The sequence below is a fragment of the Paenibacillus sp. NFR01 genome, assembly GCF_900111565.1.
Classification (GTDB): domain Bacteria; phylum Bacillota; class Bacilli; order Paenibacillales; family Paenibacillaceae; genus Paenibacillus_AQ.
Genome location: NZ_FOIK01000002.1, coordinates 574,232 through 631,902, shown reverse-complemented (window position 1 = coordinate 631,902; position 57,671 = coordinate 574,232). Strand labels below are relative to the sequence as shown.

At 56.7% G+C, this 57,671-nt stretch carries 48 protein-coding genes (2 of these 48 running past the window's edge); 40 read left to right on the top strand and 8 right to left on the bottom strand.

Annotated elements, in window-relative coordinates:
* From BMW84_RS14070 to BMW84_RS13980, 19 genes are all read left to right on the top strand, one after another.
* On the top strand, positions 1 to 499 hold the 3' portion of the coding sequence (locus tag BMW84_RS14070; RefSeq protein ID WP_091069467.1) for a sugar transferase. It extends 197 nt beyond the left edge of the window; 499 of the gene's 696 nt are visible here — the last part of the coding sequence; its start codon lies off the left edge, out of view; the stop codon is at positions 497 to 499.
* Between the two features lie 28 nt (positions 500 to 527).
* Positions 528 to 1,466: a GDP-L-fucose synthase family protein gene (locus tag BMW84_RS14065; protein ID WP_091069465.1), complete on the top strand. Its 939-nt coding sequence runs from the start codon at positions 528 to 530 to the stop codon at positions 1,464 to 1,466.
* 20 nt (positions 1,467 to 1,486) lie between these two features.
* A complete protein-coding gene (gene gmd, locus BMW84_RS14060) occupies positions 1,487 to 2,482 on the top strand; it encodes a GDP-mannose 4,6-dehydratase (protein WP_091069464.1) in 996 nt (331 codons plus the stop codon).
* Positions 2,483 to 2,582: 100 nt separating this feature from the next.
* The gene (locus tag BMW84_RS14055; RefSeq protein ID WP_091069462.1) at positions 2,583 to 3,932 is read left to right on the top strand and encodes a lipopolysaccharide biosynthesis protein; all 1,350 of its coding nucleotides are present in this window, start codon (positions 2,583 to 2,585) and stop codon (positions 3,930 to 3,932) included.
* A complete protein-coding gene (locus BMW84_RS14050; RefSeq protein WP_091069461.1) occupies positions 3,904 to 5,082 on the top strand; it encodes a glycosyltransferase family 4 protein in 1,179 nt (392 codons plus the stop codon). The genes BMW84_RS14055 and BMW84_RS14050 overlap by 29 nt, the downstream gene beginning before the upstream one ends.
* Before the next feature lie 12 nt (positions 5,083 to 5,094).
* Positions 5,095 to 6,303, top strand: a complete 1,209-nt coding sequence (locus BMW84_RS14045) for a hypothetical protein (RefSeq protein ID WP_091069459.1) — start codon at positions 5,095 to 5,097, stop codon at positions 6,301 to 6,303.
* A gap of 16 nt (positions 6,304 to 6,319) precedes the next feature.
* Positions 6,320 to 7,468 carry a glycosyltransferase gene (locus BMW84_RS14040; RefSeq protein WP_091069457.1) on the top strand — a complete coding sequence of 383 codons (1,149 nt, stop codon included), beginning with the start codon at positions 6,320 to 6,322 and terminating at the stop codon, positions 7,466 to 7,468.
* A 3-nt stretch (positions 7,469 to 7,471) separates the two neighbouring features.
* Positions 7,472 to 8,722: a glycosyltransferase family 4 protein gene (locus tag BMW84_RS14035; RefSeq protein ID WP_091069456.1), complete on the top strand. Its 1,251-nt coding sequence runs from the start codon at positions 7,472 to 7,474 to the stop codon at positions 8,720 to 8,722.
* A 16-nt stretch (positions 8,723 to 8,738) separates the two neighbouring features.
* Positions 8,739 to 10,112, top strand: a complete 1,374-nt coding sequence (locus BMW84_RS14030; protein ID WP_091069454.1) for a sugar phosphate nucleotidyltransferase — start codon at positions 8,739 to 8,741, stop codon at positions 10,110 to 10,112.
* Between the two features lie 43 nt (positions 10,113 to 10,155).
* On the top strand, positions 10,156 to 11,883 hold the full coding sequence (locus tag BMW84_RS14025; protein WP_091069452.1) for a phosphohexomutase domain-containing protein: 1,728 nt from the start codon (positions 10,156 to 10,158) through the stop codon (positions 11,881 to 11,883).
* A gap of 152 nt (positions 11,884 to 12,035) precedes the next feature.
* Positions 12,036 to 12,785: a YveK family protein gene (locus tag BMW84_RS14020; RefSeq protein ID WP_175498815.1), complete on the top strand. Its 750-nt coding sequence runs from the start codon at positions 12,036 to 12,038 to the stop codon at positions 12,783 to 12,785.
* Positions 12,766 to 13,434 (top strand): CpsD/CapB family tyrosine-protein kinase, encoded by a 669-nt coding sequence (locus BMW84_RS14015; RefSeq protein ID WP_175498814.1) that lies wholly within the window; start codon positions 12,766 to 12,768, stop codon positions 13,432 to 13,434. The genes BMW84_RS14020 and BMW84_RS14015 overlap by 20 nt, the downstream gene beginning before the upstream one ends.
* A gap of 22 nt (positions 13,435 to 13,456) precedes the next feature.
* On the top strand, positions 13,457 to 14,893 hold the full coding sequence (locus BMW84_RS14010; protein WP_175498813.1) for an O-antigen ligase family protein: 1,437 nt from the start codon (positions 13,457 to 13,459) through the stop codon (positions 14,891 to 14,893).
* Positions 14,775 to 15,839, top strand: coding sequence for a glycosyltransferase family 4 protein (locus tag BMW84_RS14005; RefSeq protein ID WP_091069445.1), 1,065 nt, complete (start codon positions 14,775 to 14,777; stop codon positions 15,837 to 15,839). The genes BMW84_RS14010 and BMW84_RS14005 overlap by 119 nt, the downstream gene beginning before the upstream one ends.
* A 3-nt stretch (positions 15,840 to 15,842) precedes the next feature.
* Positions 15,843 to 16,445 (top strand): WcaF family extracellular polysaccharide biosynthesis acetyltransferase, encoded by a 603-nt coding sequence (locus BMW84_RS14000; protein WP_091069444.1) that lies wholly within the window; start codon positions 15,843 to 15,845, stop codon positions 16,443 to 16,445.
* Positions 16,436 to 17,761 carry a lipopolysaccharide biosynthesis protein gene (locus BMW84_RS13995; RefSeq protein WP_091069442.1) on the top strand — a complete coding sequence of 442 codons (1,326 nt, stop codon included), beginning with the start codon at positions 16,436 to 16,438 and terminating at the stop codon, positions 17,759 to 17,761. The genes BMW84_RS14000 and BMW84_RS13995 overlap by 10 nt, the downstream gene beginning before the upstream one ends.
* 46 nt (positions 17,762 to 17,807) lie before the next feature.
* Positions 17,808 to 19,136 carry a UDP-glucose dehydrogenase family protein gene (locus BMW84_RS13990; protein ID WP_091069441.1) on the top strand — a complete coding sequence of 443 codons (1,329 nt, stop codon included), beginning with the start codon at positions 17,808 to 17,810 and terminating at the stop codon, positions 19,134 to 19,136.
* Between the two features lie 237 nt (positions 19,137 to 19,373).
* Entirely contained in the window at positions 19,374 to 20,852 is a 1,479-nt protein-coding gene (locus BMW84_RS13985) for a potassium/proton antiporter (RefSeq protein WP_254772985.1), read from the top strand.
* A gap of 231 nt (positions 20,853 to 21,083) precedes the next feature.
* Complete coding sequence (locus BMW84_RS13980) at positions 21,084 to 21,539, top strand: Dps family protein (protein ID WP_091069437.1); 456 nt, start codon at positions 21,084 to 21,086, stop codon at positions 21,537 to 21,539.
* A 100-nt stretch (positions 21,540 to 21,639) separates the two neighbouring features.
* Here the strand turns inward: BMW84_RS13980 and BMW84_RS13975 are convergent, their stop codons facing one another.
* Together BMW84_RS13975 and BMW84_RS13970 are read right to left on the bottom strand one after the other, a co-directional pair.
* Entirely contained in the window at positions 21,640 to 22,344 is a 705-nt protein-coding gene (locus BMW84_RS13975; protein WP_091069434.1) for an AIM24 family protein, read from the bottom strand.
* A 15-nt stretch (positions 22,345 to 22,359) separates the two neighbouring features.
* The gene (locus BMW84_RS13970) at positions 22,360 to 22,857 is read right to left on the bottom strand and encodes a coiled-coil domain-containing protein (protein WP_091069432.1); all 498 of its coding nucleotides are present in this window, start codon (positions 22,855 to 22,857) and stop codon (positions 22,360 to 22,362) included.
* Positions 22,858 to 23,199: 342 nt separating this feature from the next.
* Here BMW84_RS13970 and BMW84_RS13965 point away from each other — a divergent pair, with 342 nt between their 5' ends.
* The 9 genes from BMW84_RS13965 to modB all read left to right on the top strand — a co-directional run bounded on the left by BMW84_RS13965 (position 23,200) and on the right by modB (position 32,799).
* Positions 23,200 to 23,889, top strand: coding sequence for a hypothetical protein (locus BMW84_RS13965; RefSeq protein ID WP_091069430.1), 690 nt, complete (start codon positions 23,200 to 23,202; stop codon positions 23,887 to 23,889).
* 215 nt (positions 23,890 to 24,104) lie between these two features.
* Positions 24,105 to 25,070 (top strand): helix-turn-helix transcriptional regulator, encoded by a 966-nt coding sequence (locus BMW84_RS13960; protein ID WP_091069427.1) that lies wholly within the window; start codon positions 24,105 to 24,107, stop codon positions 25,068 to 25,070.
* Between the two features lie 313 nt (positions 25,071 to 25,383).
* On the top strand, positions 25,384 to 26,373 hold the full coding sequence (locus BMW84_RS13955) for an ABC transporter ATP-binding protein (RefSeq protein ID WP_091069425.1): 990 nt from the start codon (positions 25,384 to 25,386) through the stop codon (positions 26,371 to 26,373).
* The gene (locus BMW84_RS13950) at positions 26,370 to 27,362 is read left to right on the top strand and encodes an ABC transporter ATP-binding protein (protein WP_091069423.1); all 993 of its coding nucleotides are present in this window, start codon (positions 26,370 to 26,372) and stop codon (positions 27,360 to 27,362) included. The genes BMW84_RS13955 and BMW84_RS13950 overlap by 4 nt, the downstream gene beginning before the upstream one ends.
* A gap of 82 nt (positions 27,363 to 27,444) precedes the next feature.
* Entirely contained in the window at positions 27,445 to 29,112 is a 1,668-nt protein-coding gene (locus tag BMW84_RS13945) for an ABC transporter substrate-binding protein (RefSeq protein WP_175498812.1), read from the top strand.
* 80 nt (positions 29,113 to 29,192) lie between these two features.
* Positions 29,193 to 30,197, top strand: a complete 1,005-nt coding sequence (locus BMW84_RS13940; RefSeq protein ID WP_091069418.1) for an ABC transporter permease — start codon at positions 29,193 to 29,195, stop codon at positions 30,195 to 30,197.
* A gap of 11 nt (positions 30,198 to 30,208) precedes the next feature.
* Entirely contained in the window at positions 30,209 to 31,102 is an 894-nt protein-coding gene (gene nikC / locus BMW84_RS13935) for a nickel transporter permease (protein WP_091069415.1), read from the top strand.
* A gap of 211 nt (positions 31,103 to 31,313) precedes the next feature.
* Entirely contained in the window at positions 31,314 to 32,096 is a 783-nt protein-coding gene (gene modA, locus BMW84_RS13930) for a molybdate ABC transporter substrate-binding protein (protein WP_091069413.1), read from the top strand.
* A 40-nt stretch (positions 32,097 to 32,136) separates the two neighbouring features.
* Positions 32,137 to 32,799 carry a molybdate ABC transporter permease subunit gene (modB, locus tag BMW84_RS13925; protein WP_091069411.1) on the top strand — a complete coding sequence of 221 codons (663 nt, stop codon included), beginning with the start codon at positions 32,137 to 32,139 and terminating at the stop codon, positions 32,797 to 32,799.
* 82 nt (positions 32,800 to 32,881) lie between these two features.
* On the opposite strand, the gene BMW84_RS13920 is transcribed toward modB, so the two are convergent.
* Entirely contained in the window at positions 32,882 to 33,895 is a 1,014-nt protein-coding gene (locus BMW84_RS13920) for a substrate-binding domain-containing protein (RefSeq protein ID WP_091069408.1), read from the bottom strand.
* Between the two features lie 65 nt (positions 33,896 to 33,960).
* Positions 33,961 to 34,728 carry a polysaccharide deacetylase family protein gene (locus BMW84_RS13915; protein WP_091069407.1) on the bottom strand — a complete coding sequence of 256 codons (768 nt, stop codon included), beginning with the start codon at positions 34,726 to 34,728 and terminating at the stop codon, positions 33,961 to 33,963.
* Positions 34,729 to 34,879: 151 nt separating this feature from the next.
* Between BMW84_RS13915 and dgt the strand changes: the two genes are divergently transcribed.
* On the top strand, positions 34,880 to 36,289 hold the full coding sequence (gene dgt, locus BMW84_RS13910) for a deoxyguanosinetriphosphate triphosphohydrolase family protein (RefSeq protein WP_091069404.1): 1,410 nt from the start codon (positions 34,880 to 34,882) through the stop codon (positions 36,287 to 36,289).
* Between the two features lie 170 nt (positions 36,290 to 36,459).
* On the opposite strand, the gene BMW84_RS13905 is transcribed toward dgt, so the two are convergent.
* Entirely contained in the window at positions 36,460 to 37,416 is a 957-nt protein-coding gene (locus BMW84_RS13905; RefSeq protein ID WP_091069402.1) for a D-2-hydroxyacid dehydrogenase, read from the bottom strand.
* A 92-nt stretch (positions 37,417 to 37,508) separates the two neighbouring features.
* Here BMW84_RS13905 and thpR point away from each other — a divergent pair, with 92 nt between their 5' ends.
* The 3 genes from thpR to BMW84_RS13890 all read left to right on the top strand — a co-directional run bounded on the left by thpR (position 37,509) and on the right by BMW84_RS13890 (position 39,880).
* Positions 37,509 to 38,105, top strand: coding sequence for an RNA 2',3'-cyclic phosphodiesterase (gene thpR, locus BMW84_RS13900; protein ID WP_091069399.1), 597 nt, complete (start codon positions 37,509 to 37,511; stop codon positions 38,103 to 38,105).
* A gap of 133 nt (positions 38,106 to 38,238) precedes the next feature.
* Positions 38,239 to 39,105 (top strand): cell wall hydrolase, encoded by an 867-nt coding sequence (locus BMW84_RS13895; RefSeq protein WP_091069397.1) that lies wholly within the window; start codon positions 38,239 to 38,241, stop codon positions 39,103 to 39,105.
* 91 nt (positions 39,106 to 39,196) lie between these two features.
* Entirely contained in the window at positions 39,197 to 39,880 is a 684-nt protein-coding gene (locus tag BMW84_RS13890; RefSeq protein ID WP_091069395.1) for a metal-dependent hydrolase, read from the top strand.
* Positions 39,881 to 39,983: 103 nt separating this feature from the next.
* Here BMW84_RS13890 and BMW84_RS13885 read toward each other — a convergent pair whose 3' ends face one another.
* On the bottom strand, positions 39,984 to 41,177 hold the full coding sequence (locus BMW84_RS13885; protein WP_091069393.1) for an MGDG synthase family glycosyltransferase: 1,194 nt from the start codon (positions 41,175 to 41,177) through the stop codon (positions 39,984 to 39,986).
* Between the two features lie 304 nt (positions 41,178 to 41,481).
* Between BMW84_RS13885 and BMW84_RS13880 the strand changes: the two genes are divergently transcribed.
* The 8 genes from BMW84_RS13880 (at position 41,482) to BMW84_RS13845 (ending at position 56,440) form a co-directional block, all read left to right on the top strand.
* Positions 41,482 to 42,057 carry a TetR/AcrR family transcriptional regulator gene (locus tag BMW84_RS13880; RefSeq protein WP_091069390.1) on the top strand — a complete coding sequence of 192 codons (576 nt, stop codon included), beginning with the start codon at positions 41,482 to 41,484 and terminating at the stop codon, positions 42,055 to 42,057.
* A gap of 86 nt (positions 42,058 to 42,143) precedes the next feature.
* Positions 42,144 to 44,498, top strand: a complete 2,355-nt coding sequence (locus BMW84_RS13875; RefSeq protein WP_091069386.1) for a YhgE/Pip domain-containing protein — start codon at positions 42,144 to 42,146, stop codon at positions 44,496 to 44,498.
* Positions 44,499 to 45,079: 581 nt separating this feature from the next.
* The gene (locus tag BMW84_RS13870; RefSeq protein ID WP_254772984.1) at positions 45,080 to 45,817 is read left to right on the top strand and encodes an ABC transporter ATP-binding protein; all 738 of its coding nucleotides are present in this window, start codon (positions 45,080 to 45,082) and stop codon (positions 45,815 to 45,817) included.
* A gap of 3 nt (positions 45,818 to 45,820) precedes the next feature.
* Positions 45,821 to 48,268: a COG1361 S-layer family protein gene (locus BMW84_RS13865; RefSeq protein WP_091069380.1), complete on the top strand. Its 2,448-nt coding sequence runs from the start codon at positions 45,821 to 45,823 to the stop codon at positions 48,266 to 48,268.
* Positions 48,255 to 49,631, top strand: coding sequence for an ABC transporter permease (locus BMW84_RS13860; RefSeq protein WP_091069379.1), 1,377 nt, complete (start codon positions 48,255 to 48,257; stop codon positions 49,629 to 49,631). The genes BMW84_RS13865 and BMW84_RS13860 overlap by 14 nt, the downstream gene beginning before the upstream one ends.
* Positions 49,632 to 49,996: 365 nt before the next feature.
* Positions 49,997 to 54,592, top strand: a complete 4,596-nt coding sequence (gene gltB / locus BMW84_RS13855; protein WP_091069377.1) for a glutamate synthase large subunit — start codon at positions 49,997 to 49,999, stop codon at positions 54,590 to 54,592.
* A 140-nt stretch (positions 54,593 to 54,732) separates the two neighbouring features.
* A complete protein-coding gene (locus BMW84_RS13850) occupies positions 54,733 to 55,659 on the top strand; it encodes an ABC transporter ATP-binding protein (RefSeq protein WP_254772983.1) in 927 nt (308 codons plus the stop codon).
* Positions 55,652 to 56,440, top strand: coding sequence for an ABC transporter permease (locus BMW84_RS13845; protein ID WP_091069372.1), 789 nt, complete (start codon positions 55,652 to 55,654; stop codon positions 56,438 to 56,440). Before BMW84_RS13850 ends, BMW84_RS13845 begins: the two co-directional genes overlap by 8 nt.
* 29 nt (positions 56,441 to 56,469) lie before the next feature.
* On the opposite strand, the gene BMW84_RS13840 is transcribed toward BMW84_RS13845, so the two are convergent.
* Complete coding sequence (locus tag BMW84_RS13840; protein WP_091069371.1) at positions 56,470 to 56,919, bottom strand: bactofilin family protein; 450 nt, start codon at positions 56,917 to 56,919, stop codon at positions 56,470 to 56,472.
* Positions 56,920 to 56,960: 41 nt separating this feature from the next.
* Positions 56,961 to 57,671: the 3' portion of a M23 family metallopeptidase gene (locus BMW84_RS13835; protein ID WP_091069368.1), read on the bottom strand. The gene runs 447 nt beyond the window's last position; the window shows 711 of its 1,158 coding nt (coding positions 448-1,158); the start codon falls outside the window, past its right edge; its stop codon occupies positions 56,961 to 56,963.

Genomic DNA, 57,671 nt, shown 5'->3' with positions numbered 1-57,671 from the left:
GGACCCGCGGGGCTCCGTATTTTTCGGCCAGACCAGAGTCGGCCTGGAAGGCAAACACTTCCGAATGTTCAAATTCCGTTCCATGATCTCGAATGCCGAAGCGCTGCTTCCCAGCCTGCTGGCGCAAAACGAGGTCAGCGGCCCGATGTTCAAAATGCGCAACGATCCACGGGTGACGCGGGTGGGACGGTTTATCCGCAGAACGAGCATCGACGAGCTGCCGCAGCTGCTCAACGTGCTTAAGGGCGAGATGTCGCTTGTCGGACCACGGCCCTCCTTGCCGCACGAGGTGGAGCGTTATTCGGAATATGACCGCCTGCGCCTCACCGTTACGCCGGGCTGTACGGGACTATGGCAGGTGAGCGGACGCAGCGGACTGGACTTCGCGCAGATGGTGGAGCTGGATTTAATGTATATCGAGCAGCGGTCGCTGCTGCTGGACCTCAAGATTATGTTCATGACGGCCTGGCAGCTGGTAAGGTCGAACAACGCTTATTAATAATAATCAATGATCCGGGGTGAAGCGTATGGAACGTCATTCGAGAATTTATGTTGCGGGGCATCGCGGGCTGGTCGGTTCAGCCATTGTCCGCGCGCTGGAGAAAGAAGGGTACCACAATCTTGTGCTTCGTTCCCGGAAGGAACTGGATTTGCGGGACAGCCGGCAGGTAGACCATTTTTTTCTGGATCAGGAGATTGATTATGTATTCCTCGCCGCCGCTAAGGTAGGCGGCATCGCAGCCAACAACGATCAGCCTGCGGATTTCATCCGCGACAATCTGCTGATCCAGACGAACATTATCGACGCGGCTTACCGCGCACGGGTGGAGAAGCTGCTGTTCCTCGGCTCCACCTGCATCTATCCGAAGCTGGCCCCGCAGCCGCTTAAAGAGGAGTATCTGCTCACCGGCGCGCTGGAGCCGACGAATGCGCCCTATGCGGTCGCCAAGATTGCGGGGATTACGATGTGCCAGTCGTACAACCGCCAATACGGCACTAAATACATCTCGGTGATGCCGACGAACATCTACGGCCCGAATGACAATTTCGACCTGTATTCCTCGCATGTGCTGCCAGCGCTGCTGCGGAAATTCCATGAAGCCAAAGAGCAGGGCAGCCCGTTCGTCGAAGTGTGGGGCACCGGCAATCCGCGGCGGGAATTCCTGCATGCCGACGATTTGGCCGACGCTTGTCTCTTCCTCATGCGTCATTACGAAGGCGATGAAATCGTGAACATCGGCGTCGGCGAGGACATCGCCATTAAAGACCTGGCGCTCCTGATCCGGAAGGTAACCGGATATGAAGGGGAGATCCGGTTCAACGACGCCGTCCCAGACGGCACGCCGCGCAAGCTGGTGGATGTGACGAAGCTGACCGGCCTCGGCTGGCGGGCAGGCATCGGGCTGGAAGACGGCTTGCGCCAGGTATATGCCGATTTCAAACAGACCTTTACGGTGAAAAACTAAGGATGCGGGGGAGAACATTAATGAAAAGAGCGCTGATTACCGGAATTACCGGGCAAGACGGATCTTATCTGGCGGAATATCTGCTGTCCATCGGCTATGAGGTGTATGGGCTGCGCCGCAGAACAAGCACGCCCAATTATGAAAATGTGTATGCGATTAAAGATCTCATTCATTGGATTTCAGGAGATTTGACCGACCTCGCTTCGCTGATCGAGGCGGTGCGGATTGCCGATCCCGACGAAGTCTACAATCTCGGCGCGCAGTCCTTTGTAGCTGCCTCGTGGCCGCAGCCGCTTCTGACGAGCCAGATTACGGCGGTTTCCGTCACGAATATGCTGGAAGCGGTCAAGATCGTGAAGCCGACCGCCAAGTTCTATCAAGCCTCCAGCAGCGAAATGTTCGGCAAGGTCGTGGAGACTCCGCAAAAGGAAAGCACGCCGTTCTACCCGCGCAGCCCTTACGGCGTCGCCAAGGTGTACGGTCACTGGATTACGGTCAACTACCGGGAGAGCTTTGGCATGTTCGCCTGCTCCGGCATTCTCTTCAACCATGAATCGCCAAGACGCGGCCTTGAATTCGTCACCCGCAAAGTGACGGACGCCGTAGCCCGCATCAAACACGGCCTGCAAAACGAGCTGCGCATGGGCAATCTCGATTCCCTGCGGGATTGGGGCTTCGCCGGCGATTACGTCAAAGCGATGTGGCTGATGCTGCAGCAGGATGCGCCGGACGATTACGTGATCGCCACCGGCGAAATGCATACGGTCCGCGAACTGCTGGAGGTCGCGTTCTCCTATGCAGGGCTCGACTACGAGAACTATGTCGTCATTGACCCCGAGTTCGTGCGTCCGGCCGAGGTGGACCTCCTGCTCGGCGACCCGTCCAAAGCCAAGGAGAAGCTCGGCTGGAAGCTGGATGTCGGATTCAGGGACTTGATCCGCATGATGGTGGATGAGGATATGAAGCGCGTGGCGGCTGAAATCCGCTACCACGATGCCTTGATCGCGGTCAATTAAACGAAAAAGAAACGGTTGGGACTTGAGGGGCGGCGCTGCCGTCCCTTTTGCATAGCCAAAACCTCGCTTTGCGGGGAGGTAAAGAAAGGTTTGATGCCGTTTGAACGAGTTGCTGCTCAAAGCGGCCACACTTCGGCGCAGCCGCGATTTTAACAATGTGGTCTACAGCCTGCTGTCGTATTGTATTACGCCGGTCATCTTATTCATTTCGACGCCGCTGCTGCTGCACCACATGGGAGATGAGCAGTACGGAATGTGGATTCTGGTACAGTCGGTGCTGAACGTGCTGGCCGTATCCAATTTCGGTCTGGGCAATGCGCTGATCAAGCTTGGCTCCGAATGCCGGGACGACGAAGAAAGCTTCGGCTTGCTCTTCCGGGTGACGCTGCTCCTGGCGATTCTGCTGTCCGCGGCCATCAGCCTGCTGCTGCTGGGCTTCGGGACCGTGATTTTTCCGCTGCTGATGCAGACGGACGGTCTGGAGAAGGTGTTATCCGCCTCCTATTATATGGGCGGCATCATCGGCGTCCGCATCATCAACGGCATTTTTTCAGGCGCCTATATGGCCAAGCAGCGGTACGATCTGAACAGCAAGGTGAACATCGTCTACAATCTGATCACATCGGTGGCTTTTACCATTCTTGCGGTCGTATACGGCAGTTTGACGCTGCTGATCCAGTGCCTGTTCTACTCCACCGTCCTGCTGACGATCTGCAATATGTTCGTGACGCAACGGACGCTTCCCGGCTTGAAGTTCCGGCCCGCCTTCAACCGCGGCGCTTTCAAGCGGCTCTTTCATTACGGCATTTACTCCTGGGGGCAGATGCTGATCAGCACGCTTAACGCCCAGGTGGATAAGCTCATTATCGGCGGCCTGCTCGGGCCCAAGGTACTGGGGTACTACACGGTTTGCATGCAGGTGGTTGTCAAAATCCACGAAATTCCCGCCGCGGCCGGAGGATATTTGCTGCCTAAGTTCAGTTCGTTATCTCAAGGGGCTGACCGCCAGGAAATCGGAAGGACATATCGCCGTTCGCTATATATTGCCATGTCCTTCGTCCTCTTCGCCGGGATCGTCGCCTGTTTGCTGGCAAAGCCGATTCTGTCCCTATGGATCAGCCCGGCCTTTGCCGAGAGCCATTACAAGCTGTTCCAATTGCTCACAGTGTCGGTCTCCCTGGGTGCATTCGGCGTAGTTCCCTATTATTGTTTAAACGGCACAGGGTACGTCAAGTTGAATACGATATTGTCGCTGGTCACCACGCTGGTGACCGTGGCGCTGTTTATGGTGCTAATTCCCGAATTCGGTGTTTACGGCATCGGTTGGGGCAAGTTTGTCGGCATTCCGCTCGTCTTGTTTTCTCTGTATTTCGTCGAGAAGCGGGTACTGGGCGGGGCCGGTCCAAGGAGTGGGCGAGCGCATGAATACCAGACGGAACGCGGCCAATGAGCCGCCCGAACCGCAACATCTTTTTTTTGATCTGAAAAATACCGGCCATCATTTCCAGTATAATACGGCGGTCATGCGCAGTTTCCGGAAATCGCCCGAAGGCGGCGATGTCGTCTATTATTCCACGCTTCGCGAAGAGGAGCGTCTGGCCGAGCTGCGCGAGGCGGGCATCGGCTTCCAGCGCCCGGCCGAGAAGCGTTATTACCGCTGGCTGCCGTCCATTCTCGTGCGCGCCCTGCTGCTGCGCCAGGCGGTAGCGGCGGCCCGCCGGCGGCAAATTCCGCTCCATCTGCTGTACCTGGATACGCTGATCATTCCGCTGTTCCTCCTGCTTCCGCTGCTGCGCGGCGTCAGGCTGACGGCCACGCTGCACTGGTTCCCGCTACGGGCGAGCAAACGGCGGCTGCTCGGTTTATTTCTCCGGCGGGGTTTGATCGGCAAGCTAATCGTGCATGGCGACTATTTGCGGTGGCAGGTGCTGAATCATGCCGGCGTGGGAGAAGAACGGGTGCGCTCGATCGTGTATCCGAGCCTGCATCCGGAATATGGTTTAATGTCCGCGACTGCGCATGACCAAATTCAGCAAACAACGGATATTCGTGATGCTGCCAAGCCCCCGCAGCTGTTATGCTTCGGCGGCCTGCGGTATGACAAAGGCATTGACCTGCTGCTGGAGGCGGCCGGCCGGCTGGAGGATCAGCCGTTTGAAATCGTCATCGCCGGCCGCGAAATGGACTTCACCCATGCCGATCTGGAACGGCGGATTGCGGCGCTCGGCCTGGAGCGCAAAACCCGGCTGGCACTCGGCTTTATTCCGGACGAGGACGTGCCCGGCTATTTTGAAGCAGCCGATATCGTAGTGCTGCCGTACCGGAGAATGTTCTCCGGCCAGAGCGGACCGCTGACGGAGGCCGCAGCCCGCGGCATCGTCATTGTCGGCCCGAGCCATGGCGAGGTCGGGTATTCCATAGAGCGTTACGGGCTCGGCGTAAGCTTTGAAGCGGAAGATATCGCCGACTTAAGCGATAAACTCGGTTATGCGCTGCGCAATCTCGGGGAGCTGCGGCAACGGTCGCAAGCCTCGGAGTATAAAGCGCTGATTGACCCCGGCATCTTCGCGCGGCGATATGCCGAGGAACTGGCCGGGTAGGAGGAGAAGGAGATGTCGTTTGCGCTAAAAATCGGCTTGCTGCTGTTGACGGCTTTTTTCGTAAAGCCTACAGCGTTCGGGGAGGATTACTCCATTCTGGGACTGGGGCTGGCGCTGCTGGCACTGCTGTTTCATCTGCTGGACTGCCGGATTCATCCGGAGAAAAAGCTCGGCGTGCAGGGCGGCCCGCGCCTCGTGCTCGTGCTGGTGCTCCTGCTGTTCGGCTATCTGCTCGGCCATGCCATGCTGATGAATTCCGTATCGCTGATGGTCGTGCTCAAATCGGCGGCGCTCAACGGCGTTGTCGCCTTGGCGGCGGCGTTTATCCTGAGCGAGAAGCGGGCGAGCTACGTATTTTTCCGCAGCCTGGTCATCGTCTTCCTCGGGTTTGTCATTTCTTATTATTTGACGCTTACGCTGGCTGTGGCGTGGCGCCCCATGGAGCAGCTGGAGCTGTTCCGGATCAAGATCGGCACCTATCCCTCCTCGGGGACGACGTACTTTCCGTTTACGGTCATGTACGGCGTGTATACGGTTGACGGCATCCGTTTTCCGCGCCTGCTCGGGCTGTTCCGGGAGTCGGGCATCCTGCAGATGTTCCTGCTGTGGTCGCTGTTCAACCTGAAGTCGCTGCGGCTCGATAAACGCTGGATCAAGCTGACGCTGCTGCTCGGCATTGCCGCCTCTTTTTCCACCGCCGGGCTGGCGATCCTGTTCGTCAATCTCGTGCTGCACTGCCTGCTGCACAGACGGATTCTCAGCGCCGTGTTCCTGCTGCTCTTTACGTATGGGGTCGTCATGTATGCGCCGTTTATCGGCATTCACGAGAAAAACGAAACGCACGGAGCGTCCATCTCCGACCGGACGACGGCCACGGAGGCGGGCATTGAGGCGCTGGAGGACAATCCGATGGGTGCCGGGATGTACAACATCAAGGCCCCGAACGCGGGCATCAACCTGGTGGCAGCTTCGTCGATGATCGGGGTGGCGGGCGTCGTGCTGACGCTTGCGGTCTACTTCGCGCCCATGCTTGCGGCGGAGCGCCGGAAAAGGTATCTGCTTGCGGTCATTCCCATTGTCCTCACCTCGCTGATCTCCCAGCCGATTCTGGATGCGCCGTTGCTGTATCTGCTGCTGATGGCGCCGTACCGGGACCCGGAGGAGGAGAAGCGGGAGGAAGCGGCTTTTGCGGTACAACCGGCTTATATATCCGTTAGATAAGAGAAGGTAGGGTTATATGATAAAAACACTATTGATTGCCTATCAGATCGCCCCGTACCGGATTCCCGTCTATAACACCATCGACGCCTCCGAGGAGATCGACCTCACCGTCTGGTTCCTGGAGGAGAAGGAAGGCAACCGGGAATGGAACATCGATTATGAGGAAATGCGTTTCCGGTACACCTGCCTGCGCGGGTTCCACTGGTTTATCCGCCGGATGGATTTCGGGCTGCACATTAACCCGGGGATCTTCTTCAAGCTGGTGCGTGCGAATCCCGACGTCATCATCACGACGAGCTATGACGCCATTGCCTTCTGGGAAAGCCTGATCTACGCCAAGCTGTTCCGCAAAAAATTCGTCGTCTGGTGGGGCAGCACGCTGGAGAGCAGCCGGGTCCGAAACCGGCTGATGCATGCGGTACGCGGGCTGTTTTTCCGCTCGGCGGATGCTTTCGTTACCTACGGCTCGGATTCGGCCCGCTGCCTGACGCATTACGGCATTCCTGAAGAGAAGATGGCCGTCGGCTTCAACACCGTGGACGTCCGGTATTATTACCGCAAAAGCGCGGGCCTGCCGAAGCCGAAAAATGACGGGCAGCTGAACCTGCTGTTCATCGGCCAGCTGATCAAACGCAAGGGACTGGAAGAAACGCTGCTGTCCCTGGCCCGGCTGAACCGGCCCTCCGGCTGGAGGCTGTCCATCGTCGGCACCGGACCGGATGAGCGGAAGCTGCGCGAGCTGGTCCATGAGCACGGGATGGACGACAAGGTCTTTTTCGAAGGCTACAAGCAAAAGGAAGAGCTGACCGCCTATCTGACCGCGGCCGATTGCCTGCTCGTTCCGTCGCTGATCGAAGTATGGGGGCTGGTCGTGAATGAAGCGCTCGTGTCAGGGACCTTCGTGCTGGCTTCCAAATATGCCGGCGTGACCAGCGACCTGATCGTCGACAAGGAGAACGGCATTATCGCCGATCCGCTCGATCCGGACAGCATGGATGCGGCGCTGGGATGGCTGTTTGACAATGTTGCCTATTTGAAATCAAACCGCAAGATCAAGCTGAGCCAGTGGAAAAAGCTGCATCCGCGGACCTACGCCAATTCGGTGGTCCGGGCGATCCGGCTGGCCACCCGGGCCGGCCGTGAACCCATTTCGAGCGAGGTGTAACCGATGAAGCCGAAAATTGTGTTTGTCATCAATTATTTTTATCCGGACTACGCATCGACCGGGCAATTGCTGACCGAGCTGTGCCTGCATTTGCAGAAGGATTTCGAGATCACCGTCATCGCCGCGCAGCCTGGAGGGTATTCGGGAGAAGCGGCGGGCGAAAAGGGGCCGCGGTTCGCCAAGGACCGCCTGGAGGACATCGAGATCGTCCGCATCCGGCTGCCTGCGGTGAATAAGCTGAACAAACGGAGTAGGCTGCGGTATATCGCAACCTACTTTTTTTATGCCGTCGCCGCCGTGCTGAAGCAGCGGGACGTGGACTTCATCTATACGATCTCCCAGCCGCCGATTCTCGGCGGGCTGATCGGCACGATCGGCAAGCTGCTGAAGCGGTCGAAACATATCTACAACATTCAGGACTTCAATCCCGAGCAGGCGCTGGCCGTCGGTTTTGTCCGGAACCCGCGTCTGCTGAAGATCGCCCGCTGGGTCGATACGCTGAACTGCAAGCTGGCCGACCACATCATTACCGTCGGCCAGGATATGCAGGAGACGCTGCTCAAGCGGTTCGCAGGCAGGCAGGTGACCGATAACACCGTCATCAACAACTGGACGAACGAGGAAGAGATTATTCCGCTGGGCAAAGAGCATCCGCGGGTGCGGGAGTTCCTCTCGAAGCATGGGCTGGAGGATAAGTTCATCGTGATGTACTCCGGCAATCTGGGGCTCTATTACGACCTGGAGAACCTCATCCGGCAGACCGCCGTGTTCCGCGACCGGAAAGATCTGGCGTTCGTGTTTATCGGCGAGGGGGCGGTCAAGGCCAAGATGCAGCGCTTCGTGGCCGAGGAAGAGCTGACCGGGGTGCATTTCCTGCCTTATCAGCCGAAAGAGGAGCTTGTTTACTCCCTGAATGCCGCCGACGTGCATCTGGTGGTGAACCAGAAGGGCATCAAAGGCGTTTCCGTGCCGAGCAAAATTTACGGCGTGATGGCCGCGGGCAAACCGGTGCTCGGCGTGCTGGAGAGCGGCAGCGAAGCGCACCGGCTGATCCGCGAGAGCGGCTGCGGCCTGCTGGTTGAGCCGCATGCCTACGCAGAGGTGGCCCGCAGCATCCAGGCGTTTTACGAGCAGGACCGCGAAGCGCTGGCGGAATGCGGCTTGCGGGGCCGCCTGTATCTGGAGCAGCATCTGCGCCGGGAGCTGTCGCTGAACCGGTACCGCGAACTGCTGCTGTCGCTCCAAATTTCATGAAAGGGCGGGATGATTAATGAAGCTGGTCCTGTTATCCGGCGGCTCCGGCAAACGGTTATGGCCGCTGTCCAACGATTCACGCTCCAAGCAATTTCTGAAGGTGCTCGAGAACGAGGAGCGGGAGCTGGTCTCCATGGTCCAGCGGGTGTGGGGGCAGATCCGCCGAAGCGGACTGGATACCTCCGCTTACATTGCTACGGGCAAAGCCCAGATTGAAATGATGCAGAGCCAGCTCGGGCCGGAGGTACCTCTCATTGTCGAGCCTGAACGCCGGGACACCTTTCCGGCGATTGCACTGGCCGCAGCTTATTTGTATTCCCGCGCCGGTGCGGGGCTGGACGAAGTGGTGGCCATTTTGCCGGTGGACCCGTACGTGGAGACACGCTTCTTCGATACGGTCCGGCAGCTGGAGGACGTCGTCGCGGCTTCCGGAGCCGAACTGGCCCTGATCGGGGTACAGCCGACTTATCCTTCTTCGAAATACGGTTACATTGTCCCCGAAGAAGGCGGTGCGGAAGACGCGGATTACCGGCGGGTCAGCCATTTTCGCGAAAAGCCGCTGGAAGACGAAGCCGGGGAGCTGATCGCCCGCGGCGCGCTTTGGAATTGCGGCGTCTTTGCCTTCCGGCTCGGGTTTCTGATCGGGCTGCTGGAAGCGGAGGGCTGGCCGACCGATTATGCCGGGCTTTCGGCGCAGTATCATCGATTGCCCAAGATCAGCTTCGACTATCAGGTGGTCGAGCGGGCTACCCATATCGCGGCCGTGCCTTATGACGGCTGCTGGAAGGATCTCGGCACCTGGAATACGCTGACGGAAGAAATGAAGAACCGGCAGATCGGCAAAGGCACGATCAGCGGCGATTGCCGGAATACGCATCTAATCAATGAGATCGACATTCCCGTATCCATCGTCGGCCTCTCGGACATTGTGGTCGCGGTCAGTCCGGACGGCATTCTCGTCACCGACAAAAGCCAAAGCCCGCGGATTAAGGATTATATCAATTATGACCAAGGCCCGATGTATGAAGAGCGGCAGTGGGGCTGGGTGCGGATTCTGGACGATAAAACGTACGACAACGGACGCTGCGCGGTCACGAAGCGGGTCGGCATCGAAGCCGGAAAAAGCCTCAGCTACCGGATGCATACCAGCCGCGAGGAAGTATGGACCATTATCAAAGGCGAAGCCGAATTCGTGCAGAACGGCAATTTTATGGTTATCGGGCCGGGCAACGTGCTGCATATCCCGATGAAGACGCTGCATACGGCACGGGCCTCCGAGGACCTGGAGATGATCGTCGTGCAGAGCGGTTATCACAACGAGCCGAACCGGATGCTGGAGCTGTACCAGACCTGGGACGAGATGGCGGAGCACTGCCGGAAGACCTCTTAAAGCATCGGCGACTGCGCACATTTACAGCAAAGGAGGGAATGCCTTGCAGGCTATCGCAGAACAATTGGAAGAAATCTTGCAGAAACGGTACCACCGCTGGAAAAATGCCGAGCTCCCCGCTTACCTGAGCAAAGAGTTGAACGAGCTCAAAGCCTCCGACATTATCGACCGCTTCTATCAGGATTTGCCGCTGGAGGAGGGCGGAGTCCGCGGGGCAACCGGGGTCGGCACGAACCGGATGAACATCTACACGATCCGCCGCGTCTGCCGGGGGCTGGCCGAAGAGATCCGCAGCCGCGGCTTTGCCGCCCAGCAGCGGGGCATCGCCATCGGCTACGATTCCCACCCGTTCTCCAGGGGCCTCGCCGAACAAGCCGCGCTCGTGCTCGCCAATAACGAGGTGAAATGCTATTTGTTCAGCCGTCCTTCGCCCGGGGGAGAACTGGCCTTTGCGGTGCGTTATCTGCATGCCGCAGGGGGACTGCATATGACCGGCGGGGAAGATTTCAGCGGCTGCATCCTGTATGACGAGCAGGGCTGGCCTGCCCCGCGGGAGACGTCCAGCCGGCTGTCCCGATACATGGCGCAATGGGAGGATGGGTTAAGCATCCAAACGATGGATGCGGAAGCGGCAACCGGCAAAGGCCGGCTGGTGTTTGCCGGCGGGGAGATCGAACAGGCGTATCTCAAGGAAATGGAGCGCGTCGCGATGTCCAGCGAATCGAACCAGATCATCGGCTCTTCCGTGCGGATTTTGCAGCTTCAGGAGGACCGCGAGGAATTCCATCCGCTGCGCAGCGCCTTGCGGCGTTCCGGTTTTACCGCGGTGCACTCCCTGCCGGAAGGCAGCCAGGCCGGCGGAATTCCGGCGGGCCATTTCGCGGAGCAATTCGATTGGCGAAGCGCATATGCGGCCGCCGGAACCTTTAATGCCGATCTGATCGTGGCCTTCGATCCGCAGCTGTCCCGGATGGCTTTGTCCATCAAGGCGGACGGGGGACGCTATATGCGGCTGTCTCCCGGGGAGACGGCCGCCCTGGCACTGAATTATGTGCTGCGGCAAAAGAAGCTGCGGGGCGAGTCCCCAGCTGGCGGTGCGCTGCTGAAATCGCTGTTCAGCGGCGAACTGGCCGCGGCCGTCGCCCGCAAAGCCGGCCTGCGGATTATCCATGCGGGCAGCGGCGGCGGGAAAGCGGCGGCCGGCGAACTGGTGCATGCCGACGCCGCGGGGGGCTTGATCGGATACGATGAAGACGGCGGCTTCACGTTGGGTGCGCCTTCCGCGGCCAGCGACGCGATCCCTTACGCGCTGCTGGCTGCCGAAATGTCCGCGTACTACAAATCGGTGGGCCGAACGCTGCATGCCGAGCTGCTCAGCCTGTATGAGGAGTACGGCTGGTACGCCGAGGACCGGGTGGAGCTGAACTTCCGCGGTCTGGAGGGCCGGCAGCGGGTCAGCCTGCTGATGGGCCGGCTCGCGAAGGATTTCCTGCGGGTGCTGGGCGGAATCAAAGTGGAGCGGCTGTTTGATTTCCGCGCCGGTGAGCTCATCCATCTTGCCAAGGGCAAACATCTGCCGCTGGAGCAGGGGCGGGCCGATGCGCTCAAATTCGTGCTGGAGGACGGTTCGTGGTACGGCCTCCGCGCCGGAAGCGCATGGCCTGGCCTGCAGCTGTTCTTCGGCACGTATGCCGCAGACCGGCAGGAGAGCCGGAGAAAGCTGGCCGCCCTCCGGTCCGACGTGCTGTTCATGCTTGAAAATATGCTGTAAATTTGTGAGTTGTTACCATTTTCAGGTTTACAATATTATTCAAAACGAATATAATTATCTCGACAAATACTCCTAACGAGAATTTTTGTTTGCGTAATGAACCGTTGTCAAACCATGTAGAAACTCTAAAATGTTCGAATGGAGGCTTTCAGGTGGAGCTGAAACAGTATTGGACCGTAATCCGCAAACGTTTGTGGCTGCTTGCGCTGCTCGTGGTTGCAATTACTGCGGCGACGGGCGTGTACACCTTCCTGCTGACCGACAAGGAGTATACAGCAGAGACGAAGCTGATTGTGACCCCGAAGCAGGATCTGGAGACGCTTGGCGGCAAACTGGACCTGACCACGATCAACTCCAATATCCGTCTGATCACGACGTATAAGGAGATTATCCTGTCGCCGCGGATCATGAATCTGGTATCCGAGCGTTATCCGCAGCTGGGCCTGACCTCCGATGAACTGCTGAAGAAGGTGAGCGTCTCGGCGGTGGACGAATCGCAGGTGATGTCCTTGTCAACGACGGATGCCGCCTACACGCAGGCAGCGGCGATCGTCAATGCCGTGGCCGCCGTATTCCAGACCGAGGTTCCCAAGGTCATGAAGATCGACAACATCAGCGTGCTGAGCGAAGCCGATCCGCAGGATCAGCCTGCGCCGAGTTCTCCCCAGCCGCTGCTGAACATGATTATCGGCTTTGTGCTCTCCGTCATGCTGGGCATCGGCCTGATGTTCCTGCTGGATTATCTGGACGATACGCTGAAGACGGAGAAGGATATCCGCGAAGTGCTCGGCCTCGCCACCTATTCTGTGGTTCCGGCCATTCCGGCACGCGGCGCGGAGACGGCGAAGAAGGCCAAAACCAATGGAGCGAGGGGGAACAAGAATGTCACGCTCGAAGCCTAAAAACGATGTGATATCCGAAAGCCGTCCCGATTCGGCGGCGGCTGAAGCATTCCGCAAGCTGCGAACGAACATCGATTACTCGCATCAGGGGGAAGGCCTCAAGACGATTGTCATTACGTCGGCGATTGCCGGCGAAGGCAAAAGCACAGCCGCCGCCAATCTGGCTGCCGTGTATGCCCAAAGCCACCGCAAGGTGCTGCTGATCGATGCCGACCTGCGGAGGCCTGTACAGCATGAGCTGTTCCATATCGAAGCCGGCCCGGGACTCGGCGAGCTGCTGGGGGGCCGGGCGACGCTGCATGATGTGCTTATCCCGGTCGGGGACAGTGGTTTAACCCTGCTCCGCGCGGGAGGCAGTACGGTCAACGTCTCGGCGTTATTCACGTCGCCGCAGCTTCCGGCTGCGCTGAGCGAGCTGAGGGACCGCTTTGACTACATTCTCGTCGACACCCCGGCGCTGCTGGACTCCAGCGATGCGCAGATTATCGCCGCCGAATGCGACGGCGTGCTGCTCGTAGTGAAGCCGGGCAAGGTCAAAACCGCCGCCGCGCTGAAAGCGAAGGAAAGCCTGGCGCTCGTCAAAGCCCGGGTTCTGGGGGCGGTCCTGAATCATGCCAAAGGGAAAAAGGCCGGACGTTATAGTTACTAGCCCAGGGTACAGGAGAATGGCTATGAATGCTCTGATGTATCTCGCTTTCGCGCTCCTCCCGCTGGACAATTTCCCGTTCATGTTCGGCGGAGCGTACAAGCCGGTTTCCCTGATATTGATTGTGCTCTATTTTGCGCTGCATCTTCCCGCGCTGCTGCGGCTGCGGTTTCAGCGCAAAGAAGTGTGGGCCTTCGTGATTCTGGTCTCGGCGGCCCTGATCTCCGCGCTGCTCGGCAAGGAGCATGGCTATGCCTCCGCGGGACTTTCGGACGCGGTGTTCTCGCTGGCGGCCGGAATCGTGATTTACTTAAGCTTCAAAATCTTTATGGACATGAACCAGGAGAAGCCGGATGCCGTTCTGGTCCTGTTCCGCTGGATGCTGCGGGGCTACTGGCTGGCGGTAGGGATCGGTCTGCTCCAGTTGGTGTACATCTACGCCGTGCCAAGCGGCGCGTTGCGGAGCTTGATCGGTTTCTTCGTGCACCGGGACGCCTACGTCACCACCGGGCGGCTGCATTTTACCTTTTCCGAGCCGTCTTATATTGGGCTGCATACCAACCTGCTGCTGTTCCCGGCCTATCTTGTTCTGAGCAAATATGGCCGCCTCGCCAAAGCGGATAAAATTCTGGTGGTTCTGTTCGTCTTGCTCTCGCTGCTCTCCTTGTCCATCCGCTATTACATCGACCTCCTATTTTTCCTGCTCGCATACCTGGTGGTCACCAGCACGGCGAAGACCTTTCCGCTGCTGATGCTGAAGCTGGCGCTGATCGGCGCCGTCTTCCTCGTCGGGCTGAACACCATTTTTGTCCGCAATGTTTTTCATTTAAACTCCGACCACTACTATCGTATTCTGCACATCTACGAAGACCCTGCCTCACTCGCGAACGATAACTCTTTCAGCATCCGCAGCACCTACTCGCAGCTCGGCTTGGCCTCCTTCCTGGACCGCCCGCTGCTCGGGTATGGACTCGGTAATTTTCACTACGGCTACCTGGATAATCAGGATCTGATCCCTGCCAAAACGCTGGAGGAGAATGAAGAGCTACGCCAGGCCAAAACGACGCTCGTTCTCCCGCAGTACAACATGTATACCCGCTTTTTATCCGAGTTCGGCCTGCCGGGCATTCTGCTGTTCCTGACGCTGCTGGCGCTGATCGTCCAGGGGCACCGGGGCAACTTTCCGCGCCTGATCGTCATTCTGCTGCTCTACGCGCTGCTGCAATTCGATTCATTTGCCTTCATACAGGTGCTCTTCTGGGTAGCCTTTCTGCAACATCCATTCGTCTCGCGGCTAGGAATCGGCAAAGGGGAGGACCCGGCTGCGATTGGAGGTAATCGTGATGAAAAAAATCTGCGTCATCGGCCAGTTTCCGCCCCCCGTCCATGGGCTGTCCAAAGCGCTGGAGACGCTGATCCGCTCCCGGGTGTTCAACGAAAAATACGAATTGACCTCCGTTGACATTAAGGACAACAAAAAGGTCGCCGCTCATCTCGGCAGCCTGAACCGGCTGGAGAGCGACATCTATTACTTCACGATCTCGCAATCCAAATGGGGCAACCTGCGGGATATGCTGATTCTGCTGAACCTGTACCGGAAGCGGAAAAAGGTCGTGATCCATTATCACGGCGGCTATTACAGGGAGCTGTACAGGCGGTTCGGCCGGCTGCAGCGGGCGCTGAACCGGCGGCTGCTGGCCAAGGTGGACATTATGATCGTGCTGAGTAAAAGCCTGGAATCGCTTTTTGCCGGAATCGTTGATTCCGCGAAAATACGAATATGCGAAAATTGCATTGAAGACAGCCAGCTCATCGGCGAGGAGGCGTTTACGGAGAAGCTCGGCCGGTTGACAGACGAAGAACGTCCGCTGGAAGTGCTGTATTTGAGCAATTTTATCAGGAGCAAAGGCTACTTTGACCTGCTTGAAGCGGCAAAGCGGCTGAAGGGCCGCGAGATCCGCTTTCATTTTGCCGGCAATTTCTTCCGGCCGGAGGATGAAGCGGAATTCCATGCTTTTGTAAAAACAGAGGGGCTAGAGCCGTTTGTCCGTTACCACGGCGTAGTCACCGGCGAGCGCAAAAAAAGCCTGCTGGAGCGCAGCGATATTTTTGCGCTGCCCACCTATTACCCGAACGAAGGCCAGCCGATCTCCATCATTGAGGCGATGGGCAACGGCCTTGCGGTCATTTCCACGGCGCATGCGGGCATCCCCGACATCGTCTCGGGCGACAACGGTTATCTGGTCGGGGCCCAGGCGCCGGACGAAATCGCCTCGGTGCTGGAGGGGATATTGCAGGACCGCCGTCCGCTTCCGGCGATGGCCCGGGCGAACCGGAGCAAAATTCTGCGCAATTTCAAAGAAGCGGACTATTTGAAACGGCTTGAACAAATTATGGATGAGGTCTGAATCATGAAGATAAATTTAGCGAAATACGATCAGTCCTGGTACGTTCGGGGCAGAAGCAACGCCATCGTCATGCTGTGGTGGTTCATTCAGGGAACGGTGTTCCGGTTCTCGCTGCACCATATGTACGGCTTCCGCAGCACCATCCTCCGCCTGTTCGGCGCCCGGGTCGGCAAAGGCGTGCGCATACGGCCTTCAGCCAAATTCACCTATCCGTGGAAAGTCACCATCGGCGACTATTCATGGATCGGCGATCACGCCGAGCTGTACAGCCTGGACCGCATTACCGTCGGGAGCCATTGCGTGATCTCCCAGAATGCCTATCTGTGCACCGGCAGCCACAAGCTGAGCGACCCGCATTTCGGCCTGATTACGAAGCCGATCGAGCTGAAGGACGGGGCATGGGTCGCCAGCCATGTCTTCGTCTACCCCGGCGTGACGATCCATGAGCTGGGCGTAGCCGGAGCGAGAAGCACGGTGATCAAGGACATCCCCGCCAACGAGGTCCATGTGGGCTTTCCGGCCGCGTATTTCAAGGAACGATTCTCTCCGGCCGAGCCGGCGCAGGTGCCCGTCCGCCTGGCAAAGGAGAATATGCGATGGGGATGAGGCCGAAGGTGCCGGGCAAAAATTTCTCCTGGCTGTTTTCCGGGAATTTATTCTATTCCGTCTCCCAGTGGGGGATGGTCGTGCTGCTCGCCAAGCTCGGCAGCCCGGCCATGGTCGGCCAGTATGTGCTGGCCTTATCGGTTGCGGCGCCGGTCATACTGTTCGCGAACTTTCAGCTTCGTGATTTTCAGGCGACCGACGCCCGGGGGCAATACGCCTTCCGCGATTATTTGACCCTGCGGCTGTGGTCCGTCGCCGCCGCCTGCGTTGCCATCGCTGCGGTGACGGCGTTCATCCCGCTCTCGGGAGAGGGGGCGCTCGTGCTGCTGCTGGTCGGCGCAGCCAAAGCGGCCGAAGCGGTGTCGGATATTTATTTCGGCCTGTTCCAGCGCCGGGAACGGATGGAGTTTATCGGCAAATCGCTGATGCTGAAGGGGGCGACCTCGGTGCTCGCGCTCGGTGCCGGCGTGTACGCCACCGGAAGCGTGGCCTTCGGTGCGCTGCTGCTGGCGGTCGTCTGGCTGCTGATTCTGCTGCTGTACGACCGCCGGAACGGAGCGGCGCTGCTGGAGAAAGCGCCGCAGGCTCCTGACCGGCCGTTGTCCGCAGCCGGCAGCGGCGAAGGCGGGCGCGCCATGCTGACGCGCCTGTTCCTGCTCGTCCTGCCGCTCGGCATCGCGGCGACGCTGGATTCGCTGAACGCCAGTATACCCCGCTATGTGCTGCAACATATCGGGGGCGAGGAGGCGCTCGGGTATTTCTCGGCCATCGCTTACATCATGATGGCCGGAGGAACGTTCGTCAACGCGATGACGCAGGCCGCGGGGCCGCGGCTGTCACGTTTTTATCTCGGGGATTTGAAGCAATTCAAGCGTACCCTTGGACAGATGCTGTCCTTATGTCTTCTGCTGGGCGCGGTCGGGATATTCGCCGCCTATTTTCTCGGAGACTTTCTGCTTACGCTGCTGTACAACGCCGACTATGCCCGTTACCGGGATGTCTTTCTGATCATTATGCTGGCGAGCGCCATTTGGTACGGAGCGGGCTGCCTGACCGCGGCCTTGACCGTCTCCCGGTACATCAAGCACCAGATTCCGGTTTACCTGCTGGCCTGCGCTGCTATTCTGATCAGCTCCATGCTGCTCATCCCGGATTATGGCGCCGCCGGAGCGGCCTGGAGCGTCTGCATCGGGATGGCCGTCCGGTTTGCATCCAGCTTCCTGCTGGTGCTGCGCGCTTTGTCCCGGCAGGCTGCGGCGCTGGCAGACAGGGAGAAAGGGACAGTCAAGCTGGGGATCGAACCGGCGAAGGGATGAAAGCAAGCTTTTGGCGCAACCGAACCTATTCAGGAGGGCGAAAAGTATGAAGATAACGGTTATTGGCACAGGATATGTCGGGCTGGTCTCCGGCGTATGTTATGCAGAGCTTGGACACCAGGTGGCTTGCGTCGACAAGGATGAAGCCAAGATCGCGCTGCTGCGGCAAGGGGGCATTCCGATCTATGAGCCGGGACTCCGCGAGCTGTCTCTGGCGAACATGGAAGCCGGGCGCCTGGAATTCACGACCGATCTGCCGGAAGCCGTCTCGCAGGCGGAGCTGGTAATCATCGCTGTCGGAACGCCGTCGCTGCCGAGCGGCGAAGCCGATTTACGGTACGTAGACGCCGCAGTACGCGAGATCGGAGCGGCGATGAACGGCTACAAGGTCGTTTGCGTCAAAAGCACTGTACCGGTCGGCACGAACGACCGCGTGGCCGGGCTGCTGCGCGAGCTGTACGACGGTCCTTTCGACATCGCTTCGCTGCCGGAGTTTTTGCGGGAGGGGACGGCGATCCGCGATACCCTGTCGCCCGACCGGATCATCATCGGGACGGAAAGCTCCCGCGCCGCCGAACTGCTGACCGAGCTGCACCGGCCGTTGCCGGGAAGCATCCTCGTTACGGATATCCGCAGCGCGGAGATGATCAAATACGCATCCAATGCCTTTCTCGCCACCAAAATCTCCTTTATCAACGAAATCGCCAACATCTGCGAAAAAGTGAAAGCAGACGTCACCGAGGTCGCCAAAGGCATGGGCCTCGACTCGCGCATCGGCCCGTCTTTTCTCGGCGCCGGCATCGGATACGGCGGCTCCTGCTTCCCTAAAGACACGACGGCACTGATTCAGATCGCCGGCAATGTGCACTACGATTTCAAGCTGCTGAAATCGGTCGTAGAGGTGAACAAGGAGCAGCGGTTCAGCGTCATCCGCAAGCTGCAGGAGGCGCTTGGCAGCCTGGAGGGCCGCACTGTCGCGCTGTGGGGGCTAGCCTTCAAGCCGGAGACGGATGATGTCCGCGAAGCGCCTGCGCTGGAGATCGTCGACCGGCTGCTGCAGCTCGGCGCGACGCCGAAGGTGTACGATCCGGTGGCGATGGACAATTTCCGCCGGCTGCGCAATGCCCCCGGCATCCGCTGGTGCAGCTCGCCGCTCGAAGCGGCGGAGGGCAGCGATGCGCTATGTCTGCTGACCGAATGGAAGGCGTTCAAGGAGATGAATCTGGCCGGCGTGAAGGCGGCCATGCGCGGCACGGTATTGATCGACGGACGGAACGCCTTTACGCCGGAACAGCTGAAGGATATTGGGTTCAGCTATTACCCGGTCGGCCGGCCGGCGCTCCAGGACTTTCCGGGCTTTGCCGAAATGGTGTAGATCCGCGCAGCAGATGCTGCGCTTCGAAAAAGGCCTCCGGGCTCCCTAGTTGGGGAGTCCGGAGGCCTTTTTTGCTTTTCACGACCTCGGAATGCATGAGATGATTCAAGAATTGCCAAGATAAACCGGATGACGGCATGAGCTGGCTCAATTCCTGCCGTTTGCGGTTAATAGAATGAGTAACCAAGGGGCGCAACTGCGCCGTTTGAGGCCGTGAAGAAGGGAATGAGGCATGTCATGACGCATTTAGCGGACTCCGTCATTTTGCTGCTGGCCATTCTGCTGCTGGTGGCGGTATTCTCTACGAAATTTTCCACCCGCTTCGGCATGCCGTCGCTTGTGCTGTTTATTGCCGCCGGCATGGCGCTGAACCATTTTGTCTATTTCAACAATGCGTCCATTACGCAGATTGCGGGCATATTCGCCCTGGTCGTCATACTGTTCGAAGGCGGCATGCAGACGAATATGAAGGATATCCGGCCGATTATCGCACCGGCACTGTCCCTGGCTACGGTCGGTGTAGTGCTGACTACGGCGATCGTCGGACTGTTCGCCAGATTCATCCTGGATGTAAGCTGGGCAGAGAGCTTCCTGTTCGGCGCGATTGTCGGTTCGACTGATGCGGCTGCCGTATTCTCCGTGCTGGGCGGGAAAAATATCGACAAACGTCTCACCTCCACGCTGGAGGCCGAATCCGGCAGCAATGATCCGATGGCGGTCTTTCTGACGGTTTCGCTGATTGAATGGATTTCGCATCCGGAGACGGCCATCTGGACGTTGCTGCTTTCGTTTGTATGGGAAATGGGCATCGGGCTTGTGCTGGGGGCAGCGCTCGGCAAGCTGGCGGTGGGCTTTATCAACAAAATCAACCTGGATTCAACCGGATTGTACCCGGTGCTGGCTATCGGCTTTGCGGTATTGACCTACGGTCTGGCGGCCTCGGTCCATGCCAGCGGGCTGCTGGCAGTTTATATTATGGGCCTCACGCTCGGCAATTCGGAGCTGATGTACCACCGGACCATCATGAACTTCAACCATGGTTTTGCCTGGATGATGCAGATTGCCATGTTCGTGCTGCTCGGACTGCTGGTCTTCCCGCAGGAGCTGCCGGCGATTGCCTGGGACGGCCTGCTGCTGTCGATTATTTTGATGGTCGTCGCAAGGCCCGCAGGCGTGCTGCTGAGCCTGCTGTTCTCCAGATTTTCGTTCAGGGAGAAAACGCTGATTTCCTGGGCCGGCCTGCGCGGGGCGGTCCCGATCGTGCTGGCGACCTATCCGCTGCTGGCCGGGCTGGAGCACGGGCGGCTGTTCTTTAATGTAGTCTTTTTCGTCGTATTGACCTCCGCCGTCATCCAGGGCACAACGATTTCGCCGCTGGCGATGCGGCTGAAGCTGGTCGGCAAAGACGAAGCCGCGCAGCCGTCGCTGATGGAGCTTGTTGCGCTGGGGACGACGGATTCCGAATTTAACCATATCCGGATTGAGCCGAGCATGCCGGTAGCCGGAACCCCGATCGAGCGGCTCGGTTTGCCCGAAGACATTTTGTTCACCGCGATCATCCGCGGAAAAAACATCATTGCGCCCCATGGCAGCACGATCCTGCAGCCCGGCGATACGGTATATGTCCTGAGCCCGAAGGCCAGACGCGAGGAAATGCGCGCATTCTTCCGTTCAGGCAAGGGAAAGGCGGCGGAAACGAACATTTTACCGATGTAAGCGGTTCATGAATGTTATCTTTTGTGCCTCATTAAAGTCAGTTATGGCAATTTATCAGCTTTTGCTTTCCTGTGACGGAAATAACAGGATGGCCGAAGAGGGAATGCTAGAATTTTCATTAACGATCCGAATAACATTTGCAAAAATCGTTTGTTTGTGTTAAATTGTATATAGATTTAGAATGAGTCTAAATACAATAATAATATACAAATCATTTAGGAGGTTATTCGAATGAGCACCGAATTGAAAAATCAAACCGAACTTTACACCGCATTGAACCGTCAAACCGCCAACTGGAGCCTGCTCGGCGTGAAGCTGCACCACTACCACTGGTACGTGAGCGGTACGCATTTCTTCACCCTGCATGAAAAATTCGAAGAACTGTACAATGAAGCAGCCGGCTATGTGGACGAATTGGCCGAACGCAACCTGGCGATCGGCGGCAAACCGGCCTCCACCATGAAGCAATACCTGGAGCTCTCGCAGCTGAAGGAAGCCGACGGCGGCGAAAGCGCAAGCGAAATGGTTGCCGCGCTGGTCAAGGATTTCGGCACGATCGCTGCCGAACTGAAGGATGCCATTACGTTGGCCGAAGAGCTGGATGATCATCCGACAGCCGATCTCTTCATCGGCATTCGCAGCAGCGTGGAGAAAACCGCCTGGATGCTGAACGCTTACCTGGGCTAAAACCGACAAACCGAACCGGCCGGCATGCCGCAAAGCATCCGGCCATCACAAAAAGCGCCCGTGCGTGTAACCAACGCACGGGCGCTTTTTGTGATGCGACCTATTTAATAAATACGCCGCCGAACGGCAGCACCTCCCGCAAAAAGCGCTTGATGATGCCGTCTTCCTGATTTTCGCGTTCAAACCGGCGGTTTTGCCGTCCGGCCTGGAACAACACGGGGCCGTGGCCGGTCATTTTCCAGTGATAGCTCATGTGCTGGCTGGCCAGATGGTTGCCGTACACCGTGAGCTCCAGGCGGGCGTTCTCCGGATAGGCGATCAGGCTGCCGGCATCGACGAACAGCGGCTCCGTGGGATGAAGCGGCGCTTCGCATACCGTGCCCTCGGTCAGGATGCCGAAGCTGCCGGTGCCGGAAAATTTGACCTTCACGATATCGCGGGTCACGAGCATATTTTTCATGCTTAACACTTTCGTACGCATATGGATGCCGCTGCTGTAAAAAAATAAATGCTTGAAGTCGTAGAGCAAATCGCTTTTTCCATCGATGTTCAAAATTTTCACCCGGTATCCGGGCGGCAGGGCAGCGATAAACCGGCAGGGACCGGTCAGATCGGAGCGGATAAGCTTGCGTTTGCGGTACATACCTTTAACGTCCATCAGCCGGTCGGCCCGGCCGGACGACGGCCCCTGGTAAGCGATAATTTGCTGCGGGTACAGGACATGGATTTCGTCTTTCCCGTCCAGGGTAAAAGCGACCGCTTGTCCGCCGCCGCTGTCCCCTTCATCCTGAATTTCAACGTTCATGCTTCATCCTCCTTGTCAGCGCAGCCGGTCCTGCCGGCCCGAACGGCGGCGCATGCCGAAGCGCAGGAGACGGATCAGCAGGAAATAACCGAAGAGCAGGCAGAGACCGGTGATGACCGTGACTTTTATCTTTTTAAAATAGCTTTCGCGTGCCGTACGCTCCTGCTTCATCTCTTCCACCGCAAGGCTGAGCTGCTTGTTCTGCTCCTGCAGGGACGCATTTTCGGTGCGGTACGCCTCCATTTGGTCCATGGCTTGTCCCAGCTGATCGCGCGTCTCATCCAGCTGATCCGCCGTTTCGCCGAGCTCGCTTTTGGTTTTTTCCAGTTCCTCGGCCGCCTGCCGGTAGCTGTCCTGGAGCTGGTTAACCTCGTCGGGCAATTCCGAAAAGGTTTTAAATCCGTTATATAAATCGTTGATGTAATTGGCATGCGCCTGAGGTGCGGGAATCGCCAGCACCAGTGCAACCGGAAGAAGGGCCAAGCGTAGCCATTTAACGACCATTTTCTTCATAAAGAAACACCACCGTTGTAAGGCAAACATTCCATTTTACAACATATGGAAGATTGGAATGCGCCGGAATGTAAGACTTTTTACCCTCTTGGAAGGAGGCATAACCATAGTTATAATACCACAGGCGAGACCGACAGGTTTCAAAAAGATCCGCGCGAGTCCTGCAAAAAAATCGGGTTCGTCACCTGATTGTGCACTTTGCGCAAAGAGGCAAGCTAATTTCTCGCAGTAGAGCTCTATTTTTGTCGATATTATAGAGGCGAACATATATTCCGTGACAAGGAGTTGTCCACCAATATTGGTACATTAATAGAAGACCCAGAATTAGAGAGAGGTGGAAATATGCATGCAAGTATACACCCCGTTTACACTTGGGGCCAGGACAAGATTTTTGCAGGCGAATCCGCGAACGCGGTTTTGCTCGTGGAATGGAAGGGTACAGAGGGGGAGGAGTTACGCAAACGCAACCGGAGAACGGTAGCCCGGGAGATCGAGCTGCGGATTTGGCTGGAGCCGCATGTAACCTTCAAGGCGGCGCATGGCTGCACCGCGGAAGCCGGAGAGGGACGTTCACTGCTCCTGCGGCTTGGAAAAATCCAAGCGGGGACGCGGCAATATCTCGCGCTGGAATTTACGTTCTCGCCGATGAATGCCGGATACCATGAAGCCATTTGGCTGCAGTGGCAATACAGGCAGCCGCCCGCCGACCGGCTCCGCGAACTGCCATTGATCAAGCTGGGCCTTGAATATACGCTTCATACCGACATTCTTCGGACCTCCTGCTGCTTTTTGGTGGAGAAGCATTTGGAGCTGCTTAAAACCGAGTCGATCCGGGAGGAAGTGGCGCTGCTGCAGACGAACAACCCTCTCCATCCGGCATGCGAAAAACTGCGCAGGCAGGCTGACAAGCTGTTGCTGCTGGCGGCCCGTTCCGGGGATATGGTGCTGGTGCGCGAGGCGGAGCTTTTGTACAAGCAGCTTAGTTCTGAATCCCGTCCCTGGATCAAAGCCTATGCGGGCAGCACTCGATAGCCTCCTGCAATAAACAAACGACCAAGCGGCCTTCGTTATACATAATATACGACCATCCTTTTTCAGCCTAAACATAGAGCTTTCGCGGACTGATTCCTAGTCGTCTGGCCCCGTAATCGACAGAAATAGTTTACAGAACGTGTGACATAACATTGTGGCAACAATAGAAATAAACCTATTATTGCTTTGTAGCCATAAATCAAGGGGAATTGAATATGACAGACCGATTAATCCGGCTGATGCGCATTATCACACTGGTTCAAGCCAAACCCGGAATCTTAGCCCGCGAGCTGGCTGAACGCTGCGGAAGTAGTGAGAGAACGATTTACCGGGATATGGATGCGCTGAGCGCCATGCATATCCCCATTACCCATATGGGGCATGGCAAGGGTTACGTGTTTATCGGCAACTTCGCCTTGTACCCATTGGATTTGTCGGATGAAGAATCAGCCGCCTTTTCTCGGATGCGGGGCATCATGAAAGAGATCAAGCCTATGCTGCCCCCGGAATTTGAATCCGCGTACGAAAAAATTATGGCAGCGGAATACAAACAGAAGAAAGAACGGGAGGAACGCATTGAAATTGTCAGCAGGGAAGCGGGATTGCTCCGGGGTGAGCGGGGCGGCCAGGCTGCAGAGCCTCCGCCCTTCGTAGCCGATTTGCTCGGTGCCACTTTGAAGCAAGTCTGCATTCAGGCCGATTATTCCGAGAACGCCAGAGAGGAAAAGGATCTGCAGATCGATCCTTACCACTTGGTATCACTGGAAAACCGGTATCATTTAATCGGCTATTGCCACCGGCGGCGCGATTTTCGCGCGTTCCACGTAGACGGCTTTTCAATCGTCAGGCCGCTGGACCGCGGGTTTGCCAAGAAAAGCTTCGATTTGCAGAATTGGACGAACCGGGAATGGGGGCTCGATCAGGACAGCCTGCTCATCGATTTCAAGGTCAGGTTTAGCCCGCGGATGATGGATTGGATCAAGGACGAGGAGATGCCCGTCAAACCAAGCAAGGTGGACCGGCTGAATCGCTGCCTGCATTTCAAGGTGGCAATTGCGCAAGAGGCCTCTTTTGTCCGCTGGGTCATGAAATTTGAAGGCGAGGCGGAAATCGCCGAGCCGGGCTATTATCGGGATATGTTGAAAAATCAATTGACAAAATGGCTGATGCTGTACAAATAGCACGGCTTTTTTCATAATAAACCGCCTGTTGCAGGCCTAAAAACGCAGCGCACCGCCTAATGTTGGAGGTGCGCTGCGTTTCTGTGGTGAGGGGGTATCGCTTTAAATAAATGACGTCAGTTTTTGTGACAATTATATCTTGTCTATTAAGCTGTTCTATAGTAATGTTATACATTAAATAACAATAATGTTGATTTAACCGTACATAACAATCCATAGATTGGAAGGTTGATCGATGATCTGCCTTTTAATGATAGGTTTTTTATCCGGTCATTTGACCTTTGTTCAATTTTTAAGGAAATGAGGGTTCAGCTTGGAGCAGCCAATCCTGCAAATCGAAGATTTACACACTCATTTTTTTACGGACCGCGGTGAGGTACCCGCCGTTGACGGCGTTGATTTGTATATCCGGCCTGGAGAGGTACTCGGCGTGGTCGGAGAATCGGGCTGCGGCAAAAGCGTCACCTCGCTGTCGATTCTCGGGCTTGTGCCGAATCCGCCGGGCAAAATTGTCGGCGGGAAGATCTTGTTCAAGGGCAAGGATATCGTGCAGATGAAGGAAAAGGAGATGCGCGGCATCCGCGGCGATTCGGTCGCGATGATCTTCCAGGAGCCGATGACCTCGCTGAATCCGCTGTTTACCATCGGACAGCAGATCATTGAGACGGTGCGGCTGCACCGCGGCTTCTCTAAAAAAGAGGCGCGGGAACATGCTGTGGAGATGCTGCGCAAGGTTGGCATTCCCCGGCCGGAAGCGATCATCGACGAATATCCGCATCAGTTATCCGGCGGAATGCGGCAGCGGGTCATGATCGCGATGGCGATCAGCTGCAATCCGGAGCTGCTGATCGCCGATGAACCGACGACAGCGCTCGATGTGACGATTCAGGCGCAGATCCTGGATTTGATCCGCCGGTTGAACGAGGAGCAGGGCACCGCAGTCATGCTCATTACCCATGATCTCGGCGTCGTAGCCGAGATGTGTCATCGGGTGGCCGTGATGTACGCCGGCAAAGTAGTGGAGGAGGGTCCGGTGCGCGATATTTTCAAAAATCCGCTGCATCCGTATACCCGGGGGCTGATCGAGTCGGTACCGCGGATGGATGAAACCCGGGAACGCCTTTACTCTATTCCTGGCAATGTCCCGATTCTCAGCATGGACATGCAAGGCTGCCGGTTTGCGCCGCGTTGTCCGAACGTGATGGATGTCTGCCGCAGCGCACTGCCGCAGCTGACCCTCCAGGAGGACCGCCACAGCTGCCGCTGCTGGCTGCATGAAAGCAGACAGGAGGATGCCGTATGAGCGACAACTTGCTTGAAGTGAAAGGGCTCAAAAAGTATTATCCGATCAACAAGGGCTTTTTTAACAAAACGCAGGGCTTTGTCAAAGCCGTCGACGATATTTCGTTCACCGTCCGCAAGGGTGAAACCTTCGGCCTGGTCGGCGAAAGCGGCTGCGGCAAATCGACGACCGGGCGTTCGCTGCTGCGGCTCATCGAGCCGACGGCGGGCGAAATCACCTTCGACGGGCAGAACATTATGGCTCTGTCCGCGGAAGAGATGCGCAAGCAGCGCCGTGAGATGCAGATTGTGTTCCAGGATCCGTTCTCATCGCTGGACCCGCGCAATACGGTTCAGCGCATCCTGGAGGAGCCGCTGATTGTGCATGGCATCGGCGACGCAAAAGAACGGCGCCGGCGGGTGGAATATCTTGCCGACGTGGTTGGGCTGGCCAAAGCGCATCTTTTGCGTTATCCGCATCAATTCTCCGGCGGCCAGCGCCAGCGGATCGGCATTGCCCGAGCACTCGCCCTGCAGCCGAAGCTGATTATTGCGGACGAACCGGTATCCGCGCTGGACGTATCGATCCAGTCTCAGGTCATTAATCTGATGCAGGACCTGCAGCGTGAATTCGGCTTGACTTACATATTTATTGCCCACGATCTTAGCGTGGTGAAGCATATTTGCGACCGGGTCGCGGTGATGTACCTCGGCCGGATCGTGGAAGTGGCCGACAAAACTACGCTGTACGCGGAGCCGCAGCATCCCTATACGCAAGCCCTGTTGTCCGCTGTTCCCGAGCCCGATCCCGATTTGCGCAAGGAACGCGTTATTCTTCAGGGCGAGGTTCCAAGCCCGGCCAATGTTCCGGTGGGCTGCGCCTTCAACACGCGATGTCCAAAGGTCATGGACGTCTGCCGTAGCATAAAACCTGGACTTGCAGAGACGGGTGCGGGGCACTTGGCCGCCTGTCATCTGTACCATGAGCCAACCCGCGATCTTCTGGCATAAGGTTGTTATATGGCGCGCCAGCAGCGCGACTTCATATAATCTGCAATATCATTTTTAAATGAAGGAAGGGAGTTTTGGAGAGATGAAGAAATGGGGCAGTCTGGCACTGGTATTAACGCTTGGTGCAGCGCTGACGTTAAGCGGCTGCGGAAACAACGGGAACAACGGGGCTTCGGAGCCAACCTCAGGCAGCAATGCTGCGGCAACCACCGCACCGGAAAGCACGAATGCGGCGGCTTCGACGCAGGACACGCTGATTGTCGGACGCGGCGGCGACTCGGCATCGCTCGACCCGGCGATCGTCACCGACGGCGAATCGCTCAAGATCGCCCACCAGGTTTTCGACTCTTTGCTGGAGTACAAACCGGGAACATCGGAAGTTGAGCCTTCCCTCGCGGACAGCTGGGAAGTATCGGCCGACGGCCTGACTTATACGTTCAAGCTTCATCCCGGCGTAAAATTCCATGACGGCACCGATTTTAACGCCGATGCGGTCGTTTTCAATTTCACCCGCTGGAGCGATCCGAAAAGTGAATTTAAATTCGAAGGCGATTCATTTGACTACTACGATTCGATGTTCGGTCCGGACGGCAGCCGTGTCATCAAGGAAGTTAAAGCTGTTGATCCAACTACCGTACAATTTGTACTGAACCAGCCGCAAGCTCCTTTCCTGCAAAACCTTGCGATGACCTCCTTCGGTATCGCCAGCCCAACGGCAATCAAGGAGAAGAAAGAAAACTTCAAGAATGAACCGGTCGGCACCGGGCCGTTCGTCTTCAAGGAATGGAAGCACAATGATTCCATTACCCTGGAGAAAAACGCCGACTATTGGAAGGAAGGCCTTCCGAAGCTGAACAAAGTGATCGTGCGTTCCATTCCGGATAATTCCGCACGGTTCAACGCCCTGCAAAACGGCGAAATCGACCTGATGGAAGATTTGAGCCCGGATGATCTGTCTACGCTTGAGGGCAACAGCGATCTGCAAAAGATCGAACGTCCGCCGTTCAACGTAGCTTACCTCGGCTTCAACTTCAAGAAAAAGCCTTTCGATAACGTAAAGGTTAGACAAGCCCTGAACTATGCCGTCAACAAACAAGCCATTATCGATGCGTTCTTCTCCGGCCAGGCGACGGCTGCAGTGAATCCGATGCCGCCATCCCTGTGGGGCTACAATGACGCTGTAAAAGATTACGAATACGATCTCGACAAAGCCAAAGCGCTGCTGGCCGAAGCCGGATATCCGGACGGACTGCCGGATACGGTAACGCTGTACGCGATGCCGGTATCTCGTCCGTACATGCCTGACGGCAAGAAGGTTGCCGAAGCCATTCAGGCGGATTGGGAGAAAATCGGCGTGAAGACCGTCATCGAATCTCCGGAATGGGCGACTTATCTGGACGATACGAAAGCCGGCGAAAAAGATGACATCTATATGCTCGGCTGGACCGGCGACAACGGGGATCCGGACAACTTCCTGTACACCCTGCTGGATAAAGACGCGATCCCGGGCAACAACCGCACATTCTATGTAAATGAAGATTTGCACACGATCCTGATCAACGCGCAGAAAGAAACGGATCAAGCCAAACGCTCCGATCTGTACAAACAAGCGCAAGAGATCATTAAAGCGGACGCGCCTTGGATTCCGCTCGTTCACACCACGCCGCTGCTTGCGGCTAAAGCAAACCTGAAAGGTTTTGTACCAGGCCCGACAGGTACGGAATATTACAGCGAAGTGTATTTCGAATAGCATGCTCCTTTAGGCCATCGGGTGGGCGCCGCGGATGCGGCGGCCCATCCTGCCTATCGGGCTTCGGAAGGTGAGCCGACTTGAATTCCTATCTGTTAAAACGAGTCCTCGTGCTGATCCCGGTATTGATCGGGATGACGATCATCGTATTCTCCATTATACACGCCATTCCCGGCGACCCGGCGGAGACTATTCTCGGGCAAAAGGCGACGGAGCAATCGAAGCAGGCGCTGCGGGAGCAGCTAGGCCTCGACAAGCCGTGGCTGACGCAATATACCCATTATATGGGCGACTTGATTAAAGGCGATCTCGGCACGTCCATCCGGACAAAAACGCCGATCGCCAAAGAGATTATGCCTTATCTGGCGGCTACGCTGGAGCTGACGGCGGCTGCAATGCTGTTCGCTACCTTCGTCGGCGTCAACGCCGGCATTTTGAGCGCCTGGCGGCAAAATTCATGGTTTGACTATACCGCGATGATTATCGCGCTGATCGGCGTATCGATGCCAATCTTCTGGCTCGGGCTGATGGAGCAGCTGTTTTTTGCCCTGAAGCTGCATTGGCTGCCTTCTATCGGAAGAATGGATCAGCGTGACCCGGTGGACAGCATTACCAATCTGTATGTGATCGATACGATTCTGGCCGGACGCTGGGATCAGCTGTGGACAGTTATCAAGCATTTAATTCTTCCAAGCGTTGCGCTCGGCACCATTCCGATGGCGATTATCGCCCGGATGACCCGTTCCAGCATGCTGGAGGTCATGAACTCCGACTATATTCGCACGGCCAAAGCGAAAGGGATGTCCCAGTTTCTTGTCGTGTACAAGCATGCGCTGAAAAATGCGCTGATTCCCGTCCTGACCGTTGTGGGTTTGCAGACCGGCGCGCTGCTTGGCGGCGCGGTGCTGACCGAGACGATTTTTGCCTGGCCGGGCGTTGGCAGGTATATATTTGAAGCGATCAGTTCGCGGGATTATCCCGTCATTCAAAGCGGCATTCTGATCATTGCCTTCATCTTTGTCATCATTAATCTGTTAGTGGATCTGCTGTATGCCGCCATCGATCCGCGCATCAATTACAAGTGAGGAGTGAACCTATGGCACAGGTAGCCATGCAGCCTAACTCCCCGAATGCGCCGGCCGAAAAGACGTCCGGACCTTGGCGCGATGCGTGGAAGGCGTTCCGCAAAAACAAAACGGCGATGCTCGGACTGTGCATCATCGTATTTTTCGTACTCATTGCCCTGCTCGCCCCGCTGATTGCACCATACAGCTTCAAAGAGCAGGAGCTGGTGAACCGGCTGAAGCCGCCGTCCGGCGCTCACTGGTTCGGGACCGACGACCTGGGGCGGGACATGTTCTCGCGCATTATCTACGGCGCGCGGATTTCGCTTTGGGTTGGTTTCTTCTCCGTAATCGGTTCAATCATTATCGGTACGCTGCTTGGCGTATTGGCCGGCTTTTACGGAAAATGGGTCGATATGCTGATCTCGCGGCTGTTTGATATTCTGCTGGCCTTTCCAAGCATCCTGCTGGCCATCGCGATTGTCGCCATTCTCGGCCCGTCGCTGCGCAACGCGCTGCTCGCCATCGCGATCGTCAATATTCCGACTTACGGGAGGCTGGTGCGGGCGAAGGTGCTTTCGCTGAAGCAGGAGGAATATATAACAGCGGCCCGGGCCATCGGCATGACCAATACGCGCATTCTTTTTACGCATATTTTACCGAACAGCCTGACGCCGATTATCGTGCAAGGCACGCTGGGTATCGCTACGGCGATTATAGAAGCGGCTGCGCTCGGCTTTCTTGGTCTCGGTGCCCAGCCGCCCGACCCGGAATGGGGCAAGATGCTATCCGACTCCCGCCAGTTTATCCAGAAAGCGCCATGGACGGTGATTTTCCCGGGGCTTTCCATCATGCTGACCGTGCTCGGGTTCAATCTGATGGGGGACGGCCTGCGCGACGTGCTGGATCCGAGAATGAAACGGTAATCTTCCTTGTGTACCTTTTCGGGAGTTTCCCTGTGATCCTTTCAGGGGATTCCCCAAAAACCCTTTCGGGGAAATCCCCTGAAAGGGTTTTTTATTGCGATAAAGAACTAATTATAACTAGATATAACTAAAACATATAGATAAGAAGGGAGTGCTATGCTAAAATAGCATCTAAATATAAGTGATTAATACATATGGGGAGGAATGAGAGATGTTTAAGAAAATGTTATTGACGGTGGTGAGTGCGGCGTTAATCGGTGCCGGGTTATGGATCGTCCCTGAAAAGGAAGCCCAGGCAGCCAAGAAAACGCAGATTGTCATTTCGGCGGCGGCGAGCCTTCAAGACAGTCTGGATAAAATCGCGGCAACGTATGAGAAACAGCATCCGGACATTGATCTCGTCTTCAACTATGGGGCATCCGGCACGCTGCAAAAGCAAATCGAACAGGGCGCACCGGCTGACCTGTTCTTCTCTGCCGGCGACAAGCAAATGAAGGCTTTGGTGGACGAAGGCCTGATTGCTGCTAACAAGGAGCTGCTGAAGAACCAGCTCGTGCTTGTCGTTCCATCTGACTCCAAACCATCGCTGAGTACGATTACCCAGCTTACCGATAAAGCATTCAAAAAGGTTGCCGTAGGCCAGCCGGAATCCGTTCCCGCCGGACAATACGCGCAGCAGGCGTTGATAACGAAGAAGGTATGGGATACGCTGCAAAACAAACTCGTCTTCGGCAAAGATGTGCGTGCCGTGCTTTCTTATGTGGAGACCGGCAATGCGGATGCAGGGTTTGTCTATAAAACGGACGCCCTGACCTCCAAGAAGGTTACAATCGCCCTGACCGTCGGAGCTTATGTGCACAAAGCGATTAACTATCCGGTCGGCATCGTGAAAGGCTCGTCCCATGAAACGCAAGCCAAGGCGTTTTATGATTATGTGCAAACGAAGGCCGCCAGCGATGTTTTCACGGGCTACGGATTTCAATTGGCGAAATAAAAAGTCATCAAGGTGGCAATAAGGAGCGGGGTGGAGAGGGATGGAGATCAGCTGGACTGAATTTTTCGCCCCGGTGTGGCTTTCGGTTAAAATTTCGGTCATTACCAGCGTAATCGTGTTTGTACTGGCGACGCTTGCCGCCAAGTGGATGGCGGGGAGACGTTTTCCCGGCCACAGCCTGATCGAGACCGCGCTGCTGCTGCCGTTGGTGCTGCCGCCGACGGTCGTCGGCTTCGTGCTTCTGGTTATTCTTGGACGGCGAAGCTGGATCGGCAAGCTGTATGAACAGATGACAAACCACACAATCCTGTTTACCTGGGGGGCGGCGGTCATTGCCGCCGTTGTGGTTGCTTTTCCGCTGGTGTACCGCACGGTAAAGGCGGGGTTTGAAGGCGTCGAGAATGATCTCGAAGATGCGGCGCGGGCGATGGGCGCGAATGAACGGCAGGTGCTGCGGTACGTAACGCTGCCGCTGGCCAGCCGTTCGCTGGCCGCCGGGTACGTGCTGGGCTTTGCCCGGGGGCTGGGCGAGTTCGGCGCGACCATCATGGTTGCCGGGAACATCCCGAACCGGACGCAGACAGTGCCTACCGCGATTTACGTCGCCGTCGACGGCGGCAGCATGACGATGGCCTGGCTGTGGGTCTGCTCCATTGTTGCCATATCCGCCGTAATGCTGATGTTCGTCAACCGGCATTCCTGAAGGCGGAACGGGTTCATAAGCAAAACATAAAGAAGGGGTGTCATCCGGCGTTTTGCTTGCCGGACGGCACCCCTGTTCGTTATTAATTTTCAAATAGAATCCGTCCGGTTCCGGAAAGATCATAACCATGGATGGAGCTTAGCTCGCTCTGGAACGAGGGGGAGCGGAGGATGTCGATGACCGATTGGATCCATGCTTCGTTCTCCGGTTTTTTGATCATTACCAGATCGTAGCGTTCCTGGATCATCGGGATAAAATCCACGCCTTCGACGATCTTGGCGGCTTTCTCCGTGCCGATGCCGACGTCGGCTTCGCCGCGGGCAACGACGCCCGCCACGGCCAGGTGGCTGTTCTCTTCCCGGCCGTATCCGTTCAGCGCCGAAGCGCGGATGCCGATGAGCCGGAGCTGCTCTTCAAGCAGTACCCGGGCGCCGGAGCCGCGTTCGCGGTTAACCAGCCGGATATCGCGGCCTGCAAGATTGGCCCAGTCGCGGATGGCCTTGGGATTGCCTTTCTGCACGTAGAAGCCGGCGGAGCGTGCAAGCATGTGCACGACGATAAACGAATAGCCGACCAGCAGCTTGCGGATGTACGGCAGATTGTATTCCCCCGTGTCCCCGTCCAAAAGATGCGTGCTGACGATATCCGATTCGCCGCGGTACATCGCAATGAGGCTGTCAAGGCTACCTGCGTAAGAGCGCAGCGGCCGCGCGGACGGCTGGGCACGCTCCAGATGGGTAGCCAGGATGTCGAGCGAGATATCCTGGCCGGTAATGACGATGTTCAGCCCGGGCGGCTTGCCGAGAGGCGAGTTTTGCATCAGCTGAAGCGGCGGCATCAGCGCTGAAGGAGGCAGCAGCAGGCCGGAAGGAACCTGTCCGGAAGGCTCATCCGCTCCGCCGGAGGCTGGGACCGGAGAGGAAGCGCTGCGCGACAACTGCTTGTATGCTTCCAGGTCCGTATGGTCGACCCGCATTTGTTTGCCGACACGGTAGGAAGGCAGCTCCCCTTTTTTGATCAGGTCATAGACTTTCAGCTTGGATATTTTTAAGAGCCGAGCGATCTCCTCGGTGGTGTAAGACGTGTTTTCGGACATGTAAAGCCTCCTAAGGATGAACAGCCGCTTGCCGTTTTCATAGACTCATATAGATCAAGACTACCTTATTTTACGGCACCGCGCAATTCAAAAGCCATGCTTGAAAGGCCGATCAGCTCGGAAACGGTGACAAAGCGGAACCCTCTTTTTTTCAGCTCCGGTAAAATGATCTCCAGTGCTTGCTTCGTCTGCGACGACCCGTGCACATAGTCGTGAAACAATACAATATCGCCGCTGTGGGCATTGCGCAGCACTTTATTGGCGATATTGTATACGCCCGGCCGGTTCCAGTCCTTCGTGTCCTGATGCCAGGACCACAATACGGGCTTCAGCCCCATATTATTGGCGACCGTGACCAGGGTCTCATCATACATTCCGCCGGGCGGCCGGAAGAGACGGCTGTGCTTGCCGGAGATTTTGACAATTTCGTTTTCGGTCAGTTCCAGCTCATGCTGCAGCGCACTGCCGGAGATTGGCCTTTTGAAATACACATGGTTGTAAGTGTGGTTGGCCAGCTCATGGCCCTCCGATACAATCTGTTTGGCGACTTCGGGGTAGGCGGCGAGCTTTTTGCCGATGGCGAAAAAGGTGCATTTGGCATCGTATCGCTGCAAAACGTTGAGAATCTGCTGCGTTTCCGCAGGATCCGGCCCGTCGTCGAAGGTTAACGCGATGACATGCTCGTTCGTCGGCACCTCCCAGATCATTTCTCCCCGCTTCTCGTAATAATACCGGTTCTTGACCAGGGGAGTGCCCGGCGCCGCGAGCGCGGAGCTGTGCAGGAGCAGCAGCGCCGCAAGGGTTGCGGCGGCTATTTTGCAGCCTGGGTTCATATGGACAGGCCTCGCTTTCACTGGTATGCATGCTAGCTGTAGAATGTGCCATCCGGCCGGCAATCATGCATTTTTCACTTTTCAGTGAAAGTTGTACGGAAAATGCTTATAATGTAGTACAAAATACAGATGAAGGATAGGGGCAACGGATATGACAATTTTTGAGCAAAGAGAGCATCGGCAATATCCGGAGGACACCCGCCTGGAAACGTCCCGTGCCACGTATGAACGCGATTATTCGCGGCTGATCCATTCTCCGACCTTCCGCCGGCTGCAGGGCAAGTCGCAGGTATTCGGCGCGGGCACCGGCGATTATTACCGCACCCGGCTGACGCATTCGCTGGAAGTGGCCCAGATCGCCCGTGAAGCCGCCAAGAGCCTGCTGCGCGCGTATCCGGAGATCGAAACCGGACAGGCGGACAATCCCGGACTGGTCATCGATCCCGAGGTGGTGGAGTGCGCGGCAATCGCCCATGATTTCGGCCACCCGCCTTTTGGACATAAAGGGGAAGAAGTGCTGGACAACATCCTGGAGCAGCTTATTGCGAAGAAGGCAGCCGAAGAAGCGCTCAAATCCGGTGCCGGCCCGCTGCAGCAGCAAACGATTCTGGGGAATATGAAGCGCACCTATGAGCATTTTGAAGGCAATGCCCATAATTTCCGCCTGATCATGTTTTTGGAGAAACGCGAGGACATCGACGGGCTGAACCTTTCCGACGCGGTACTGCTGGGCATCAATAAATATCCATTTCCCGGCACGGTGCTTAAGAAGGGCATGTATCTCAGTGAATGGGAGTATATCTCCCATATCCGCGGCGAATGGGGCATCCCGGAGGGTAAAAAGACACTGGAAGCCCAATTGATGGACCTGTGCGACGACATCGCTTATTCGGCCCATGACCTGGAGGACGGCATCAAAGCGGGGAAAATCGAAGTCCATGAGCATTTTATGCATGACGCCTATATATGCAGGCTGATCGTGGAGAAAATCACGACGCTCGAGGATTCGTTCTGGAACGGATGGCGGGAAGCGGAGATTCAGGCGAAGGTGGAGGAAGTGCTGGACTCGTTCCTGCAGGTATGGAAGGAGAAGATGCCGACCTGCGAAAATGACTATTCCCGTACCCGCCGCGAGGTAAAAGCGTATTGGGTCAGCACATTTGTGGCCAGCTTGGGGGTCATTCCGGACGGCAATTGGAAAAAGGTAACCTTCGTCAAGGACGGCCATGAGGACGAGGATATGCTGCGGACGGTCAGCGTGCTGAAGAGCTTTGCCTGGGTGACGATGATCCGCGACCTGCGGGTACAGCGTCTCCAGAAGCGCAGCGAGTGGATCCTGCGCCGGCTCTGGGCGGCGTTCAACGATCCGGAGACATCGAAGGCGATCATTCCTTCCGACTGGCTGCAGCGTTTCGAGAAGGATCAGCGCAAGGCAAAGCCAATTTGGACCTGGGAGCATATGGTGATCGATTATATCGCCGGGATGACCGACGCGTTCGCCGAAAAAGTGTACAACGAGCTGTACGGACTGAAGGTCGGCTCGATTTACGATCTGGATTAAAAAATAACCCCGGAAGACGCGAGCTGCGCCTTCCGGGGGATCGCAAAGCACTGATTCCGCTTCAAAACCAAAACCCCACTTTGTGGGGTTTTCTTTCACGATAGAAACGGGGTCCCCGCAAAGTATCTGTTTCCATTACGAAGCTATATCCTCACTCTGTGGGGGCTTTTTTAGTACTGGCGGCTGTAATCCACCTTGTTGCGGCGGACATCTCCGCTGCTGATGTAGGCCTGCAGGTTGTCTACGAAAATATCGACCAGCCGGTCGGCGTAGCGGTCGGTCAAGCCGGCGTTATGCGGCGTGATGATCACCTGCTCCATCCCCCATAGCGGGTGTTCGGCGGGCAGCGGCTCGGCTTCGAATACATCCAGTCCGGCGCCGGCGATTTTTCCACTGTTCAAGGCGGCGATCAGATCGCCGGTATGGGTCGTTGCCCCGCGTCCGATATTGATGTAATACGCCCCGTCCTTAAAGGCGGAGAACAGGTTGGTATCAAACAGCTGGCGCGTCTCGTCGGTCAGGGGCAGCGTGTTGATGATAAAATCGCCCCGTCCGGCTGCTTCGCCCAGCCGTTCGGTCGTCCACACCTCATCGAAATGCTCGGCCATTTCGCCGGAGCGGCTGACCCCGAGAGTATTCATGCGGAACGCTTTGGCGATTCGCGCAGTTTCGGCGCCAATGGCGCCTGTTCCGGCGATGACCGCCGTTTTGCCGGTCAGCTCGCTTTCCGTGCCTAGCGGCTTCCATTGCCGGCCGATCTGGTTGCGCACGGCCATATGAAGATTGCGGGTGAACATCAGCATGAAGCCGAATATAACGCCGGTGATCGGCTCGGCATGGACACCGCTGGCGTTGGTAAGGATGATGCCGCGTTCGCGGAGCTGCTCAAGCGGAAGCTTCTCGACACCGGCGGACCACGCCTGGACCCAGCGCAGCGGCGATTCCGGGCGCAGCAGAAGCTCGCGGCCATGGCGCGGCCAGCCGATGACAATCTCGGCGGTTTCAAGCAATGCAGCGTCGGGATTTTTGCCGTCGGTTACGGCAAAGCGGTATCCTGGCACAGCGGCTGTGATCCGCTCCTGCTGCTGCGGGGTAAGCGGCTGCAAACAAACGATAGATTTGGTCATGACGGTTCCCTCCCGTTGTACAATATCTATAGAATGAAAGAATTCTGTGCAAAATAAGGATAACAAATCTGTGCGGAAAGGGGAAACCTGGAATGGATCAAAATGAACGGCATCCGGCGTCCCGGCGCCTGTTTATCGCTGTCCCGCTGCCCGGAGCGTTAAAGGAGCAGCTGAAGCAGCTAAGCGAGGGACTGCCGCAATCGATGCGGTTTGCGAGCCGGACGCACCGGGAGGATTATCATATTACGCTGCAGTTTCTTGGCGACACGGCGGAATCGGCGATTCCGGCGCTGGTTGCCGCCATGCGGGAGGTTGCCGCCGAAAGCGGGCCGTTTGTCCTCTCGCTGGACGGACTGGGCAGCTTCGGTCAAGACGATGCTCCGCGGGTGCTGTGGGCGGGCATATCCGGCGAGCGGGACGAACTGAGCCGGCTTCAGCGCCGCGTCACGGAAGCGACCGCCCCGCTCGGCTTCATAGCCGAGAAGCGGCCGTATGCCCCCCATATTACGCTGGCGCGTAAATTCCGGGGCGTTCGGCCGCTGGAGGAAGGTGCGGTTGCCGCAGCCGGAGACGCCCTCGCGCCAAGCGAATGGACGGCGGACCGCATCGTCATTTATGAAACGCAGATGCACTCCAAGCCGATGTACAAAGCGGTTGCCGAGCTGGAATTCGGCCGCTTGCCAGGCTAGAAAAAGGAGCTAAAGCCGCTTTTGCTTAGGTCCTGGAAATATTTTTTTCTTACAAAAAACGACATTTTCGTTTTCAAACCTCTCATTTTCGGTTACATACAATAGAAATGTGCCGATATACAGGAGGAAGAAAATGACATTATTTAAACAAGACCGCTGGGTTACGCTGCTGATCGGTGTAATCCTGGTGTGTTTCTCTGCAATTATATTGCTTAACCCGGAAAAAGAATCTGCAGGAATCCGGACGGTTCAGCTGGACAAGCTTCAGGGAAACCAGACAGCCGCCAAGCTGGCTCCGCTCGCCGAAGCGGCGAAATCAGCCCTAAAAAACGGAGAAACCCTATCCGGGGGAATTACCGCTGCACTGCATCCCGCCGAATCGTTTAAGGTTACCCCCATCGCCGCCAGCCTGTTCCGTCCCGAAACTGCGGACGCCGGCGCGGCGGTCAAGGCGAAAGCCGCTCCGTCCCGAATGGCTCCGCTTCCAGCCGTGAAGCAGGCCGCGCAACCCCTCAGCCCGAAGCCGGCAACGGCTGTGAAGGCCTTATCCAACAATCCACCCAAAGTGCTGTACTTTTCCCGGACCAAGCTGCTTAGCCAAGAGCAGAAGAACGAGGCGACCTGGAGTTATACGCTGTCGCAAGCGGATATCCGGCAGCTGCAAAAAATCGTGATGGCCGAAGCCGAAGGCGAGCCGTATCCCGGCAAGATCGCCGTCGCCAACGTGGTCCTGAACCGGCTGCGCTCGGCCAATTTTCCCGATACCATCAAAGACGTCATCTACCAGAAACGCCAGTTCAGCCCGGTCGCCAACGGCCGCCTCACGCGCGTGACGCCGGATAAGGAGAGCATCCGTGCCGTCACCGCGGCATTGTCCGGAGTTAAAGAGGTCAGCGATGATACCTATTATTTTTTGTCGCTAAAGCTGGCCCAGGATCTGACGGTGCACCATACGCGGAAATACGCCAAAACCATCGGCAATCATACCTTTTACAAGTAATCCGGGCGGAAGGTGGGCCTTCATTGGAGAAATCGGGTAAACTACGAATATACCTGCTATGGATTCCAGTTGAAGATCAGGAGGACGCACTATGAAGATTACGTATTACGGCCATTCCGCGCTGCTGGTGGAAGCCGAGGGAGTCCGGGTCATTATCGACCCGTTTTTGTCGGGGAATCCGAATTCGGGCATTTCGCCGGAGACCATCAACGTCGACGCGGTACTGCTTACGCACGGCCATTCCGATCATTTCGGGGATAGTCTGGAGATCGCCAAGCAGAATGGCTGCCCGATCTTTGCGGTATATGAGCTGGCCGATTACTGCCAAAGCAAGGGCGCAGAGGTCATGCATATGAACACGGGAGGAAGCTGCACGTACAAAGGGTTTACCGTGAAATTTACGCAGGCCTTTCATTCCTCGTCGATTATGGTTGGCGATTCCTGGATTTATGCCGGACAACCGGCGGGCATTCTCCTGACCATCGGGGGAAAAACATTGTACCATGCCGGCGATACCGCCCTGTTCGGCGATATGCGGCTGATCGGCGAGCGCAATGCCATCGATGTCGCGGCGCTGCCGATCGGGGACATGCTGACCATGGGACCGGACGATGCGCTGCTTGCCGCGCGCTGGCTGCGGGCTGATAAGGTCATTCCCCTGCACTATAACACGTTCCCGGCGATTGCCCAGGACGGCGCCGAGTTCGCCGGCCGGCTCGGCCAAGAGGGCATCCAGGGGTATCCGCTGAAGCCGGGCGAAAGCATCGAAATCTAGACTTCCATGCACTCACCAAAGCAAAGACCTCAACCTCCGCCAAAGCGGGAGTTGAGGTCTTATTTATGCCGTCCAAGCCGTCTATTATGTAGAAGGCCGGCCGTTATGGAGTAACGTATACCGCTTCTTCAGTGCGCTGCGGGGTGCGCGTGCCGCGGCCCTGATGTTCGGTGGGATCTTCGATGGGGCTGCCCATCAGCTCCAGCACCTTCTCGGCGCAATTCCGCGGAGCGTGGCGGTCCGGGGCGATTCGTTTGATACGATGTTCCTCGGCTCCGGCGTATTCGCGGAGCAGCTGCGTAAACCATTTCTCGACGACGGCAGGCTCCAGCACTTCGGCCAAGCCAATCTCCACGAAATACTGGCAGTTCTTCTCTTCCTGGCCCGGGATGGCATTATAAAAAAGCATCGGGATGCCTTTAGCCTGACCTTCGGTGCAGGTCATGCCGCCGGGCTTTGTAATCAGCAGATCCGAGGCGTCCATCAGCTTGTTGACTTCGTTGCTGTATCCCATAATCCGCACATTGGGATGGTTCAGCAGCGGATTGGCCAGCATCTTGTCCGCCAGACGCTCATTGCTGCCCATGCAGAAGATCAGCTGGATATCGTCGATCCGGGCGGTCAGCGAATCCATGATTTTTTTGCCGAACATCAGTCCCCAGCCTCCGCCCATGATGAGCACCGTCGGGATGTTGGCCAGGCCCAGCTCTTTGCGCAGCTGTGTCTTATTGTAGCGTTCCCAGAATTTCGGATGCACGGGAATGCCCGTGACCGTAATCTGTTCGGGAGATACACCCCGGGAGGCCAAAATGGACTTCACCCGCGAAGTGGACACCAGATAACGGTTCACCTCGTCGTTGACCCAGCTTCCGTGGGCATCGTAATCGGTGATTACTGTATAAAGCGGAACTTTCAGGCCAAGCTGGCGCAAACGGGCGATGACTGCTGCCGGAACGGGATGCGTGCAGATGATCAGATCCGGTTGGAGCCGGCGGATGACCTCCATGGCGCGCGAATAAAACACCCGGTGCAATGCCAGGCGGCTCAGTTTGCCGATCGATTTATTATATTGCGATTTATACATCATCCCCACCAGCTTGGGCTGGCGGCTGACGGTTTTGCGGTAAGCGGAAAGAATCCAAGGTGCAACCGTTGGGTTCAGGAATTTGCCAAGCTCGATGACCCGGCATTGGATATCCGGATTCAGCAGCTTGATTCCTTCGGCCAGAGCATAGGCTGCCCCTGTATGGCCCGTGCCGAAGCCTTCCGAAAACAGCAGTACTCTTTTCTTTCGCATAAGTTCACCTGCTACTTTCCTTCATGGGTAGAATTCTATTATACAAGGGTTTGAACTTAATTTCTTCCAAATATATAAAGTATAACGGTTTTTGCCCGAAAATTCAGTTCATTTTTCCATCTTACATTATACAATTTGGACGTAAATAGGAAGTTAAAACCCTGCAAAACAAAAAAATAAGCCCATTCCAAGTATTGCAAAGCGGCAGGTAAAGTGATAAAGTGGGTAATGACCGAGTGACCGAATCAGTTAATTGGTCATAATACGGCGGCAACGAGTTTTCCGAAAGAGAGGGAGTGTGCGAATGGCTGTGGTAGATCGAAGGCAGCTGGTGCTACAGGCCGCGACGAAATGTTTTTCATTATTCGGCTATAAGGCAACCACGATGGATCAGGTCGCGAGGATTGCCAACGTCGGCAAAGGAACCATCTACACGTTTTTTGTGAACAAAGAGCAGCTGTTTGATGAGATCCTGCGCGGCGTCATTGCCGAGATGAAAAAAATCGCGGAACGGGAAATCCGGCGCGACAAACCGTTTTTTGACAATCTGCACCGGGTCCTGGACGCATTGCTGGAATTTCGAAGCGAACATGAGCTGTTCATCAAGCTATCCCAGGAAAGTCGGGATTTCGGAACCCCGCAGGCCGGTGAAGGGCTCGATAAGCTGGAGAGCGTCGTAATTGAGTATCTGGAACGGGAGGTGGAATATGCGATAGGGCAAGGGGAGATCAAGTCCTGCGACTCCAAGATCGTATCCATTGTTATGTTCAGACTGTACATCGTGTTGACCGCCGAGCTGAACAAGGTACATGCGCCGCTCAGCAAGGAGCAGATCAAGGATTATTTTCATTTGTTTTTGGCGGAGGGGCTTGCCGGTTAACGGCAGGAAGGATTTTTTTTGCTTCAAAATGACCGAATGAGTAATTTGGTCAACTGGTCTTATTGAAAAATAGAGGAGAGAACCACATGAAATCTTTATCCGTGTTTATGAAGGACCTGGGTGCGGCGCTCAAGAATCCGAAAGTGCTGATTCCGATGTTCGTCGTCCTCTTCATTCCCGTGCTGTACAGCGGACTGTTTCTGAAAGCGTTCTGGGACCCGTACGGTAAAATGAACGAGCTGCCGGTCGCTGTAGTAAATGAAGATAAAGGCGCCGATTATGAAGGAACCAAACTTGCCGCAGGCGAGGAACTGGTAGAAGAGCTCAAGAAGAGCGACGGTTTCAAATGGAATTTCGTCACACGTGCGGAGGCGGAAGCCGGGCTGGACGACAACACGTATTACATGGCTATCATCGTACCTGAAGATTTCTCCGCCAAAGCGACGACGCTGCTGGATAGCGATCCGCAGCCGGCGCAAATCATTTACGAGCCGAATGAAGGCTATAACTTCCTGGCCGGCCAAATCGGCGGCACCGCCGTCAAGGACATCAAGACCAAAGTGGCTGCCAAAATTACCGAAGCGTATACGAATACGGTATTTGATCAGATCGCCACGATTTCGGGCGGGCTGGGCGATGCCGGCGACGGTGCGAAGCAAATCGCCGACGGCGCGTCCAAGCTGGACGACGGCGCGCTCAAGCTGAAGGACAATTTAGTCGTGCTGACCGAAGGCGCAAACAAGCTGCGTGACGGCGCAGCGCCGTTGACCGAAGGCGTCACGGCCCTGAACAACGGCGCGGCTTCCCTGCAAAGCGGCAGCAGCGCGCTGGCAAGCGGCTTGTCGCAATTGTCCGACGCGCATAAGAAGCTGCAGGACGGCGTGGCGCAGACTGCAGCGGGCAGCAAACAGCTCGCCGGCGGACTGAAGCAAAGCGAAGCCGGCGCAGCTGCGCTGGAAGCCGGCACGAAGTCGGCGGTGGACGGCACCGCGAAGCTGCAAGCCGGCACGAAGTCCGTGGTGGACGGCAGCGCCAAACTGGCCGCGGGCCTGGGCAGTTCCACCGAAGGCAGCGCGAAGCTGGAGGCCGGACTGAAAGCCTCCAAAGACGGCAGCGCCAAGGTAAGCGCAGGGGCCAAAGCGGTGGCCGACGGGCTGCAGGCGCTGGCCAAAGCGAATCCGCAGCTGGCTGCCAGCGCGGATGTGCAGAAGCTGATCGCGGCGAGCACCGCGGTCGCGGAAGGCACCGCGCAGCTGGACCAAAGCCAGCAGCAGCTGCTGGAAGGCGCAAGCGCGCTGCACAGCGGGCAAGAGCAGCTGGCGGCCGGTGCGAATCAGCTGCATGATGGCGCCGGGCAGCTTGATGCCGGCGTGACCCAGCTGCACACCGGTGCTGAGCAGCTGAACGCAGGCAGCGCCCAGCTGCTGGCCGGACAGAAGCAGCTGCTTGCCGGCGCAACGAAGCTGGAGAGCGGCGGCGGTACGCTGGCCGCAGGCATGCAGCAGTTCGGCGCCAAGCTGGGCGAAGCGGCTGCAGGCGGCCAGAAGCTGGCCGACGGCGGCAAAGCGCTGCAGGACGGCACGAAGAAGCTGCTTGACGGCGCCGGCCAGCTCGGCACCGGACTCGGCTCTGTCGCCGACGGCGCGCAGAAGCTCTCTGACGGTGCAGGTCAGCTCAAAGACGGACTCGACGAGCTGAAATCCGGCTCCGGCGAACTGGCCGACAAGCTCGGCGAAGCCGCTGCAAAAACCAGCAGCGTGAATAAGAGCGACGCCATGGTGTCGATGTTCGCACAGCCGGTACAAATCAATGAAGTGAAGGTTAGTCCCGTACCGAATTACGGCACTGGTTTTGCACCGTATTTCCTTTCGCTTGGCCTGTTCGTCGGCGCGCTGATCTGCACGCTGGTTGTGCCGATGCGCGGTTCCGAGGTACTTGGCGCGAGCCGGTTTAACCGTTTTGTCAGCCGCACGCTGACCTTCTCGATGATGAGCGTGCTGCAATCCCTGATGGCCATCTGCATCGTGCTGTACGGCCTGGGGCTGGAAGTGCAAAGCGTACCGTTATTCTACGCATTTACCTTTATTACAAGTATTTCGTTCATGTGGATGATTCAAGCCATCGTTACCTGGCTGGATCAGCCGGGCCGCTTCGTCGTCATCGTCATTCTGATCTTCCAACTGACGACCAGCGCCGGCACGTTCCCGCTGGAGCTGATTCCGAGCTGGATGAAGTTCTTCAACCCGCTGCTGCCGATGACCTACAGCGTCCGCGGCTTCAAGTCCGCCATCTCCACCGGCAACTACACCATGCTGTGGAGCGAAGCGGGCATGCTGGCCGCTTACGGCATCGTCTTCCTGGCGTTGACCTTCACCTACTTCATGACCCGCGACCGTGCGGATGAAGTGACGGTAGGCGGCGAACAAGCAATTACTGTCTAAGTCCGGAATGAACGGACAGAAATTAAGCAGCGCTTGAACCACCATTAAAAGCGCTCCTGAAGAAGTAGTGGGTTGTCACTATTTCGGAAGGAGCGCTTTTTTTTATTACAGAATTTATAGTTTTACGGATTCCCCGCCGAGTACCTGTTTATTAGAAGCCTAACCCTCACTTTATGAGGGCTATTTCAGTTATATCGCCGCTTCTGCCGGCGTAAGCTCATTGTGAGCGCAAGAAATACGAGACTGTGCGGATCTGCGAGAGTAGACGTGCTGTTAAAAGAAAACGGCACCATTTCCTTCTCCATCATCTGTTCCTCGCCTAGCTAAAATTTACTTACGACCTGAGCGCCATTATTGGGACCCTTCGGAGGGGGATTACACCTTTTTTAGCAACATAAGGGCGCTGATGTCCGTTAAGTACAGAAACACCGTATTTTTCGGAAATAGCGCCTCTCAGGTCCGTTAGCGCCAACGCCGTCAACCGGTTAAAAAAATGAAATGCTTAAGCAAACAAAATGCAACAAAACCCAATCGCACAGCCCGTATAATAATTAAGAATTGGAAGTCAAAGGAGGATGCGCTTGAACGGCAAACAACCGTCCGCGGAACAGGCGGACAAGCCCATTATTGAAATCACCGATCTGCGCAAGGTGTACCGGATCGGCGGGGAGAAGGTCGTGGCCCTCGGCAGCATCAGCTTAAGCATCCGCCGGGGCGAGTTCTGCTGCCTGCTGGGCACCTCGGGCTCGGGTAAATCGACACTGCTGAATATGATGGCCGGACTGGAAAAGCCGACGCGCGGCACGGTCAAAATCCGCGGGCAAGTGGTAAGTGCCATGTCGGAAAAACGGCTGGCCCGCTTCCGCCAGGATTACCTCGGCTTTATTTTTCAATCGTATAACCTGCTTCCGGCGCTGAATGCGCTGGAGAATGTAGCGCTGCCGCTGACTTTCAAGGGCGTGCCGCGTTTTGCCCGGGAGAAGCGCGCACGCAAGCTGCTGGCGGCGGTCGGGTTATCCTCGCACGAGAAGCATAAGCCGTCGCAGATGAGCGGCGGGCAGCAGCAGCGGGTCGGAATTGCGCGGGCGTTCGCGGCGAAGCCGCAAATTATTTTTGCCGACGAGCCGACCGGCAACCTGGACTCCAAAACGACGCTGGAGGTCATGGAGCTGATGAAAACGCTGGCCCGGCGCAACAATCAGACGATTGTTATGGTTACGCACGACAACGAGCTGGCCCGGCATGCTGACCGGATCATCCGCATCATCGACGGCAGCATCCAGGAAATTATTGTCCAAAACGAAACATTCGGGGGTTAAGGAATGAAATTCAAGGTTACCGCACTTCTTCTTATTATCGCATGCATACTCGCCCCGTTCGGACGGCAAACAATCCAGGCGGACCCGGTGTCTGCTTATTCGTACACGGTGACAGACTACAAAATCATCAAAGGAAACACCGCGCAAATCAATCCCAATGATGAAATCACGCTGCGGTTGAACATTAAAAACAACAGTACCGCCACCCCGGGATCATCGCTTTCCTTGCAAATTGAAGATTCGAGTTCGTTTTATGGGAAAAATTCGAATATCTTCGACGTGAAAGCAGCGGTCTCGGATATCTCTGCCTCCACATTTTCCGTGGACATTCCCCTCGTTTACAGCGGAAGCGGGAAAAAACTCACGCTAAGCTTTTTGGCGGACGGCACCAAGGTCTCCAAGCAAAGTGTGACGGTTGATTTGGCGGTGCCTACCGTGCCGGAAGCTTCCCCGACGCCTGCCCCCATTCCGGTAGATACCTCAAAATACGTACCCCGGCTTTCCGTTACCGGCGGCGACATCCCGACCGGCGAGGCGGGAAGCACGATGCAGCTCGTGCTGCCGATCAAGAACACGTCGCCTTATGCGGCAAGCAACATCACCGTCACGCTTGATCCGGGTGAAGCGGGGAAAATCCCGTTTGAACCGGGGATGGCCAATCTGGTTCAAACCCTTGGCTGGGTCAATCCGGGCGAAACCAAGGCCGTATCCTTCGCCTTAAAGCTCAGAAGCGACGCGCAAGCCGGCGTCTACACAATGAAACTGAATTATACGTTTAATAACGGTTCAGGCGATTCGTTTACCGCGTCGGAAAGTTTGTATCTCAAAGTCAATAACAATAACGTTCCGGTCCGGATTTCGCTAGCGGGAATTTCCAACTATCCGCAGGAGGCAATTCCCGGCCAAAAGCTGAAGCTGACCGTCCGCGTATCCAATGACGGAAGCTTTAAAGCGAGCGGCGTGCGCGTGAGTCTGACCGGACTGAAATCGGACGGCTTTGCGCTGGACGGCGATACGGGTTCCCGTTATATTTCTTCGCTGTTCGGAGGAGCCGTGCAGGAAGTAGTGTTCAATCTCGTCGCCTCGTCCGGCCTGACCGGCGGCAGCCAGCCGCTCGGCGTCAAGCTGGACTACAAGGATGACGGGGGCACCGCGGTCAGCGATGAAAGCACGGTATTCATCCCGGTCCGCCAGACGGAGGGGGCCTCTCCGGCCGCGGTTGTCATCGACAAGCTTACCGGTCCGGATTCGGTGATGCTGCCGAATGACAAATTTACGGTTGGATTCCGCGTGGTTAACGGCGGCGGCGTCAAGGCGCAGAATGTGAAAGTCAGCGTCACGACCGATAAAGAGCTGATTCCCGTTACGCTAAGCAATGTCATTCTTCCGACGCTGGCTCCGGGAAAAAGCAAAGACCTGAGCTTCAAGTTATCCGTCGCTCCCGATGCCGTCACACGGAACTACCCGGTGTCGATTACGGTGGAATATGACGTGATGCAGAACGGCCAAGCCGTGAAAAATACGCTGCAGCAGTACGTGGGCGTCTACGTCCAGGGCAAGCCGGCTTCCGGGTCGCCGGACGGGCTGAAGACGGTGCCGCGGATTATCGTGAGCCAGTATGCGATCAATCCGTCCCAGGTGCCCGCGGGCAAGGAAGCAGCCGTGGATGTCACGCTGCTGAATACGAGCCGGATGATGAACGTTGGGAACATCAAGCTGACCGTCATGTCCGAAGACGGTACGTTTACCGTAGACGGCAGCAACACGTTCTACATCGATTCGCTTCCTTCGGGAGCATCGCTTCAGAAGAAGCTGACCGTACGCGCCAAACCGGACGCCGAGGCGAAGGTGTATGCATTGTCGCTGAATCTGGAATACGAGGATGCCAAGGGCAACCCGTTTACGTCCAAGGAAACGGTTAGCCTGCCGGTCGTGCAGGAGAACCGGCTGACGGCCGGCGAGGTAACGGTGGGCGGCGAAGCGTATGTCGGGCAGCCGGTGCCGCTGTCGCTCGATTTTTACAATATGGGCAAGGCCATTCTATATAATCTGATGGTTACGGTGGAAGGCGACGGCTTCCAAAGCGCCAACGGCAGTTATTATGTCGGGAACTTCGCATCGGGCCGTAGCGATTCCTTCCAGCCGTCGATCACGGCGAACGCCGCCGGAGAATTATCGGGCAATGTGGTGTTCGCCTTTGAAGATGCTTCCGGCAACCGCAGCGAAATCCGCAAGCCGTTTACCGTGAATGTGATGGAAATGCCGCAGATGCCGGATCCGTCCGGCCAGATGCCGGAGCAGCCTCTGGAAGGAGGAAGCCAAAGCAAGTTGCGCCAATACTGGATTTACGGAGCGGTCGCCCTGGTGGCAATCGCGGGCGTAGTTACCGGACTGAAGCTGCGCTCCCGCCGCCGGAGACGAAAGGAGCTTGAACTGGATGACGATTTTTGATTCGGTCCGACTCGCGCTGATTAACTTCTGGCGCAGCAAGGTGCGCTCCTTTCTGACCATACTCGGCGTCGTGATCGGTACGGCAGCGATTGTCGTCATGCTTTCGCTTGGCATCGGCATGAACGAAAGCTTCAAACAGCAGGTCAGCCAAATGGGCAGCCTTACGCTGATCAATGTCTATCCCGACGCCGGGGTTTCACAGGGCATGGGCGGCGGAAGCGGCGCCGCCAAACTGGACGACAAGGCGATTCGCGCCATGTCGGAGTTGAAGGGCGTCTCGGTCGCGACGCCGCTCATCCAGACGTCTGCCAAGCTGATTGCGGGCAAAAATGTCGCTTATCTCTCGCTGGTCGGCATCCGTCCGGATGCGATGGCCAAGCTGGATTTTCCAATCGCCGAAGGCCGAATCCTGGAGAACGCCGATACGCTGGATCTCGTATTCGGCTCGCAAATCCCCACCAGTTTTTATAATCCGAAGGCAACGATGGGGTATACGCCGATTCCGCCGGTCGACCTGATGAACGAGAAGCTGCAGATGACCTTCGATATGAGCTACGGAGATAAGAAGCCAACGACAGCGGACGGACAAAGCGGAGGCAGCGATAACGCCAAGGTGGCGCCGCTGTACAAAATCAAGGCAGCGGGGGTGCTTGCCCAAACGCAGAACGAAAAAGACTGGTCGGTCTATATCAACCTTGACCATCTGCAGAAGCTGATCCGCGAGAACGCGAAAACCGAAAATTCTCCCTTCGCAGGAATGGGACAGCAGCAGCAAGGGTATCAAACGGCTATTGTTCAGGTAGAGGACCTGAAGGACGTGGAACCGGTGCGCGACAAAATCAAAGCGCTGGGGTTTGGAACCAGTGCGCTGACGGATGTCCTGAAGGGGATGCAGGAGACCTCCAAAACGCTGCAGATGATTCTCGGCGGCATCGGAGCCGTCTCGCTGCTGGTCGCGGCGATCGGGATTACCAACACGATGGTCATGTCGATCTATGAGCGGACCCGGGAAATCGGCATCATGAAGGTACTGGGTTGTGAACTGGGGGATATCCGCAAGCTGTTTTTGCTGGAGGCCGGCTTTCTCGGCTTTATGGGCGGCCTGCTCGGCCTCCTGTTCAGCCTTGCCGCCTCCTACTTGCTGAACCGCTTTGGCGGCAGCGCCATGGGTTCGCTGGGCGGGGGCGGAATGGGGATGGGCATGGCCGATCCTTCGGCCGCTGCAGCACATATCTCCGTCGTACCCACCTGGCTGATGGTTTCCTCGGTAGTTTTTGCCACGGCGGTCGGGCTGATTTCCGGCTTCTATCCGGCCCGCAGAGCGATGAAGCTGAGCGCGCTGGAAGCAATCAAGACGGAATAAAGGCGGATTTTTGCGAAAGAATGACAGTTAATAGAAAAAAGACGCGTTTGAAACGCTTCCATTGAATAAGGGCTTATTCATTTACGGTGCATATTTATGCACCGTAAAGTTTTTTTACACTTTTATACACTAAAGCTGTACCGTAAAAACATTTATTAATCAAACTCATAAAAAACTTTAAATTGCGCTCATGTCAGGTCGATGATAAACTTATATAACCAATCTGGCTTGAATAATTATTTAGATTGTCTCTGAAATATTTTCCTTGGATATTTTTTGAGAAGCGGATGCCGCCTTTTGTCGAAGGACGCGCAGCCGCTTCTTGCGAAGATAGCGTCTATTTCATAACAGAAAGGTTGCGTAAGATGAGACACACTGAACTGCCCGGCAAACAGGGCCTTTATGATCCACAGTTCGAAAAAGATGCTTGCGGCATGGGATTCGTCGCCCATATTAAGGGCAAACCGTCCCATGAGATCGTAAGCAACGCTTTGACCATGCTCTTTAACATGGAACATCGCGGGGGCCAAGGCAGCGAACCGAATTCCGGCGACGGAGCGGGCATCATGCTGCAAATTCCGCATCGTTTCTTTGCCGCCGAAGCCAGCAAGCTGGGCTTTGAACTGCCGGAGCAAGGCCAATATGGCGTGGGCATGCTTTTTCTGTCTCATAACGAAGAAATCCGTTCCCGCCATGAGGCTCTGCTGAGCGAGATTATCGCCGAGGAAGGCCAGCAGGTGCTTGGCTTCCGCGATGTGCCGACCTTTGACGAAATGCTGGGCAAAACGGCCAAGGCCGCCAAGCCTTATGTCCGTCAAGTATTCATTGCCCGCTCCGCCGGCCTGAAGACCGATCTGGATTTCGAACGCAAGCTGTATGTTATCCGTAAACGCGCCGAATTGTCGATCCGCTACGGCGGAGCCGAGGAAGGCGAAAGCTTCTATGTGTCCAGCCTTTCCTGCCGAAAGATTGTCTACAAAGGCATGCTGACCACTGAACAAGTCGGACAGTTCTACCTCGATCTCCGCAATGAAGCGCTGGAATCGGCGATTGCACTCGTCCACTCCCGCTTCAGCACCAACACGTTCCCGAGCTGGGAACGCGCGCATCCGTACCGCTTCATGATCCACAACGGCGAAATCAATACGCTGCGCGGCAACGTGAACTGGATGCATGCCCGCCAATCGCTGTTCAAGAGCGAAGTGTTCGGCGAAGATTTGAGCAAAATCAAACCTGTCGTCAACCCGGACGGCTCCGATACCGCGATGTTCGACAACACGTTCGAATTCCTGTATTTGAGCGGACGTTCCCTGCCGCATGTGGCGATGATGATGGTACCTGAGCCTTGGAGCGGCCATGACAGCATGGACGACAGCAAAAAGGCATTCTATGAATACCACAGCACGCTGATGGAGCCGTGGGACGGCCCTGCCGCCATGGGCTTTACGGACGGCGTGCAAATCGGGGCGATTCTCGACCGTAACGGTCTGCGTCCATCCCGTTATTATGTAACCAAAGACGATTTGATCATCCTGTCCTCCGAAGCCGGCGTACTCGATATCCCGGCGGAGAACGTGCTTTATAAAGACCGCCTGAGACCGGGCCGCATGTTGCTGGTCGATACGCAGCAGGGCCGGATCATCTCCGATGAAGAGGTTAAAGCCTCCATTGCCTCGGAGCAGCCGTACCGTCAGTGGCTGGATGAGCATCTGATCGGGCTTGACCAGCTTCCGGACGCGCCGGAGCTGCCGAATCCGAAGCATGACAACGTGCAGCAGCTCCAGCAGTCGTTCGGCTACACGTTTGAAGACTTGCGCAAGGTGCTGGAGCCGATGGCTTCCACCGGCCAGGAAGCCGTAGGCTCGATGGGTTACGACGCTCCGCTTGCGGTGCTGTCCGACCGTCCGCAGCGCTTGTACAACTATTTTAAACAGATGTTTGCCCAGGTTACCAATCCGCCGATTGACGCGATCCGTGAAGAACTGATCACATCGACGGCAACCGCGATCGGTCCGGAACGCAACCTGCTGAAGCCTGAACCGGAGAGCTGCCGCCAGATCTCGCTGGATTCCCCGATCCTCTCGAACGAGGATTTCGCGAAGATCCGCCACGTGCGCCGGGCCGGCTTCAAGGCGATGACCATTCCGATTCTGTTCCCGGCCGAGCTGGGTGCAGAGGGACTGCGCATTGCGCTGGAGCGCCTGAATGAAGCGGCTGACCGCGTCATGGCCAAAGGGCATAACCTGCTGATTCTGTCCGACCGCGGCGTTGACCGCGAGAATGCGGCGATTCCGGCGCTGCTGGCCGTATCCAGCCTGCATCACCACCTGATCCGTTCGGGAGCGCGGACGAAAGTCAGCATCCTGCTCGAATCCGGCGAACCGCGCGAAGTGCATCATTACGCGCTGCTGCTCGGCTACGGCGTGAGCGCGGTCAATCCGTATCTGGCGTTCGAGAGCCTCGACGACATGATCGGCCAAGGCTTGCTGCGCGGCATCTCGCATGAGAAAGCCGTGAAGAATTATATTAAAGCGGCGACGAAGAGCGTCGTGAAAATCTTGTCCAAAATGGGGATCTCCACGATTCAGTCGTACCGCGGCGCGCAAATCTTCGAGGCCGTCGGCCTGAACGCGGACTTTGTGGACCGTTACTTCACTTGGACGCCGTCGCGTATCGGCGGCATCGGCCTGGAAGAAGTCGCTGCGGAGACTCTGATGCACCACAACCGCGCTTTCAGCGACAAGGACGGCCGCGACAAAGTGCTGGATTCCGGCGGTGAATACCAATGGCGCAGCGACGGGGAAGAGCATTTGTTTAACCCGCAGACGATTCATCTGCTGCAGCAGTCGGTCCGCAGCGGCAACTACGAGATGTTCAAGAAATATACCGAGCTGGTTCAGGGCGAAAGCGAGAACTACAAGACGCTGCGTTCGATGCTGAAGCTGGTTCCGCAAGGCGGACCGATTCCGATCGAAGAAGTAGAGCCTGTAGAGTCGATTGTAAAACGCTTCAAGACGGGCGCGATGTCGTTCGGTTCGATCAGCAAGGAAGCGCATGAAACGCTTGCCATCGCGATGAACCGCATCGGCGGCAAGAGCAACACGGGCGAAGGCGGGGAAGATCCGGCGCGGTTCATTCCGGATGCCAACGGCGATTCCCGCCGCAGCGCAATCAAGCAGGTGGCGTCGGGCCGGTTCGGCGTAACGTCGCACTACCTGGTGAACGCCGATGAAATCCAGATCAAAATGGCGCAAGGCGCGAAGCCGGGCGAAGGCGGACAGTTGCCGGGCCGCAAGGTGTATCCTTGGGTTGCGGAAGTCCGCGGTTCGACGGCCGGCGTAGGCCTGATCTCGCCGCCGCCGCATCATGACATTTATTCGATCGAGGATTTGGCGGAGCTGATCTATGATCTGAAGAACGCGAATCCGCGCGCCAATATCAACGTCAAGCTGGTATCTGAAGTGGGCGTCGGCACGATTGCCGCAGGCGTTGCCAAAGGCCGGGCCGACATTATCCTGATCAGCGGCTACGACGGCGGCACCGGCGCATCGCCGATGAACTCCATCCGTCATGCCGGTCTTCCATGGGAGCTGGGCCTCGCTGAGACCCATCAAACGCTGATTCTGAACAACCTGCGCGACCGCGTCGTGCTGGAGACGGACGGCAAAATGCTCAGCGGCCGCGACCTGGCGGTTGCCGCATTGCTCGGCGCCGAAGAATTCGGCTTCGCCACCGCACCGCTCGTAGCGGTCGGCTGCATCATGATGCGCGTCTGCCAGATGGACACCTGTCCAGTTGGCGTGGCGACGCAAAATCCGGAGCTGCGCAAGAACTTCGTAGGCGATCCGCAGCATGTCGTGAATTTCATGACATTTATCGCTCAGGATCTGCGCGAAATCATGGCTAGCCTCGGCTTCCGCACCATTCAAGAGATGGTCGGACGCACGGACTGCCTGGACGCGGTTCTTGCTGCGGATCACTGGAAGAAACATGGCGTCGATCTGAGCGGCCTGCTGCATACACCGGAGCTGCCGGAAGGCAGCACGCGTTACAATACGAAGCGGCAGAACCATGGCCTGGAAGAGACGCTGGATATCTCGAAGCTGCTCGGCCTGGCGCAGCCGGCGCTGGAATCCGGCGCGAAGGTGGAGGCATCTCTGCCGATCACGAACGTGAACCGTGCCGTCGGCACGATTCTTGGCAGCGAAGTGACGCGCAAATACGGCGCAGCCGGATTGCCGGAAGATACGATCTCGCTGCATTTCACCGGTTCGGCCGGCCAAAGCTTGGGGGCATTCGTACCGAAGGGCATTACGCTTAGCGTTGAAGGCGACACGAACGACTATCTCGGCAAAGGCCTGTCGGGCGGCAAACTTATCGTGAAGCCGTCGCCGAAGGCAACCTTTGCCGCCGAAGACAATATCATCACAGGCAATACGGCATTTTACGGGGCCACCGGCGGCCAGGCGTATATCAGCGGGATTGCCGGCGAACGTTTCGCCGTCCGCAACTCGGGTGTCAATGTCGTTGTTGAAGGCGTGGGCGACCATGGCTGCGAATACATGACCGGCGGCCGCGTCGTCGTTCTCGGAACGACGGGACGCAACTTTGCGGCAGGGATGTCCGGCGGTATCGCGTATGTATACGATCCGGACAATACGTTCGTCAAACGCTGCAACCTGGAAATGGTGCTGCTGGAGCGCATTGAGGATGCAGCGGAAGCTGCCGAAGTGCAGGGCATGATTGCCCGCCATGCGGAATATACGGACAGTCGGGCGGCCCAGCGCGTGCTTGCGGCCTGGGACGAAGCGCTTCCGAAATTCGTTCGCGTCATTCCGAAGGATTACAAACGGATGCTGGAACAGATCCGCAAGGTAGAAGATGCCGGCATGACCGGCGAAGCCGCCATGATGGCTGCTTTCGAAGCCAACATGCGCGAGCTTGCCCGCGTCGGCGGATAATTGTGCCGCAGCTTCGCTTTAAATAACTGAAACGCAACTCGCCAAAGCGCGTAGTAAAGAGGGACTTCATCTTTCTGGAAGGAAAGGAATGAAGTCCCTCTTTTTTCAAAACAATAAACAGAATGAAAGGAAGTGCAGGTATGCCGAATACGGCAGAAGTGGAAAAGCCCGTGGCCAGTCTGATGGGCGTCACCAAAAAAGTCGGCTCCAAAACCTTGGTCAGCAATCTGACGCTGGACATACCGCAAGGTCAGATCTTCGGGTTTCTCGGTCCGAACGGAGCGGGCAAGACCACTACCATTCGCATGATGGTCGGCCTGATCTCGATCAGTAGCGGGGATATTTTAATCGGCGGACGAAGCATTAAGGATCATTTCGAGGAGGCGGTCGCCCAGGTCGGCGCCATTGTCGAAAATCCCGAGATGTACAAATTTTTGACCGGGTACCAGAATCTGAAGCAATATGCGCGGATGTTCCCGGGCGTCACCAAAGAGCGGATTGACGAAGTGGTAACCCTGGTCGGGCTGGGACAACGCATCCATGACAAGGTAAAAACCTATTCCCTCGGGATGCGCCAACGCCTCGGTGTTGCCCAGGCGCTCCTGCACCGTCCTAAGCTGCTGATTCTGGACGAGCCGACGAACGGCCTCGACCCGCAGGGCATCCGCGAGCTGCGCGATTATCTGCGTCATCTGTGCCAGACCGAAGGGACAACGGTGTTTGTCTCCAGTCACCTGCTCTCCGAGATGGAACTGATGTGCGATGTGGTAGCCATTATCCAGAACGGGCGCCTGATCGAAGTGAAGCAGCTTAAAGCGGTGGCCGGCGCAGCGTTGCCGGTTGGCGAGACGCTTTTTGAGGTCAGCGATCCGCAGGCAGCATTTCAAGTTATCGGCCGCGGCCGCTCCACGGAGGAAGGTGTAGTGGTCGAAGCGACCCGCGAGGAGATTGCCGACATCAATGTCCGGTTGGTCACGGCAGGCGTCAAGGTGTATGCGATCCGCGAGCTGTCCCGCTCGCTTGAGGATCAATTCCTGGAAATTACAGGAGGTGAAGGCATTGAGTAGTTTTGCCGCTCTCATACATAATGAGAATATCAAGATTTACAGCAGGCTCCGTACATGGATCATGCTGTTTCTGCTGGTGCTGATCAGTTTTCTGTTTCCGCTGCTGATTTATATTACCGGTAATTCCGGTGAGCAGGATATCAGCATGTGGGACAGCTTTCAGCTTACGGCTTCGGTTGCCTTTCTGATGAACATGATCTTTACGGTCGTTATTGCATCGGATGCGGTAGCCGGCGAATTCGGCTGGGGGACGATCAAGCTGCTGCTAATCCGTCCATGGAGCCGTTCGAAAATTTTGCTGTCCAAATATATCTCCATGGTGCTGTTCAGCCTGTTGGGGTCGGCGCTGTTTGTGGCTGTGGGGCTGACCGCTTCGCTGATTTTCTCTTCGTCCCATGCGGATACGAGCTCGAATATGTCTTGGACGCCGGCGCAATATTCCTTCCTGGTGCTGCTCTGCCAATATGTCTGGCTGTTCATCATCGCGACGCTGGCCTTTATGGTCTCCAGCGTATTCCGGGCGAGCGGCCTGGCGATCGGTTTGTCCTTGTTCATTACGTTCGCCGGAGACATTATTACAGCCATTCTGAATCCGGAAAGATACAGCTGGGCGAAGTTTTTGATTTTCCCGCACATGAATCTGAACGGATACATCTTGTCCGACACGGGCCCGGGCGGCGTAAGCCTAGGCTTCTCCATTGGCGTATTGGCCGTCTATTATGTGGTGTTTATGGCCGTATCCTGGCTGGTCTTCTGCAAAAGAGACGTGTCCTCCACCTAAAAAAAGGGCAAAAGCGGGAGATTCCCGCTTCAGCCCGCTTCCAGCGTACTCTTCGATTTCGCGGCCCGCTTGGCCGCCTTGTCTGCAGAGCCAACGTTCGATTTCCCGCCCGCCGGCGCTTCGGCGGGCTTTTCGTGCATCACGACGGAACCGTTAAGGATGCTGCCTTCCATAATGTTCAGCGATGACGCTGAAATGTTGCCGTGGAGCTGGCTCCCTCCGGTCATCGTCAACCTGCGGTCTGCGGTTACATTGCCGTAGACCTTGCCCGCGATGATGATCTCCTGGGCTTGGATGCTGGAGTGGACGACGCCATGCTCTCCGACCGTGACGACGCCGAGGCAGAGAATCTCCCCGTTGAAATTGCCTTCAATCCGCAGATTCGTATCGCACTGCACTTTTCCTTCGAGCGAGCCGCCATGCCCAATCAAGGAGTCCGTTGAGCGGTGTGCCGGCTGCTGCTTTTTCGAAAACCACATGTGAATCCCTCCTGATATTTCAGCCGGCCGGGGCCGGCCGTTTAGGGTTTGGTATAGGCCAGCGGGTTGACCGCCTGGTCGTTTTTGAGTACCTGAAAATGGAGATGAGGGCCGGTGCTGCGGCCGGTATTGCCCAGCAGGCCGATTTGCTCGCCTTTTTTTACGGTATCGCCGGCGGTAACGATCATCTTATTCAGATGCATGTACCAGGTTTGCAGGCCGTTTTTATGCTGGATGATGATATATTTGCCTCTGGCGCTCATCTGGTCCGCAGCCACGATGACGCCGTCCATGGCCGCGTACACCGGATCTCCGATCTTGCCGGCGATGTCGATGCCCGAATGATAGGCCGAGGTACCGTTGAACGGGTCGGTGCGGTAACCGAAGCTGGAGGTGATGACCCTGGAGTTGGTCGGCCAGATGACCGCCGGTGCCAGGCGCGCTTTTTCGGCCTGCGCTTTTTTGGCCGCCAGGCTGGCTTCCAGGCGGTTGGCCTGTTCGGCTTCGGTGATTGTGGTCGTGATGCTGCTTACCATCTCGTCAAGCATGCGGTTGATGTCCTCGAAATCGTCTTTCGTCTCCCGCGCCTGCTCCAGTGGCTCGTAAACGGCGACATACTCGCCGCCCACCTGCGGGGTGACATTATGCTCCACCGCTGCGGAAACCGGGCCGAGCCTGAATTGAATGGCGGGCACGGCGGATAGGGCAGAGGACTGGATAACAGGACTCATTGCAAGTGTGGCAGCCGAGAC

Excerpts from the sequence above, each read along its gene's own strand:
- BMW84_RS13885 (WP_091069393.1), bottom strand. The coding sequence starts at position 41,177 with ATGCGAAAGAAAAGAGTACTGCTGTTTTCGGAAGGCTTCGGCACGGGC.
- BMW84_RS13945 (WP_175498812.1), top strand. The coding sequence starts at position 27,445 with ATGAAGAAATGGGGCAGTCTGGCACTGGTATTAACGCTTGGTGCAGCG.
- BMW84_RS13975 (WP_091069434.1), bottom strand. The coding sequence starts at position 22,344 with ATGAACGTTGAAATTCAGGATGAAGGGGACAGCGGCGGCGGACAAGCG.
- BMW84_RS14005 (WP_091069445.1), top strand. The coding sequence starts at position 14,775 with ATGAAAAAAATCTGCGTCATCGGCCAGTTTCCGCCCCCCGTCCATGGG.
- BMW84_RS13995 (WP_091069442.1), top strand. The coding sequence starts at position 16,436 with ATGGGGATGAGGCCGAAGGTGCCGGGCAAAAATTTCTCCTGGCTGTTT.
- BMW84_RS13840 (WP_091069371.1), bottom strand. The coding sequence starts at position 56,919 with ATGTGGTTTTCGAAAAAGCAGCAGCCGGCACACCGCTCAACGGACTCC.
- BMW84_RS13875 (WP_091069386.1), top strand. The coding sequence starts at position 42,144 with ATGAAATCTTTATCCGTGTTTATGAAGGACCTGGGTGCGGCGCTCAAG.
- BMW84_RS14030 (WP_091069454.1), top strand. The coding sequence starts at position 8,739 with ATGAAGCTGGTCCTGTTATCCGGCGGCTCCGGCAAACGGTTATGGCCG.
- dgt (WP_091069404.1), top strand. The coding sequence starts at position 34,880 with ATGACAATTTTTGAGCAAAGAGAGCATCGGCAATATCCGGAGGACACC.
- BMW84_RS14040 (WP_091069457.1), top strand. The coding sequence starts at position 6,320 with ATGATAAAAACACTATTGATTGCCTATCAGATCGCCCCGTACCGGATT.
- BMW84_RS13895 (WP_091069397.1), top strand. The coding sequence starts at position 38,239 with ATGACATTATTTAAACAAGACCGCTGGGTTACGCTGCTGATCGGTGTA.
- BMW84_RS14065 (WP_091069465.1), top strand. The coding sequence starts at position 528 with ATGGAACGTCATTCGAGAATTTATGTTGCGGGGCATCGCGGGCTGGTC.
- BMW84_RS14010 (WP_175498813.1), top strand. The coding sequence starts at position 13,457 with ATGAATGCTCTGATGTATCTCGCTTTCGCGCTCCTCCCGCTGGACAAT.
- BMW84_RS13905 (WP_091069402.1), bottom strand. The coding sequence starts at position 37,416 with ATGACCAAATCTATCGTTTGTTTGCAGCCGCTTACCCCGCAGCAGCAG.
- BMW84_RS13915 (WP_091069407.1), bottom strand. The coding sequence starts at position 34,728 with ATGAACCCAGGCTGCAAAATAGCCGCCGCAACCCTTGCGGCGCTGCTG.
- BMW84_RS13860 (WP_091069379.1), top strand. The coding sequence starts at position 48,255 with ATGACGATTTTTGATTCGGTCCGACTCGCGCTGATTAACTTCTGGCGC.
- BMW84_RS13880 (WP_091069390.1), top strand. The coding sequence starts at position 41,482 with ATGGCTGTGGTAGATCGAAGGCAGCTGGTGCTACAGGCCGCGACGAAA.
- BMW84_RS13965 (WP_091069430.1), top strand. The coding sequence starts at position 23,200 with ATGCATGCAAGTATACACCCCGTTTACACTTGGGGCCAGGACAAGATT.
- BMW84_RS13985 (WP_254772985.1), top strand. The coding sequence starts at position 19,374 with ATGACGCATTTAGCGGACTCCGTCATTTTGCTGCTGGCCATTCTGCTG.
- modB (WP_091069411.1), top strand. The coding sequence starts at position 32,137 with ATGGAGATCAGCTGGACTGAATTTTTCGCCCCGGTGTGGCTTTCGGTT.
- BMW84_RS14015 (WP_175498814.1), top strand. The coding sequence starts at position 12,766 with ATGTCACGCTCGAAGCCTAAAAACGATGTGATATCCGAAAGCCGTCCC.
- BMW84_RS14045 (WP_091069459.1), top strand. The coding sequence starts at position 5,095 with ATGTCGTTTGCGCTAAAAATCGGCTTGCTGCTGTTGACGGCTTTTTTC.
- modA (WP_091069413.1), top strand. The coding sequence starts at position 31,314 with ATGTTTAAGAAAATGTTATTGACGGTGGTGAGTGCGGCGTTAATCGGT.
- BMW84_RS13950 (WP_091069423.1), top strand. The coding sequence starts at position 26,370 with ATGAGCGACAACTTGCTTGAAGTGAAAGGGCTCAAAAAGTATTATCCG.
- gltB (WP_091069377.1), top strand. The coding sequence starts at position 49,997 with ATGAGACACACTGAACTGCCCGGCAAACAGGGCCTTTATGATCCACAG.
- BMW84_RS13990 (WP_091069441.1), top strand. The coding sequence starts at position 17,808 with ATGAAGATAACGGTTATTGGCACAGGATATGTCGGGCTGGTCTCCGGC.
- thpR (WP_091069399.1), top strand. The coding sequence starts at position 37,509 with ATGGATCAAAATGAACGGCATCCGGCGTCCCGGCGCCTGTTTATCGCT.
- BMW84_RS13960 (WP_091069427.1), top strand. The coding sequence starts at position 24,105 with ATGACAGACCGATTAATCCGGCTGATGCGCATTATCACACTGGTTCAA.
- nikC (WP_091069415.1), top strand. The coding sequence starts at position 30,209 with ATGGCACAGGTAGCCATGCAGCCTAACTCCCCGAATGCGCCGGCCGAA.
- BMW84_RS13850 (WP_254772983.1), top strand. The coding sequence starts at position 54,733 with ATGCCGAATACGGCAGAAGTGGAAAAGCCCGTGGCCAGTCTGATGGGC.
- gmd (WP_091069464.1), top strand. The coding sequence starts at position 1,487 with ATGAAAAGAGCGCTGATTACCGGAATTACCGGGCAAGACGGATCTTAT.
- BMW84_RS14050 (WP_091069461.1), top strand. The coding sequence starts at position 3,904 with ATGAATACCAGACGGAACGCGGCCAATGAGCCGCCCGAACCGCAACAT.
- BMW84_RS14035 (WP_091069456.1), top strand. The coding sequence starts at position 7,472 with ATGAAGCCGAAAATTGTGTTTGTCATCAATTATTTTTATCCGGACTAC.
- BMW84_RS13980 (WP_091069437.1), top strand. The coding sequence starts at position 21,084 with ATGAGCACCGAATTGAAAAATCAAACCGAACTTTACACCGCATTGAAC.
- BMW84_RS13890 (WP_091069395.1), top strand. The coding sequence starts at position 39,197 with ATGAAGATTACGTATTACGGCCATTCCGCGCTGCTGGTGGAAGCCGAG.
- BMW84_RS13865 (WP_091069380.1), top strand. The coding sequence starts at position 45,821 with ATGAAATTCAAGGTTACCGCACTTCTTCTTATTATCGCATGCATACTC.
- BMW84_RS14000 (WP_091069444.1), top strand. The coding sequence starts at position 15,843 with ATGAAGATAAATTTAGCGAAATACGATCAGTCCTGGTACGTTCGGGGC.
- BMW84_RS13920 (WP_091069408.1), bottom strand. The coding sequence starts at position 33,895 with ATGTCCGAAAACACGTCTTACACCACCGAGGAGATCGCTCGGCTCTTA.
- BMW84_RS13970 (WP_091069432.1), bottom strand. The coding sequence starts at position 22,857 with ATGAAGAAAATGGTCGTTAAATGGCTACGCTTGGCCCTTCTTCCGGTT.